Raw genomic sequence first — 57,671 nt, forward strand, 5'->3', positions numbered from 1 at the left:
TTTATTAAGTTTTTGGCGATTTTTCCCGCAAAAAACGCCCCGAAAAAGCAGGATAAAGTCTACTCTATCAAGGGTTTGCGGCGCCTTATTCTGCTATAATCATAGTGACTAAATAATGCTGAAGGAGATGGTTGTAGTGAAGGGAAATGATGTCAGGATCGGCGCCTGCCTATTAGTTGGCGACATGGAGACGATGGTTCGTTTCTATCGGGATACCTTGGGATTTCATACGGAATGGTCTGATGGTGATTTCGCAGCATTCGAGACAGCAGGTGGTGAGCTTTCTTTATTCATGTATAGCAGGAAAGCCTTCGTGCAGGCAATCGACGAGAGCTATGTTCCGCCAAAAGGAATCAATCAAACCTTTGAAATCGCTCTTTGGCTGCCGCGCTTTGCGGACGCAGATGCTGAATATGAGCGGCTGTCCAAGCTCGATCTCCAATTTCCCACTGGCGAACCCATGACCTTTTCTTTTGGCATCCGCAACTTTTACGTTGCCGATCCAGAAGGAAATCTGCTTGAAATCGGGAGTATGAATGAAACGTAGAACCAATAAGCCGCCAGATATCCATTTATCTGACGGCTTATCCTTTATTCTATCGCCACATATTTTCTGTGCGCTTCTTGACTGGTATCTGCATCCGAATAAACATCGTTCGATTCATCGCATCGGTCTTGTTTTTCTCATAAACGACTTCGCAGACATAATCACCGACGATCTGGTAGTTCTGCTCTTGCAGCGCGTCCTTGAACTGGCTCAAGGCTGGCAGCTCCTCCTTGAAGGAATGGCAATAGAAGGTCGCGTACAGTCCGCTCTTTAAGCATTCTGTATGCTTAAACGAATTCGGGGTGAAAATAAACAGCTCCTTTGAAACAAATTCCTCCGCTAAAAATTGCTTTCTCGGCATGATCGTCCCCACCCGATTGAAGCGTCCGATCGGGATTTTCTGCTGCGAGACATGATTTTTGAAGGCTCGCAGGTAATACTCGTACTCCTCATCGGTCATTTCATAAATATTTTTATCAATGGAATAGGTCAGGATCGGCCGCGCTGGAAAGTGTGCCACTTCGATTTCAGTCTGGTTTTGTTTCTCCTGAAAAATCAACGCCCCTGCCTGAAACGAATCAATATCCTCCAATTGCTGATCGAGGATTTTTCGCTGTTCCAACAATTCTTCCTTCTTCTTCTCAACGGTTTGGCTCAGTTCCGCCAAGCCTTCCGTCTCATTCATAATATGCTTGATCTCTTCTAACGAGAAATTGAACTGCTTCAAAAACTGGATATTGTCGACTGCCGCCGACTGATTGATGTGATAGTAACGATAATTGCTGGCTTCATCGATGGATACCGGATGCAGCAGATCGATCTGCTCGTAGTAACGCAGCGTTTGGACAGATATATTGTTGTATTTCGCAAAGTGGCCAATTTTCATTTTGGAAAACATTTCAAAACTCTCCCTTGACTCTATAGTTACTATAGACATTATACTATTATTGTGAAATACAGCACAATAATAAATAGAAAGTTCATTTAACCATTCGACGAACGTTATCCGGCTTGAAAATAGAATGAATTTGTCACTGAGAAGTTCATTCTTAAATATAAAAAAGGAGGCATTTCAATGAGTTTGCAAAAGATCAAAGTTGTTCAGTATGGGTGCGGCAAGATGGCGAAGGTAATCATCAATTATCTCTATAAACACGGGGCTGAGATCGTCGGCGCGATCGACACGAATCCTGATGTAGTCGGCAAAGATATTGGTGAATTTGCGGAGTTGGGGTATGCGACAGGGATCAAGATTTCGGACAATGCACAAGAGGTTTTTGACAATTGCGACGCGGATGTAGCCTTAGTCACGATCTTTAGTTATATGCCGGAAATGTACGAATTTTATGAATTGTGTCTTAAGAATAAGGTCAATGTGATAACTACTTGTGAAGAAGCAATCTATCCATGGAACACCTCGCCAGCAGAGACCAATAAGCTGGATAAGCTGGCGAAGGAAAATGATGTAACGATCATGGGTGCCGGAATGCAGGACATCTATTGGATCAATATGCCGTGCCTGATGATGGCGGGAATGAACGACATTAAGAAAGTCAAAGGCGCGGTCAGCTACAACGTTGAAGACTATGGCTTGGCACTAGCGGAAGCCCATGGAGCCGGCTATGATCTGGCTCGTTTTGACAAGGAGATCGCCCAAGCCGAAAGCCTGCCGTCTTATATGTGGAATGCCGGCGAAGCGATCTGCTCGAAGATGAACTGGACGATCCAAAGCATTTCCCAAAAGAGTGTGCCGTTTACGCTTGATGAAGAGGTGTACTCGGAAACTTTAGGCGCAACGATCAAAGCCGGCGACGCTATCGGAATGTCTGCCGTGACAACGATCATGACCCATCAAGGGATCGAGCTGGAAGTCGAGTGTATCGGAAAAGTTTATCGCGAAACAGACGGTGATATGTGTGATTGGGAAATTACCGGCGAACCGGACATGGTCTTCTCGCTGGATAAACCAGATACCGTAGCTCATACCTGTGCGACCCTCGTTAACCGCATCCCGTCCGTTATCAAAGCCCCTGCCGGTTTTGTTACCGCGGAAAAAGTCGACGGGATGAACTACATGACTTACCCTATGCATATGTATTTGTAAGATGAACGAATAAACCGCCCGTAAGCGAATGTTTACGGGCGTTTTTTTATTGATTTTATTTAACGTAATAAGGAAACAATATCCTTCTTCGCCGCACTCTTAGCCGGCAGCCAGCTAAAGACGATCCCGATCACGACCGACAAGCCAAAGGCCAGTGTCACCGTGAACAGATCCGGTCGTACCGCCAGCGGAGTAAACATACTGATGACAAAGCCTAACAGCATCGCGATCAGGTAACCGATCGTGCCGCCGACTAGGGTCAGCGAGATGCCTTCCAGCAAGAATTGCGTCATGATGTTGCCTTTCGTACCGCCCATCGCTCGGCGGACACCGATTTCTTTCGTCCGTTCCGAAACAGAAATGTAGATCATGTTCATCACACCGATCCCTGAGATGAAAAGCGAGATGCCCCCGATTACTGAGATCAGCAAAGTCATGCTCGTTAAAAGCATCCGCAGCTGATCCACCTGACCGGCTAGATCTTCTGCCCGATAGCTGCCAAAATCCTTCCAAGAGCCGTATTTCTTCAACGTATTCTCTGCTTCTTTTGATACGCTTTTAATATTGGCGTTTGACTTCATTTTGACTTGAACCATGCTGTGATTTTCCGAATCAAAATAGTTTTCAAAAACATTTATCGGCACCTCGGCCATGACGTAATTTTCCTGCGTCCCGATGATTCCGCCGGTTTCGCGGTCCTTCATGATTCCTACCACTTCAAACAAATGCCCGCCAACCTTGACACTTTGGCCAATCAGCGCTTCCGGCTGTTCCTTTTTCAGTGATTTAGCCGCCGTTTGGTCGATGACCACTACCGGATTTTCATTGTAATAATCACTAGCACGGATAGGGCGGCCGTAAACGACTGGACTGCCTTCATCTTTAAGTAATTTGAAGCTGTTTCCACGACCGTCATTGGTTGCGTCATCAAAGACTTCATCGGCATATCTTGCCCCATTTTGAGAATTATTAAAATATTCAACAGATTCCACCCCTGAAATGCTTTCCAGCCGGTTCAGGTCTTCTTCGGTAAAAACATCCAAACCGCTTTCGGTGAAGGTCTTATCCGTTGGAGTAAAGGTATACCCCACACTATTATCAAACTGATCCAGCCCAATAAATTCAGAAGCATAATTTTCAAACGCCCGGCCGATGGAAAAGACCGTAATAACCGAGGAGACACCAATGATCAGCCCGATCATGGTCAAAAAGCTCCGCCGTTTATTTTTCCCGATGGCCTTGAAGGAGGTTTTCCAGACTTCACTAAACCGCATGTGCAGCACCTTCTTCCAAGATCTCGCCATCTTTTACGGTGATGACCCGCTGACAATACGCCGCAGCATCAGGGTCATGCGTCACCATCAAGATCGTGACGTTTTCTTCTTTGTTCAATCGGGTGAATAATTGCATGATTTCTTCTGAGGTATGGCTGTCTAACGCCCCCGTCGGTTCATCCGCCACGATAAATTTCGGATTGCCGACGATCGCTCGGGCAATCGCGACCCGCTGCTGCTGTCCACCTGAAAGTTGCTTCGGCAGCTTATTGTATTTATCCGCGATCCCGACCTTGCGCAACGCCTCCATGACTAATTTCTTGGTTTGCTTTTGCTTCATGCCGCCGTATAACAAGGGCAAAGCCACGTTTTCCATCACCGTATTATTGTCGATCAATTGAAAAGCTTGAAAGACAAATCCAACTGATTTATTCCGCAAGGCCGACAGCTTCTCATCGTTAAAGCGGTACGCATCTTGCCCTTCGAAGCGATAGGTTCCCTCAAAATCACCATCCAAAAAGCTGATCGTATTGATCAATGTGGACTTGCCTGAGCCCGAGGGTCCCATAATCGCGACAAATTCGTGTTCATCGATGGTTAAATGAATGTCCTTTAAGACGTGGATACGGTCTTGATCGGCCGTATAGAATTTGTTGATATTTTCCATTACAATCATTCAACCGTCACATCCATCCCATCTTTCACTGACTTGGCATCTTTGATGATTTTGTCATGTTCATTTAACCCGTCATGTAAAAGGTAATAGCCGCTGCCCTTTTCAACCGTTACGGTCTGTTTTTGCGCCTTGTTCTTAGCTACTGTATAGACGAAGTATTCGCCGTCTTTTTCCACCACACTCTTTAACGGCAGATGGATCTCATTGCGGGGAATCAATAATTCGACAGAATAACCAACCGGGATCGCTTCATCAGGAACCGCGGTAAAGTTATAAGTCACTAAGCTGGTTTTTTCCTCTTTTTCAGGCTCGTTGTTCATTTCAGCGATCGAAGTGACTTTTCCGTTGACTGTTTTTTCGTTATTGGCATACTTGATTTCAATCGGTTCATTCAAGGCAACCTTGGAACGATCGTATTCTGTCACGGTTCCCTTAATCGCTGATTCTTCACTCTTCAGAACCATCAAGGCCTGCTGCGGATCATTTTTCGCATCCTCATTCAAAGCAGTCACAACAGAATCATTCGCCGCACGGATCACCTCGCCCCAACGATAGGTGACTAAAATAGTATCCTTGGCAACATGATCGCCCTCATTTACATGGATCGTCTGAACGGGTCCTTTTTCAGTATCAACTAAAACGGTTTGTTTTCTCGTAGACTGGACTTGGCCTTTCAAGTGCAGCGGTGTCTGCTTGCTGACCTGATACATTTCTACTGCTGGATCTTCTTTGGCCTTGGCTTGGGTATTTTGATATAAAAAGAAGCCCGCCCCCGCAACCACTAACACTCCGATACTGATGATAATTTTTTTCATTTTTTTTATTCCATTCCTTCCATTGCAAAATTATCCTACACGTTCTTTACTCTTTAAAGTTTAGAGGAAAGTACAGCGAACGACTTCCAACGAAAGTGCAAAGTCCAGCTAGTCCTTTAGACCGAAGAACATTTGTTGTTTTTATGTCCGGATTATTTATAGCTGACCAGCAAAGAGCCGTTAATAAAATTTCTCTTTACATCTCGTTAACCATCTATTATACTTTCGTTAACCAAAACAAAATAATAAGTTAACGAAAGAGTGAGTCTATGAAATTAAGCAGTCGAGAAATTGTTTTAGCCGGATTATTTGCGGCAGTGATCAGTATTTTATCCCAATTCACCATCCCCTTTGGTCCGATCCCTTTGACCCTGCAAACTTTTGCGGTCGGTTTTGTGGTGACTATTCTAGGAAAGAAGACGGGGACTATTGCCGTTGCCATCTATCTATTGATGGGCATGATCGGTTTGCCGGTACTGGCTGGCGGTTCAGCCGGAATCGCCCATTACTTTGGTCCGACCGGCGGCTTTTTAGTCGGGTTTATCTTCCAAGCCTACTTCACCGGATTGATCCTTGAAAAAGCCGCCTTTAATTATTTTTGGTCGATTTTCGCCAATGTGATCGGTGCCTTTATCACCCTGTTCTTCGGGTCTTTATGGTTGAAATTCAGCGGCAGTCTGCCGTGGAATGCTGCTTTTTCAGCAGGCATGATCCCATTTATCCTGCCAGGCTTGATCAAAGCACTGGCCGCAGGTTATCTAGGTGTCCTGCTTGGCAAGAGATTGCCCTTTACTAATTTGGTGTATCGTTAAGTTTCCGATTATGGAAACTTTTTTTCTTGACTTTTTAATCAGGGTACCATATTATATTAAATCGTAAGGTGCCCTTAATAATAGTTATGAAAGAAGCGAACAGTTATGACCAAAGTTTTATTTTTAAATGTGACCACTCACGGCCATGTCAATCCTTCACTAGGTTTAGTCAAAGAACTATGTGACCGCGGGGTTGAAGTCGTTTATTTTTCCAGTGAAGAATTCCGCGAAAAGATCGAAGCGGCAGGAGCCGCTTATCGTCCGTATCATTATGATTTGAATATTTTTAAAGGCGGCTTTGAGGTGCTGCTGGATCACGGTTTAGACATTATGCAGGACATTCTGGATCAGATTCAAGATGATTCATTTGATGCCGTCATCCACTCCATCGCCATGCCCTTCAGCAAACAGCTCGCTGAATACTTGATGGTCCCAGCCGTTTCCATGCTGGCTGTTTTTACCGGCTTGCAGGATTTTATGCAGCCGGACAAAACACATTTAGCCGGAAAATTCAAAGCAATGAATGATGCCTATCTGCTGGAAGCCAAAAAAATCGAGCAGACATTGTCGATCCAAATGCCTACCCGCTTTTTCGATTTGATTTTTAATGTCGAGCCCTTGAACATCGTCTTCACCTCGGACTATTTCATGCCGGAAAAAGACCGAGCGTTCTTTGATGAGAAATACCTTTTAGTCGGTGCGGATATTTCTCAACGTTTAGAAGATACAGACGGCTTTCCCATCGAACGACTGAAGCAAGCAAAAAATGTCTTGTACATTTCCTTCGGGACGATCTTTGGCGATTTTGCCAAAGAGCTTTATCAAAAAATCTTTGACGCCTTCGCAGATTCCGATTACCTAGTCGTCATGGCAGCCCATCATGTAGGCTTAGAAAATCTAACCATTCCGGACAATTTCATCGTGCAGGATTACATTCCGCAAAATGAAGTATTGAAATACGCTGATGTCGCCATCACCCATAATGGCTTGAACAGCATGAACGATTTGATTTTAAACGAAGTCCCCTTCGTCTCAGTGCCGCTGGGTTCCGATCAGCCCGCACTTGCCGACCGCTTAGTCGAATTGAACGCAGCCATTCGCTTAGATTATCAACAATTGGATAGCGCCGAATTAAAAGCCGCGGTAGAAGAAGTACAGGTCGAGCCTGTTTATCTAACCAATCTAAAAAAGATCAAACAATCCTTCCTAGATGCCGGCGGCTACAAAAAAGCTGTTGATGCCATTCAAGATTATCTAAACTAAAACGAAACACCTATCCCCCCGCAAGGAATAGGTGTTTCGTTTATTTTTTTCTATAGGCAACCAATTCCGTATTCTCAATATTGAAACTCAAAAACTCCGACATTGTCTTTCCATTAAAATAGTTATCTACCACCCGACTTACAGCATTATGGCTGACTAATAGTGGTGTGTCATTTTCTTGATTCGTTAGTTCGGCTAACAATGGATAAATTCTACCTGCCACATCTAAAATCGATTCGCCTTGTTCAAAAGGCAGTGAAAACTCAATTCTTCTGTTTTGAAATTCTTTTGTTTGTATCGGTAGACTGTCATATATCCCAAAATCCATTTCGATCAATCGTTCGTCCACTATAACTGGCAGACCAAGTTGATTTGCGACAACTTGTGCGGTTTCTTTAGCTCGGATCAAAGGAGAACAAATTACTTGAGTAATAGGATCAGTTAACATTTTAGCTTGTTCCGCTAACATTACCGCTTGGTTATATCCTTCTTCTGTCAAAGGAATATCCGCACGACCGCAAATTCTTTTTTCAATATTCCACTGCGTTTGACCGTGACGTGCTAGGTAAATCATTTTTTACCTTCTCTCATCATCTATTTCTTCCCCTATAACTAAAAGATCTTGCAGATTCATTTTCTCAAAATAAGAAATCAATTCTTCTTTTGGCGTATCAAAAACCAAAGATAGTCGGCTATTTTTACTTTTGTAAAAAGAGACGAACTGCGCATGGTTCGATAATGCTTCAATCTGAATTTTTTTGAACGCATGAAAATCGCCTGTTAGAACACCTAGCTTGATCAAATGGTCCTCACTGACTCCTTCTTTCATAAAACCAAACATAAAGATTAGAACGGCAAAGGCAATCAATTTAATTTGATCAGCTAGATTATTTGACCAAAAAACAGTGGTTAATGTAATTGATAAAACCACAGAAATACTCTTCTTAATCCAGCTGCTTTTAGCGACTAGTTTTATCTTTTTTTGTTCTCTAACTTGTAAAATGATCAATAGCAATAAGAACATCGCTATTATTACAGCCTCTGCCATCACGCTCACCTTTCCTTTACCATTCAGCTATTGTTCCGTCATAATTCTTCCATTGAGGATTCGTCCAAACCAATCCTTCTTGTGCAATCTCTTTAATCTTCTCTTCATCCATTTCAAGTCCTAAACCTGGTTTATCAGGCAAGTCAACATAGCCATCTTTGTATTGAAAGACTTCCTTATTTTTTACAAAATCTAATAAGTCAAAGCCTTTGTTGTAATGAATGCCTAAGCTTTGTTCCTGAATGAAAACATTGGGTGTGCAAGAATCAACCTGCAACGTTGCCGCCAGTGCAATTGGTCCATAAGGTGCATGAGGAGCTACCGCTATATCATAGGCTTCTGCCATAGCAGCAATTTTCTTCGTTTCTAAAATCCCCCCGCACAATGCAACATCCGGCTGAATCACATCGATCGCACCTTGATTGAAAATGTTCTTGAATTGCCAGCGTGTATACAAACGTTCACCAGTAGCCAGAGGAACTGCGACTGAATTGGCAATTTCTTTGAAATGCTCCTCATTTTCAGGTAAGACCACTTCTTCTAGGAACATTGGATGATATGGTTCAAGCGCTTTGGCTAACACTTTAGCCATGGGCTTGTGTACTCGTCCATGGAAATCGACCCCAATCGACATTTTGCTGCCAAAATGATTATGAATTGATGCCACTCGCTCGACTACTTCTTCTACCTTTTCATAAGAATCAATATAATGTAATTCAGAGGTCGCGTTCATTTTGATAGCCGTGAATCCACGATCAAAACGATCCTGTGCTTGCTCCAATACTTCACTCGGACGATCACCGCCAATCCAAGAATAAACTTTAATTTTATCCCGCGCGGCACCTCCTAATAATTCATAGACAGGTACACCAAATGCTTTTCCTTTGATATCCCATAGAGCCATTTCAATACCAGAAACAATCGTTCCATTAATAGGACCACCACGGAAAAAGGAGCGGTGCATCTCTTGAAATAAGCGTTCAATTTCAAACGGATTCCTTCCAATTAGACGATTCCCGATTTCATAAGCACCAGCGACTACAGTTTCCGTCTTAGTACCAGAGATCATTTCGCCCCAGCCATCGATACCTTCATCGGTACTGATTTTGATAAATATCCAGCGCGGTTTTATTTTATATACCTTAATTTTTGAGATTTTCACGATCGTACTCCCTTTTAATTTAATTTGATGGAGCTTCCTTCATGTTTTCCACATTGATTTTCTTAACACCTTCGAAGTAATACCAAGCACCTGCAAAAACGAGCAGCAAGATCGGAATACCAATGAGTGGTTTAAAGGTGAAGGCTAAGAAAACTAAGTAACTTTGAATCATTGCTGTCGCCGCAAAGGATGAGATCAGCATCGCGTTAGCTCCTAATTCGATCCCAACTGATTTAGCGATTGCAGTCAGAACCGGTGCCGTAGCAGTACCACACCATAATAGTGAAGCCGTCACTACTAACCCAATCACAATATTCTTAAGCAAATTCCCTCTAGTCAATGCAACCACCATCGCTACTCGAAAAGGAACAACGGCTAAATCGGCGAATGGCAACACACGATTTCCTGGTAAAACTAGAGCCATAGCGATTGTTAGTGGAATAATGATCAGTGCAGTTGTAATAACATCTGGATTCCCCACGACAACTGCTGCATCTAGTCCGATGAATAGACGGCGTCCTTTGAATTTAGCTTGCGACCATTTTTGAGCCGCATCAGATATTGGCATCAATCCCTCCATAAACAAAGAGGTCATCTTAGGAATCAAGACAAGTACCGCAGACATACTTACTCCTAGTTGGAATACTTGCGTTACATCAAAACCTGCTAGCACACCAATTACTAAACCAATAACCAATCCCATAATCATCGAATCCCCAAAGAAGCCCAAATATTTTTGTGCGTCCTTAATTGTAAAGCTCGACTTACGAAATAATGGAATACGATCCAATAACCAGTTTAACGGCCATGCAATAACTAACGATGACAAGGCTGAAACTGTTGGCAAAGAAACCCCAGGAATTCCAAAGAATCCCTCTACCATCGGTTGCGACCAGTCGGAAATCTTGAAGGTAATAATCGCCATAATTACAGAAGCTCCGACACCTAACAGAACATTCTTAGTTACGAAATAGACCATTACTCCTACGATTGCCATATGATGATAATTCCAAATATCCACATCCAGCGTATTTGTTCGTTTGAGAATTAATAAGATAATATTGACAATTAAAATTGCAAAGACCAGCAACGGAATGATTGGCGAAGCCCACGTAACCGCGGCAATTGATCCCCATCCAACATCTAATGCGTCTAATTGAACACCCGTCCGTTCAACCATTGCTTTTGCGGCTGGTCCCACATTGGTCGTCATAAAATCAAGAATCAGCTTAATCCCAGCAAAACCAATCCCCAACGTCAAACCTGATTTGAACGCTCTAGTGATTTTCAATCCAAAAATCAAACCGATGACGGTGATGATTACTGGCAGCATCACCGTCGGTCCAGCAGCCATCAGAAAGTTAAAGACACTCATAATTGCTTTCATTTTTGTCCCTCCTCAATAGGTAGCTTATTTAACATAGTTCATGATCTCTTCCATCGTTTGTTCCATGCCCATACCAAGCAGAATCGGCATTCCTTTAACTACTGGAACATCCCCCGTTTGCCCTTCGAACTCACCAGTGGTGATTAATAGGTCGTAGTCTTGTACTTTGCTCGGAACTTCCATCAATTTTGTTTGAGTAGTATCAACCTGAACTCCTTGGCTAGTTAAATATTCTTTCACTTTTGTTGCAACTACTGTTGAAGTTGCAATCCCATTTCCACATGCAATCAAAATTCTTTTCATCCTATATTCCTCCTAATTTTAAGCTACCGCTTGCTCTAAAAGACTTAGCAATTCTTTATTCGATTTTGTATTAATCATGGCTTTTCTCAAAGGCTCGTCCTGAATGATCGAAACGATTTTTTGCAGCATTTCTACCTGACCATGGGGTTCACCAATCGCCATCATGATCACAATTTGAATCGGCAGCGCAGCCTGTTTCTTTTCCATATTGTGAAACTCAACAGGCTGTTTCAATGTGGCAATCGCCAACGTGGTTTTGTTGACCATTTCAAAATTGGCATGCGGGATCGCTATACCGGGCTCTGAAGATGGCAAACCAGTGGGATACTCCGCTTCTCTATCTTGAATCGCTTGGATGTATTCATGTTTTACATAGCCTTTTTCAAATAGCTTCTCAGCTAAAAATGCCAAAACATCCTCTTTCGTTTTCGCAAAAACTTCTCTAAACACTAATTCTTCATGCAAAAATAATTCCATCAAACACCTACTCCTTCCACACTGGAAAGTAATTTCTGCATAGACTCTGCTAATCCATCACTATATAAATTTTCTAAATCGCTTTTGTTAAACATCCCTGAGCCAAGTCCTAAGTAACTTGCACCATTTGTCAGAAAATCTTTTGCGTTGTCTATCGAAATCCCTCCAACTCCCATTAAAGGCAATTTTCCTAATGGTGCCTGCACATCCTTAAAAAAGCGTGGGGACAACACAGAAGCTGGAAACACTTTAACAATATCTGCGCCACTATGAAACATTTCATTAATTTCCGAAGGAGTCATTGCTGCTGGTACGGCAAGCACCTCTTGCTGCTTAGCAAAATCCAGCATCTCCTGTGTAAAAACATGCGGTCCTAACAGAAACTCAGCCCCGACATCGATTGCCTCTTTGACGTCGTTCATTGACCGTACCGTTCCCGCACCAATATGAATGGCATCTCCATATTTTTCTGTTAATCGTTTGATTTGATTCAATGCATCAGTCGTATTCAATGTCATCTCCACAGCAAACTCGTTTTCTAAACCTTTCATCGCTTTTAAAATGGCATCAGCTTGTTGAAAAGTGTATCCCCGCATGATAATCGTGAAGCGTGGATAATCCTCTATTTTCATGTCAAACCTCTCTTCTCATGTAAATTGTCGAATGAATTGATAAATTGTTTTAGTTTCTTTTTTAGAAAATAATTCGCTTAAAAATTCCTGATTGGTACTAATATCCGCGATTTGATTAATCGCTTTCAAATGTTTGGTTAAATCAAGAAACGACAAAGGAAAAATAATCTGGATTCCTTTTCGGTTAGGAAATTCTATGGGCTTTTTACTAATTAACAAGCTGATACCTTCTCTTTGAACTCCGTGTTCAGCAGTTGTATGGGGAATACATGTCTTCTCCCCAAAATAACCAGCATAGTTTGGCTGTCTCATTTGCTGAAGACAATCTAACAGAAATTCATCATTGATAATTTGATTGTCCATCAGCGGTTTGCAGGCCAAAGCCACCGCATCTTCCCAAGTAATATCTTCATCAATCACCGTGATGTAATTCGGTTTCAAGTAATACGTTAACGAAGGCAAGACTTTGGTATTTTCTAATGGCGAATCCTGTTTTTCCTGTAACAGAAAATATTGTAATTCCTCCTTCAATTCCTTAGAGCTGGGAGCATCAGAATACTTTTGAATAATTCCCATTAATCGATCAACTGATTGATCGATTTCATTGATTCCAAGCTCGTTTAAGACCCTATAACGTAAGCTGATTTGCTCCTTATAGGTCATGATTGGATCAATAATAAATTGAGGCAGGTCCGTTTCCAGTGGAATAGTTGTAAAAACAAGATCGTAATCCACTTCAAATTGATAAAAATCACGCACAGAAAACGATGATAAAAATTGCAGTTCGGTAAAAAGCTTTTCTAGACTTTCTCGAATAACCTTTGAAACCATCACACCGTTTGTACAAACGACAACTGCTCTTGGCTTTTGTTTTTTTATAAGATGTTGATTACTTAACTGAAAACCAAAGTAGTAAGAAAGAAGGTCTAGTTCATCGCTAGGAAAGGCGCGTCTCAACCAATTTTCTGTTGGAACAATCAGCTCCTTCATCAGATCGCTCAAGATCGCATGATTGCTGTCTTGAATTAAGCTATCTAAAGAGTACATCCCTAAACTCAAGTTATACTTGATCCGGAAACAAGCCGGACGCAGATGATTTAAAATACGACGTTCAAAATTCTCTCTATCCTCGATTGTGATAAATGTTTGCTGTTCAAAGTTGGCCACCATTTCACGGATTAATTCCTTCAAATGACGATCAGAATCGAACTCTTGCGTTGTTTTCTTTTCAAAAATATTTGATATCAAGAACAGTAATGTCATCCACTCAAGATAGCTGCTAGATAATTCCCATTCCGTCTCTTTAATCAAAACATTCAAAAAACGGTATTCTGGTGTATCTTTTACTTCACCTTCAAAGAAATTCTCTGTCCCCAGCTTACTTTCAGCAACGCCTCGAGCCAAAAGTAGTGGCAGTGTGGTTTTTAAGTACTCTAAGGATTCATCTGAATAGCTTAGATGCAGCATCTGCTCCATGTTATGAATCAGATGAACAACTTCCTCTTTTGATACCTCACTGCTTAACTGTTCAGTCAGTTCAGCTCGTTTAAAAATTGGATAGCGTTTTACCAAATCAGCTAGAAGCTGCAGAACTTTATGCCCTGAACCTTCGATTTGATAGCCTTTCGCGCGATCGTATTTCAGCGATAAATAATACTTTTGAATCAGCCGATCTGCTCTTTTTACGTCCTCAGCCACTGTAGTTTTTCCAACTCCAAGGAATTCACTTAGATGATCAACGCTTACGTACTCAGTATTCGTAATTAGAAACATTGAAAGCAGTGCAGCTCTTTCATCATCTGAAGGAATCATGTTTAGTTGTTCAGCTTGCGTTTGTTGTGTTGCAAGCATCTGTAATACTTCCAAAGGAACATTAAAATCACCAGCATGGTTACGTTCAATACTTGGAATTTTCTGAGTGATCAATTCAGAATTAAATTGGTTAATGGCGTAATTGATTTGCCTTCGGGTTAGCCCAAGCTCTTCTGTCAGTTCAGCCATTTTTATTTCAGGCTTCTTTGTTAATATGGTCAGAATATTTCGGATCCGTTGATTCATTTTCTTTCCCTCCTGACATCTTCATTATAGCGAGAATCATAAGCGCGCTGTTCCTGTTTTCAAACCTAATTTTGTCACAGTCTCAAAGCGCGTTTGTCACAGTATGTATACGTCTGTTAAAAAAGACGCTTTGTAAAAAAAACAAGTTTCACCTTTCAATTTCCTCACACCTTAATTGGATAAAAAAAACAGCGAAAAAATCGCTGTTCAACTTCTCTGGCTTATTTGCGAGCTCAAAAATTCATCCACATTTTCCACTTTAAACTTGAATGAGTTTCTTTAATTTGATCAAAAAGAGCCAAATTTAGTTTTCCACCTGTGCAAAACTTGCTTCAATGGCTAATTGATAGATTGGCACCAATTGTTCGTAGGTTTCCACCATAAACGCCTGTGCCGCTTCGGGTTCTTTCCAGATTGGGTCTTCTTTTTTGATGATTCGGCCAATTTGGAACTCGCCTTTTTTCACATCACGGAACCTTTTCAACAGTCGTTCGGTATTTTCTGGTGATAACTCCTCCACTTTTGGCTGGGTATGATCGCCGGATAAGACGAAGTCTGGGGATAACCCGGCAATCACTTGTTGATTATCCAAGAGTGCTTGTGCGATCGCCTGCTCATTTTTCGGCTGATCGATGCAAGACAACCACATAAAGACATAGTCTGGCCAAATCCCTAATTGGAAATGGGGCTCCATCTTGTAGCCGCGCTTTTGGCGACTCAAGGCTGACCAAGTATTTTCCGGTGGATAAGTCGTGCGGCGTCGATGCTGGGCGATGTGGATAAATAAGTCTTCCCCCAGCAGCGGTTCCAGCACCTGTTGAAATACTTCATCTAATTGTTGAAAAGTCGGTTGGATTTCTTTACGAATAGCCGCCATCCGTCCATCCAATCCTTCAACATCAAAAACTTCAAAACTTTTTTCAGTGAACATGTTCTTCCTCCTATTTCCTACTATTATAATTCTACCTATCTTCGCTGCCCCTCACAAGTTAAGTACAACTTTCACAACAGAAAAAGCGGAGAATCTTTCCTTTTCTAGCGATTTTGACAAACAACTAGGGCCAAATTTGCTAAAACATTCTTGTTCTTTTTCGATTTTGAAGAAATTATTTCCTTCTCTTTGTTAAATAAAGTATATTATAAGTAGTCATTTTAAAAGTGGAGATTCAGAAAGTTATTTCTGAGGAGGTTAAAACGAATGATTTCAGACGCGATTGGGTTCGAGAAAAAATTTCGTTTAAAAGAAGATAAAAAATTTGAACAATATAAAATCATGCTTCCGAAATTACGGGAAAATGATGTCATGATAAAAATTTCCGCCATTTCCATCAGCACCTTGGATACACAGATTCGCCAAACGATCAAAGGCAACAAGAAGCCCTACATCTTAGGCTTCGGCGGCGTCGGGATCATTACCCGGCTAGGCAGCAGCAACCCGCGCCTAAACGTGGGGGATCGCGTACTCTACGTGAATAAGGTCGGAAAATACGGCAGCTACAGTAATTTTCAGATCGCTGATGTCCGATCGATCATAAAATTGCCGGATTCATTTCCAACTGATGAGGCCGCGGCTTTTTCCTACAGCTTTTTCTTAGCCTTTGAAGTCTTGTTCAAGCAGCTGCAGCTGACACCGAAGCCGGGGAAAAACCAAGGCAATCTGCTGATCTTGAATACTTCGGATGGTTTGGGTGCGACCATCATCCAGCTGGCGAAATGGGCGGGACTCAAGGTCGCCGCTACGATCAACAAGAACAACTCGGAGATTTGGATCAAAAATATGGGCGCAGATGTGGTTCTTTCGCAATCTACCCATTTATCCCGCGAATTGAGCGATGCCGACATGACACCGATCGATTACGTGATCAACTTGGATACTGAAAAGGAAAAAAGCTTCGATCATCTAGCTGAGTTCAAGGACACGGCTAAGATACTGCTGCTGCATTTCATTAAAAAGAAAAGCAAAAACTTCGATCCAGACTACCTGAACTTTTATTGTGAAGAATTCTTGGAAGCATCCTTTGCTACTGAGGAAGGCATCGAATATTCTCACAATGTCATGGAGCTCTTGGTCTACTTATGGGAGAAGAAACAATTGAAATCGATTTTAACCGCCCAGCTAAACGGTTTTTCCGATAAAAATTTCTATGGGGCTCATAAATTGATTGAAAACAATCCCAACTTCCGTCATCTGGTTCTAATAAACTGACGAAAACTCGTTCATTTGAATGAGTTTTTTTCTATTTAAAGCAAATTTTTCGTTGAAATCTCGCTATCTCCCGCTTTAATAACCAGTGTTGTCATTTCTCATAGAAATTTACTGTTTTTTTGAGGTTAACATTTGCTAATTACAAAGATAGGGATTAAGATATAGAATGAAATTTTCATTTACATTTTCATTCTTATTTCAAATATTTTAGGAGGTTTTTATGGATTATTCACTGACTACTCGGTTAGCTGCTGAGTTCTTGGGGACTGCTTTATTAGTAATGTTAGGAAATGGCGCAGTTGCCAACGTTGATTTGAGAGGTACAAAAGGTTACGGCAGTGACTGGATGTTGATTGCAGTAGGTTACGGCTGCGGGGTTATGATTCCTGCAATGATTTTCGGCGGTATTAGCGGTAACCACATCAACCCAGCGTTTACGATTGGTTTGGCTGTGAGCGGCTTTTTCCCTTGGGCTGAAGTTCTTCCTTACATCGCCGTTCAATTCCTTGGCGCGATGGTCGGACAATTAGTCGTTGTAGCAAGCTACAAACCTTATTATGACCAAACAGAAGACAAGCTGCACGTATTAGGAACATTCTCAACGATCAATAGTGTTGGTTCTAAATTTAACGGATTCGTGAATGAGTTCTTTGGTTCATTCATTTTATTCTTCGGTGCCCTTGGGATCACGAAAGCACCCTTCTTCCAAGACAATTTAGGAACAGCGCACTTAGCATTAGGTTTTCTAGTATGGACATTGGTCGCATCCTTTGGCGGACCAACTGGACCTGGTTTGAACCCAGCACGTGACTTAGGTCCTCGGATCATGCATGCACTATTACCATTGAAACACAAAGGCGATTCACAATGGAGCTATTCATGGGTGCCCGTTTTAGCACCGATCGTGGCTTCCATCGCAGCCATCGCATTATATAAAGCACTATTCATTTAACCTAAAAACACTGTCGCAAAAATGCGACAGTGTTTTTTTACTCTATTCGATTCTCTCTGTTCTTCTTTTTTTATCAGCTAGTCCCTCTTCCAGTACGACAGGCTTTGGATCAGCGAGCACTATGAGGACATCTTGATTGTTCTTGTTTTTATGCTTTTCAATTCCAACATTTGCTTGCCTTTCTTCAATCGAAACGTTTTGAACAGCTTGTTGAATGTTTGCGTCAAAAAAATCATTTGGCTGAATAGGCGGTACGATACCATGTTCATTCATTGCAACTACCTCCAAAAGAATTTTTGTATTAAAGATAATTCTACTCGCATTCTTCGTACCTAGCAAACCGCTTCTTCTTATCCTTGCACAAACTGTTGAACAAATGCTACTGGGAACATCGTTTTCTCCGCCGTTTCTGTGACGGACATTCCTTGATTCAAGAAGCGTTTGACCACACTTTCCATACTCTCAGAAACTTCTACAATGTATCTATCATGGTCATAAAAACGCATGACTCGCTGCCCCCATGGATACTCCTTGCTGTGATGAAGAAATTCGATCCCATCCACTTTTGCAAGTTTTACTTCCCATTTATCCAGATCCTCCACTTCAAAATAGAGCTGAAAATTATCCGGCTGGTCTTTTGGTTTCAACGAAACACCAAGCAAGCCTTCATAATCAGCCTGCAACGTAAAGCCGCTGGCAAAAGCTACATGAATATTATCCAAATCCATCTGCACCTCTTGTTCCATGACCTCTTCATAAAACTGCTTTGCCTTTGTCATATCTTTTACTGCAATCAATACTCCGCCATAATTCATGTTTATCACCCCTAGAGCCGACCTGTGGCTCCCTTTCTCTTTTTCCCAACTATACCCTTAGAATTTGGCGATTTCACTGTAAAAATCGGACATCTTTCGGCGATAGGCTTGCGGCGTATTGCCGGTTATCCGCTTGAAATCACGATTAAAATGAGAAAAATCATAATAACCAGCAGCTTCGTAGACTTTGGTAAGTTCTCCATCAGGCTGGTTTAACAAACGAATCGTTCGATTGACGCGAACCAAACGTGAAAAAGTTTTACTGCTCATGCCTAAATATTCATTGAATAAGCGCGTCAAATGCCGCTCACTATAAAAGACCGCATCCGACAATTCCTTCAATGAACTATTGCCGGATTGGCGAATGATTTGTTTAGCCGAAGCGGTTAATTCCGGTGGACACTCCTGTAAAATAGCCCGCAAAAACAATTGATCGACACTAAAAATCAGCGCTTGAACACTTTCGGCTGTTTCCAGCAATTCCAGGATTGCTCGATTTAATTTAGCCTGAACCAACTCAAAGGAAAAAAGCTGATCCGTCAGCTCAGTTTGTTTAAAACCTAAAAAAGGATACAGCCCTGCTGGTTGAAACTCCACGATAAATAATTGATCGAAGGTCGCCGCCTGATCTCCCACCCGCGCCGCTTTTGTCGCCGGACCAAATAATCGACTGCTGAAATTCTGATTTTCCAAAGCAAAGATCAACGTTCCGCAGCCATGGGGAATCACCGTGTACTCCTCCGAGATCGATTCTTTGGTTGGAAATGTCAGCGTGTAATTTGAAATATAGTCCTGTAATGCTGGATGAGGCTTCACGTATAAACACTCTTCATTGCCAAAAATAATACGCTGCCGATCTTGATAAGCAAAGATCGCCTTTTGTTCGATCATGAACCTCACCCCTTTTGATTTCTCTTTCTTCCATCATAGCAAGCTTGTTTTTCGTTTGTCCATTGCTTTTAAATTATTTGATCGCTCAAAAAGTTATAACATGTTATAGCCCCTTAAAAGAAATCACTGGAATTTACGTACTTTATTAACAGGAGGTCATGCTGATGAAACAAATCAAGGTTCGAAAAATCGGAAACTCGATCGGCGGAATTTTCCCTAAGGAGTGGGGGCTGCATGAAGGCGATGTGTTAAACGTTCGCAGAGCAGGAAATCTCTTTATTTTAGATGCGCAAGATGCTACAAAAGAGCAGGATCGCCAACTGATTGAAGAAAGCTTCGCGGATTTTGAAACAAAAAACACCGTCACTGAATCAGAAATGACCGAGCTTTTCGGCAAATATGGTTGGGGCGAATAAATGGAAAAGTATACACTCATTTACTCTGAATATTTTAAGAAGAGTCTTCAGGCAAACATCTTCGAATGGCAAAACGAGCTGCTTCTGCCTGATGAAAAAATTCGCCAATTTGTTCAAGCGATTTATCACTCATTCAACCATTTGAAGCAATTTCCCGAAATGTATGAAAACGTCGCGGATAGATACGGCTTTGATCGTCCAACCTATCAGATTCTGATTGGAAAAAGTTTCGCGATCTTCTACCGTATCAATCAAGAGGAGCACACGATTTTAATCGGAAATATGTTCAAGCAAAAAAATGAAGCTACAGCTCGAAAAAAACTATCACCGGTAAAGCCCAATAGAAGCTTTACCGGTGATAGTTTTTTGTAGTATACAAATTATTTATTTAGGTAGTCCAATGCATTGTCGATTAAATGCTGCACAGTATCTTTCGGCATTACAGATAGAATGTCGGTGATTTGCGGTGCAGATTTGCTGTCGGTGAATACGACATTCAATGGCATGTACAGCTTGCGGCCTTTTTGTTCGGTTTCCTTTTGAACAGTCGATAAGATCGCTGGGTAATCTACTGGTTCTTTCGCATTTTTTAATTCTGCTGACATCGCGGTCAAAATTTGTTTGACGCTTTCGCTATCAAATTCTGCCAAGTCGGTATAAGTGAAGGTCACTTGGTTGGCATTTTTGATAAACAAGATTTTTTCCATGAATGTCATTAAAGTCTTCGCTTCTGTGTGATAGATGTCCACGACTTTCTTCACAAAATCAAGATCGTTTTCGATCCCCATGGCTTTTAATTGTTCCGCTACATCGGTTTCCGCAGCGTCGACTAGCAGCATGATCCGGCGTGTTAGTTCGTCTACAGAAGTTTTTTTGATGTATTCCGCGTTGGTCCAATCTAGTTTCTTTTGATCGAAGTAAGCAGGCGATGCTGACATTCGGTTGATATCATATGCTTCGATCAATTCTTCGCGAGTGAACAATTCTTTTTCTCCGACTGGTGACCAGCCAAGAAAGGCAATAAAGTTCAATAATGCTTCGTTCAAATAGCCATATTTACGGTATTGGCTGATGAATTGCAGCGTATTTTTATCCCGTTTACTCAATTTCTTGTGGGTATCCAAGCTATAGATCAGTGTGATATGACCGAATAGCGGTTGTGGGATACCTAGCGCTTCGTATACGGCGATTTGTTTTGGTGTATTGGCAATGTGGTCATCACCACGCAACACGTGTGTCATCTTCATTAGATAGTCATCAATAACTACGGCAAAGTTGTACGTTGCCATGCCGTTGCTTTTTTCAATGATGAAATCTCCGCCGATGTTGTCTGAATTAAATTCGACACGGCCTTTGATCATATCGTCCCAGCCATAAATGTGGTCTTCAGGCAAATGCAGACGAACAGTTGGTTTGCGGCCTTCTGCTTCGGCTTGTTTGATTTGTTCTTCACTTGCACCATACCAGCGGCCGTCATAATGCGGCGCGATTTTGGCTTCGATTTGTTGTTCATGTAATTCTTTTAGTTCTTCTTCTGTCGCATAGTCCTTATAAGCCAGACCAGCGTCTAATAATTGTTGTACGTATTTGTGATACAAGTTCACACGATCTTTTTGATGGTAAGGGGCAAATTCAACTTTCGGTTTATCCGGACCTTCGTCCCAGTCGATGCCTAACCAATGAAGATTTTCCATCTGGCTTTCTTCACCATGCGGAACATTTCTTTTCAAGTCAGTATCTTCGATTCGCAGAACCCAAGTGCCGTTATAATGTTTCGCAAACAGGTAGTTGAATAACGCCGATTGCGCATTTCCTAAATGTAAAAACCCTGTTGGACTTGGTGCGTATCTCACTCGTACGTCGCCGGTAACTTCTACTTTGTCTTTTTTCAATTTGATTCCCTCCAGTTTAAAAGCCCTAATAAAAATGGTGCTTTATTAGGGCTTTAATAACAGATGCTATTATAGGTTAAGATGCGTGATGAATCAAATGATTACTATTTAAATCGTCGATTGCACGATGTAAGTCATCGATGAAATCATCACAGATAGCCATAGTCATAGCTGGACGAACGACGATCCGACTGATAGTTACATCGTCAAGATCTTTTGGAAGTGGATAAGCCGGTACTTGCCAGCCGTATTCCTTCAACTTGTCTTCTAAATCATATAGATTCCAAGTTAATTCGATATTATCCGCAATTTTCCAGCAGTTGATTGGCAATTGTGAACCATCATTGATGATATCAAAAATACCTAGCGCTTTTAATTCTGTATTGATCCGTTTTGATACTTCTCTTACATTGTTCATGATGGCAGTGAATCCTTCACGGCCAAAACGAATCAAATTGTAATATTGAGCAACGATATGTGCTCCGCTGTGAGAGAAGTTAATAGCGATTGAATCTACGCTGCTGCCAAGGTAAGGAACAGAGAAGCGCATTTCTGCTGGTAAATATTCTTCCGTATTTTCGCGCCAAACAATCCAGCCAATCCCAGGATAAACCATCCCGTATTTATGCCCTGAAACATTGATTGATGCTACATTTTTCAAACGGAAGTCCCATGGTTTGAAACCATCAACAAATGGTGCGAAAAAGCCGCCAAATGCTGCGTCGACATGGATCTTAATTGGTAATTGTGCCGTTTTGTTGTATTCAGAAACAAGTTCATCTAATTTTTGAATATCGTCTACTTCGCCGGTGTAAGTAATCCCTTGAATACCTACGATACCAATGGTGTTTTCGTCCACATAATCCATCACGATGTCTGTGTTTAATGACATATGGTTTTCATCCATTGGAACTTCCCGCATCTCGACATTCCAGTACGTACAGAATTTTTCCCATACAACTTGGAATGCAGACATGATAACTAAGTTGGGTTTGTGTTCATGCAAGTTGTCGATATCCAGACCTGCTGCTTTGGCACGATGTTTCCAGCTGTGTAATAAAGCAAGTCCGCCTAGCATACAACCTTCTGAAGAACCAACTGTTGAAGTTCCGATGAAGTCTTTGTATAATTCTTTGCCTTCACCAATATTCCACATGTGTGCAATCATACTAATTGAATAGTTTTCCATTGCTGTGGTTTTTGGATATTCTGATTTGTCAATCGCATTCGTTTCAAGTGATCCAAGCATTAAGCGGTCCGCTTGTGGTTCCATTTGAGTGGTACAAAATGTTGCCAAGTTTTGATCGGCCTTTGCTTCATTCAAGCGAATATGATTGACGAGCGTCTCGGCTGTGTCTGGGTTCATACCCTCATCAGGCAACACTTGTTTAGGCATGCTGCGAGCAGCTTCTTTACTTCCTAAAAATGAACTTTCTAAATAATCTGTACTCATGTTAAAGATCTCCTTAGTTAAGATATATTCTTCTCTTTGATTTAAAAATTCTTTTTAATGAACAGGGTGGTGCACATCGCTTCCTGATTTATCGTGATGATGCAAGGTCCAGTTGCCATGGAATAGATACATGATAAATGGAATGAAGAAAACGATAATGAACGCTGTTAATAGTAATGTCAGATACGTATGTTTTTGTTGCATATTGTAGGCAGCTGGCGGGAAGAATGTTACGACAAACCCGAAAGCTGATAAAACGAAACCTAGAACACCCATGATGACACGCATTACTTTTGATTTTGCTGCTCGGAACGTCCGATTCAAATCGTCGTGTTTGAACACCAATACTAAATAAGTAACGAACATCAGCATATACATTAAGGTATACAACGCAACGGTCAAACTCATCGCTGTTTGGAATGAAAGGTTTGATTTGTCTCCGCCGGCACCAAAGGTTAATAGTGCGGCCATGATAGAAACGATCACACCTTGCAAGATCATAACGTTGGTTTCAACGCCATAAGCGTTCGTTTTAGCGAAACGTTCTGGTAAATAGCCTTCTTTAGCGGCTTCGTACATCCCAGCATTTGGTCCAACGACCCAGCTGCTGATTTCGCCGATAATCCCGATAGCAAGTAACAGACCAATCAAACGTTCAATAAAGACCACGTTGATCCATGGGAATTGTTGAACTAAAGCACCATAAGCATAAACAATCCCGGTACTTAATTGGATCTTGGCATTTGGAATCGTTGCGCCGATTGAGATCGTTCCGATAATATCAGAAGCAATCGCACAAATCGCCAGCGCCATCATTACCTTAGGATAAACAGAAGGTTTCTTTAAATCTTTTACGTGAGTCGCTGATCCTTCAGCACCTGCAAAAGCTAAGATAAATGGAACAAATCCAACTAACACATTACCGCTCCAGCTTGATGGCAAGATCGTATGCGGATTGATTTTGATCAACATTGGATTGCCTTTCACCAAATACGTGATCGTTAAGAACAATAGTAGAAAGACTGGAATAATGACACCAATCGTAAAGCTCCATTGCGCGATTTTCCCGGTGATTTTTGTTCCTCGTTGTTGTGCGAAGATCAAGCCCCACAAGATAACCATCATAATGATGAATTTGAACAATGGATTAGTATTAATGACTGGAACATTGAAAGTGATCGATAAGCAGCCAATGATGAAATACATCATAGTACACATACCAACGGTGATATGAATCCATTGATAAAATAATGCCGACCAACCAAGACGTTCCCCTAACATGTGACGACCCCAAGTAAAGATTCCGCCCTTGCTCCAACCATCGACTGAAGCCATTTCACCAGCGGAACGAGTTACAGGAATAAACCATAAGATACCTGCTAAGAATAGGAAGAACAAAGCTGTTGGTCCTTGCTTAGCAAAAGCTGCAAATCCGTAGACAGTCATGACCATTGAAGTAGTCATTGAGAATAATTGAACACCAGTAAGCTGGTTATGCTCACTCAAAGAGGTGCTTTTCTCGTCGTTATTCATTTGTGACACATCCTTTAAATTCATTGCAATCGAAGTGCGCACTTCCGAACTACAGCCATCATATTAGCCCTAAAAAAATCAAAGTCAAACCACGTTCCAGCCCTCTATTAGAAGGTTTATTAAAATATATCCTGCCATCATAATGGAAGAAACCCTTTATTCATCCCCACTTTCTCTTTTCACTTACACGAAATAAAAACGGTTTTTAAGAAAAAAAGCAGCAGGTCTAAATTGTGCACAAAATCACCGCAAAGTTTTGGAAGAGAACCGTCAATTTCTTAGCAAATGATAATCCTTCACAAATAAAGCGTGCGCAAAAAAGAATACTCGCAGACGTCTTTAAATCAACTTTCACATAGTCACTAGTCTATCTTTAATGATGAGCGCTTATACTGTTGACCTTGAAGGATACCTGTGTGCCAGTTTTACTTATTCCAGTGGTAAAACGGCGAACACACAAAATCAATTCCTTATGATGAAAGAGAAGTGTGAATGCATGAGCATCGATCTATTATTAGATTTTGAAAGTCAGGCGCTTTTTTCTATTTTTACCTATTTAAAAGAAAATCCCGGTTTTCACGATATCAATGAAATCTCAGAACAAGTCGGTTTTGAGAAACGTACCACATCAAAATACTTAGAACGTCTATCGGTACTTTCCAATGAAGTGCTGAAAAAAATCGGAGTTGTTCCACTCACCACCTCAGAACGAAATTATCAAATCACTCAAACCAACTATGCTGCAAACAAGGAATTGTCCTTGGCTATCTACCACATCTCAATGAAAATTGATTTGGTGGAAAGTTTGCTGCTGATTAAAGAAAATACAATGGATTCTTTGATGGATAAATATAACCTGAGCTATTCCACTTTAAAAAAAGATGTTTACGAGGTGCGGGATTATCTTAAAGAAGCCAATATCGACCTTCATATTAGAAACGGTGAGCTGGTGCTTTCTGGACTTGAACCTACGATTCGGCTGTTCTTCTTGAGCTTTTTTTGGCAATTGTATGGCGGTTATGGTCAGCCCTTTAATATTGAGAACTCGCCAGAGAAAAATTTTATTTTTGAAAAGCTTAGTTTTTTACTATCAGATCAAATCGATCCGATTACCAAAGTTCAATACGACTATTTAGTGGATATCACACTGATCCGCTACCAATCTGATCATAGGATCGAAAATAATGAACTGCCTGTCGAATCAATTTTGATTGGAACGAAATTCGTGCAGCATTTCCATTTTATTACGGAAGAAAATGTTTCTGCCTACACGAATTTTAAAGATGAGCTTTATTTCATGCTCTTATTTTTACAATCTAAAATGGTCTTTTATCGCAACAACACCTTCTTCCAAGAGATGAAGAAATATCATAAAGAGATTGATTCAAATATTTATCAAGCCAATCAGTTCTTCATTCAAAATATTGGGTTGCTCTTCAACCAATTCCAATTCGATTACGACGAATTAGAGAAGGAACTGTATGTCATCCATACACGCTTGTTGTTCAAAAGCTTCTATAACTATGTACCGATCGGTGAACATTACAATCTTTATCCCGAAGACATGGCGATCGTCCAAAAAAATCTTCGCTGCCGTTTCGAGAACATTTGTCAGCGAAATAGCCTGATCTATTCACAGCTTGACTATGCGATTTTTCTCTACGCAGCATTAAGCATCGCCAATGAATTTATGACGGAATACGAATTATCGATTTTTATCGACGATTCAAAAGGGGAATTCAATTCTATTTGGTTAAAAAAATTCTTTATAAAAAGTACCGGCGGTTTAGTCAAACTAAACTTTGTTGATCCTAATCGTTTTTTACTAGCAGACGAATCAGTCGATCTGATTATCAGCACCAATAAGTTTTTCCCGATCGAAAACAGCCGCAACAAACCGATCCTCTTTTTAGAATGCAAAGACAAATACGAAGACCTGAAAAACTTCCAAGCAATGGTTCGAAAAATCATGATCCAAAAAAATAAGCAGCTGCAAACAAACTAAAATCACGCACACTTTTTAAACAAAAATTGAACTTTTCGCCAATTTTGAGAAAATATTTCTGCTCACGTACCTTGAATCAACGCAGTGCTCCTGAACAAAAAATAAAATCATGCTATACTACCCACAGTTAGTTTCTCTTTCCAAAATCAAACTAACTGAATGAACGAGACGATCGACCGACATATTCGATCGTCTTTGTCAGTTCTGCTTTTCGCAGTACATTGAGTTTGAGGGTGAAATATTTTTTTAAATAATTCATTGATCAAGATGTTTAGCAGAATGATATGCGTGGCGTCAATATATACATTTTTCGCGTTTTTCGAAAAATGTATCCTTACTTTCAAGCTAGCTGTCAGTTCTGCTTTTCGCAGTATATTAAGTTTGAGGGTGAAATATTTTTTAAATAATTCATTGATCAAGTTGTTTAGCAGAATGATATGGCGACGAAGAGTAGTATAAATTTTGCCAAAAACTTATTTCCTTTATACTTTGAGTTGACTACGATTATTTTATGTATTTAATTAGCGCTCATCAATCCACAACAAAAACCCCTCTTAGAATAAATTCTAAGAGGGGGTTTCACCAGTATCAAAATTTGATAGAAAGGTTCTTCGTCCACTAAGCTTCTTTCCGACACCCTGAAATCCGACAGGTGACTTACGTCTTTGTGCCTCTGGTATCGAAGGATCATTAATTACAGATCCACTCGACTCGTCGCATGAGACAAACTATAGCACATCCGCTTAGCCTTTGACAATCATTTTTGATTGTTCTTATAAATTGCTTCCGTGATCTCCACTGTTTTTAACGTTAATTCCTTCGTTACGATCGGACTTTCCAAGCGACCTTGCTTCAGACACTCATTTACATGCTCGACTTCAAAGACAAATTCACTCTTTTGATCACTGTGCAGCGTTTCCTTGCGCCCGTCACTATATTCAATCTCCGCGGTATCCGTCTTCCAAAAATCAGGAACGACGATTTTGCCCTTTTCACCATAAATGATCATCCGTTTCGGCAAATCCAGATCGACTGTCAAAAAGATCGTGCCCAGCACGCCATTGGAAAAGCGCAAGGTTGCTTGTGCCTGCGCGTCAGATTGACCTGCTGGAAAAGTCAGTGTACCCTTGAACTCCTCCGGCAAAGCACCTAATAAATGCTGCATGTATTCCAACGGATACGTTCCGGCACCTCGGAAAACACCGCCGCCCGCAGATAAATCGCGAAACCATGAAATATGATCGATATTAGGATACGCCGTCACGGAGTCTAACCAGTGTATGGTACCGATTTTTCCTGCTTGAATGACCTGCTGGATTTGATCGGTAATCGGTAAAAAGAGAGCCTTTTGCGCTTCCATCAAGAACAGCTCACGTTCTTTGGCGATCGCAAACAATTCCTCCGCCTGTGCCAGCGTCATGGTAAAGGGCTTTTCCAATAAAACATGCTTATTATTCATCAAGGCCAATTTTGCGGCATCGTAATGGCCTTTATTATAGACCGCCACATAGACGATATCGACGTCTTCGCTTTGGCATAATTTCTCGTAACTGCCGAATGCCTTAGGAATGTCCAGCTCCTGCGCCATTTTCTCAGCCTTTTCGATCCCCCGTGAAGCGATCGCAGTCACGACTCCGTCTTTGCTTTCTTTGACTCCCGCCACAAAACGCGGGACCACTTGGGCTGTACTTAAAATTCCGTAACGAATCATTCTTATTTCCTCCTAATTCGACAATTAAGGAACTGATTTAAACAATCAGTCCCCATCGTTTTTTATATTCTTACTATTATTAAAGACCCGCGATCGTCTTATTCAAAACGAACAAGCAGAAGTAGCCATACGCTCCCACAGACCAAAGCTTAAAGATCAAAATGATCTTCAGGTACTCGCGAAATGAAAGGTCGGTCATTCCCGCGACTAGACAAGTCAGGTCGTCAGGCAGGAACGGGAAGATAAAACAGATGATCAATAATTTTTTGATATCCTGCGTATGATCCTGTAAAGCGGCTTCAAATTTTTGGAAATTCTTCTCAGACAAAACAAGACGGGCAAACTTTGGGCCGAAGCGCCGTACTAATAAAAACAGCCCGATTTCTCCAACCACCAGTCCAATATAACTGTAGATAATCCCAGGAATATTGCCAAACATCAGCATTCCCACGATCGTCGCAAAACCACCCGGCAGAAAAGGAATGATCGGCTGGATCGCCTGCACGACGATAAACGCTATGATAGCAAAATTACCAAAGTTCTTGATAAAATGCTGCAGGTCCGCCACTGAACGGAACATACCGGAGTGTCGCGTATAAATCAAGATAAGAATAAACGCTGCTAAACCAATGACAGGTAAAACTTGGATCACTTTTTGCTGCCACGGTGCACGTGAATGTGATTTTTGTGCCATCCTTCCCCTCCTATCGAGTGCCTAAATGAATTCTGCCTACTATTTTTTAATTAAGAAGTCTGCTTTATTGGTAAAACTCGCCGATTTGATCAACATACGGCAATGATTCTTTCAATGGATAAACGACAAAATCATGCATCATGCCTTCCACAACTTCCAAACGCATCGTCGTCCCCTGACTGCGCTTGATCCGATCTCTTAGGCGCAGCACGTCCGGATACAATATCTCATCCGTTCCTGCCACTACTAATAAATCACCCAGATTATCAAAATTCCCATAAATCGGGGAAACCAGCGGATCTGTCAAAGGCAGCTCACCGGCGTAGTTCTCGCCTGCTTCTGCTAATAAATCCTTTTCTAATAATACATCTTTTTCTTGAAGTTCCTGTGATCGCGGATCGCTCAATGAAGCATCCAGCCAAGGTGATGCCAAGGCTATTTTTTTAGGACGTTTAGGCAAATCGATATTCCGCAAATGCTGCGCCAAACTCATCGCTAAGCCGCCCCCTGCTGAATCACCAAACAAGAAAAAACAGTCATCCGGATATAAATAAGTTAATTGTTTAAAGGCCCGTTCCGTCAATGGTACGGTTTTGTCTGCCGTATTTTCCGGCGCTAACGGATAATCAAAATAACTGACCTTTAGATTATAACGCTTCACAAACCGTTCTTGAATCTCTTTATGAAACGGTGACGCCTCCAACGCATAGCCGCCCCCATGCAAATAGAACACATGACGCCTCGTTGGATGCCCAGGAAATAACGTAATCAGCTGATGTCCGTCGATCTCCGTGATCTTTTGCGGGATATCCGTTTGCGAAAGCCTGCGATTAACCAAGCGGCGCCGCTTTGGCGGATCGACCATCGTCGCTCCTACCAGTTTTTTCATATTGATTACTTTAAACACGTTTTTTACAAATTTCGCTGAATAGCGCATCGCTGTATCCTCCAAATATTTCCCACATCGTCGCATAGAATTCGACTTTTCATGCTACAATAGATAAGGTAGACTATCGCAGTCTGCCACTTAAGCATAACGGAATCTGGAGGAGGTGTCCACAATCACAAAACCGAATCGCGAATACCTTTACGATAATATTCGCGGCATCTTGATTTTGCTCGTGGTCTTGGGACACGCATTGGAATATTTTCGTTTAGATAACAAGGTCGGAGAATTTATTTACGTCTTTATCTACCTATTCCACATGCCTGTATTTATCTTTATTTCTGGCTATTTTTCAAAAAATTTAGCAAAGGGCCGCTCCACTGCGGTGGAAACCTTTTTAGTGCCTTATCTGCTGTTAAATATGATCTTAACGCTTATCATGTTGGCAATTGGTAAAATCGATCAATTTATGATTTTGAGTCCAGGCTGGACCCTTTGGTATTTATATTGTATGTTTATCTGGCGTTTATTGCTACCAGACCTCGTAAAAGTACGAAGAATCTTAATTTTGAGTTTTATTGTTGGAATATTCTCCGGCTTTTTGACCGAGTTCGGTACGTATATGGCAATGGCTCGAACATTAGGTTTTCTGCCTTATTTCTTAGCGGGCTATTTCACGACACCAGAGCATGTCGCGCGAATTCGCAAAGTTCCCTTTAGAAAGACGATCAGCTTCGGCATCATCATTTTCGCGATCGTCAACGCCTATTTTTGGACCAAAAACAATTTGCCGCCAGAGCTTTTATGGCGAGATCGGGCCTACGCTTTCTTTCCCGTTCCGCTGCTGCAAAAAATATTGACGATCGTCTTTTTATACGGAATCGGATTCGCGTTTATCTTTGTCTTTCTTGCCCTCGTCAATAATAAACCACATTTTTTTACAGCCTGGGGACAGCGCACCTTAGCGATATACCTGCTGCATGTTTATCTCGTGGCACCATTAGTAGAGTTCACACAATTTGAAAAAGACCCGCTGATTCATTTGATTCTTTTAGTGGCCGGCAGCGTCTTTATTACTTATCTGCTGTCACGTCCCAAAGTCACCGAAACTCTGCAAAAAACAATTGCCCGAATATTGCATTTTATTATGCCAAACAAAAACGGCGACTCGTCATGAGCCGCCGTTTTTTCTATTCAAAGCTGCTTTCAGTTAAGCACGCTGTATAAATTTCTTTGACTGCCGCTTCATCCAATGGGACAAAGGCATCTGTTTTGATGGTACTGTGAGCCACCGCTTGTTTGGCCATTTCATCAAATTTTTCTTCATCGATGCCGACTTCCGGTAAAGTCATTGGGATGCCGCAGGCTTTGAAGTAATCGTATAATTTTTGAATCCCGATTCGCGCTGCCAACATGGGAACTTTTTCTTCGACATTCCAAACATTCCAGGCGAAGTGAGCAAATTTATCGACGGTTTCATCATTCAATGAATACTCCATCCAACGCGGTGTCAAAATCGCTAAACCGACACCGTGCGTAATATCGTAAAAAGCACTCAACTCATGCTCCATCGGATGACAAGACCAAGCACCCGGTTTGCCGTTGCCAGTTAATCCATTCAAGGCTAACGTGCTGGCCCACATCAAGTTCGCCCGTGCATCATAATCCTCTGGATATTTCAAAGCAATCGGACAGTTCTTGATAACCGAACGCATCAAGCCTTCTGAAACAGAATCTTGGACATCGGTTCCTTCCGTGCGTTTGAAATAATTTTCGATCAAGTGGCTCATAATATCCGCAGAGCCAGCCGCTGTTTGATATTTGTTCACGCTGAAGGTATTTTGCGGATCTAAGAAGGAAACTTTCGGCAACATCGCTTTACTGCCGGTTCCTAATTTTTGATGCGTTGAAAGATTAGAGATTACCGCACCGCTGTTCATTTCACTGCCTGTCGCAGCAAGCGTCAAGATCGTCACTAACGGTAACGCACCGCCTTGATATTTGCGACGTTGTAAAACCAGATCCCAAGCATCGCCGTCAAATTTTGTGGCAGCCGCTACGACCTTGGCACAGTCAATCGTTGAGCCGCCACCGACTGCTAAGATCACATCGATATTTTCCTCGCGACAAATTTCCGCCCCGCGGCGAACCGTTTCGATCCGCGGATTTGGTTCCACGCCAGCTAATTCAAAGACTTCATTACCATTGGCCTTCAGCTGCTCCATCACTTTATCGTATAAACCGATTTTCTTGATGCTGCCGCCGCCATACACGATCAACACTCGTTTACCGAATTGATTCAGCACTTCTGGTAATTCAGCCAAACGATCTTTCCCGAAACGAATATCCGTTGTTACATGAAAATCAAAATTCTCCATTAACATTTCCTCCCTGTTTACTTCTATCCATTTATCATAAGCCAAAGTTTTCCAGAAAGAAACTAACTTCCCTCATTTTCTCCCGTTTTAATTTGCCGCTTTCAATCGTTAACCGCCTAAGCTGTTCGCAAAAAATGCCGTGATCTGATCCATCGTAGCGATCTGAACAAAATGCCGCTCCTTCGCACTGACAAAAGTAAGATTGTCCTGCGGATTTGCTTTGATAAAATCAGCAGTATGCTGATAAGGAACTTTTTCATCCTCCGTCCCATGCCAGAAAAATACAGGTCGCCCCGCTACTTTTTCAGGAGCTAAAGATAAGTCATACCCTTCCAGCCAAGAGGTCAGCTGCCGATAATCCTTCGGCAAATAAAAACCTAATTCCCCCGCATGCATACTAATGCGATCACGATACTTAATCGGTGCAGGCGACCCCATCACACAAGCCGCCACATCGATCTCCGGATGCTGCGTCAACAACATACAGGTGGTGATTCCGCCCATCGAGATTCCGCCAACACCAATTTTCCCCATCACTAAACCAAGATTTTCAAAATAATCCACCAAATAACCAAACTCATACAAATTCGTTTGAATACTATCCCAAAAAGTCAGCGATGGAATCTCCGAAGTCTTCGTCTTCCGTTCCCCATGATTCGCCGCATCCGGCAACAACACACGAAAATTCTCCGCCGCCAATTTCCGCCCCTGCGTCAACACCAGCTCCTTCGCCGTCTGCCAACCATGATAATAAATAATCAGCGGCAACGGTTCATAAATTTTATCCTCTGCCACGACCTCCAGCAATGGAATATTGCCTATCGTGCGCTTTCGAACAGCAACTTTCATCTTGATCCTCCCAATCATGCTTATTTACTTCTATTATACCTATCAATTCTTAGAGACACGAAGAAACCGCCCTTCATAATGAAAGACGGCTTCTAAAACTTTTATTCTGCAATCAATGTTTCCAACCCAACGTACATCATATCTTTAAATGTATTTTGGCGTTCTTCTGAAGTTGTTTCCTCACCTGTCACCATATGGTCGCTGACAGTCATGATGCCTAGTGCTTGAACATGGAATTTCGCGCCTAAGTAATATAAGATCGCTGCTTCCATCTCAACACCCATTACGCCATATTCGGCTAATTTGAAGGTTGGTTCCAAATCATCTTTGTAGAAGGTATCTTCTGACAACACATTTCCAACATGTGTCGTGAAGCCTTTTTCCTTTGCCACTTCATAGGCCTTCATCATCAATTCAAAATCAGCAATTGGTGCAAAGTGGAAATCAGGGAAATGTTTTTTCACCATTGATGAACTAGTCACTGCCCCTTGAGCAATAATCAGGTCACGAACGTGAACGTCTTTTGACAACGCGCCGCAGGTTCCCACACGGATTAATTTCTTCACGCCGTAAGATTGGATCAACTCTTGCGCATAGATTCCGGCAGAAGGCATTCCCATTCCTGTACCTTGGACAGAAACACGTTCACCTTTATAAGTTCCCGTGTAGCCTAACATGCCGCGCACGTTGTTATAGCATTTTGCATCCTCTAAAAAATTCTCCGCGATAAATTTTGCCCGCAACGGATCTCCCGGCAGTAAAATCTTATCAGCAATCTCACCTTGTTTCGCTTCAATATGAACGCTCATTGTATTCCTCCTTATTTGTTTTAATTAATTTTCGTACGCATACTTCGATTATAAAGCAGCTAGTGTTTCTTTGATTAATTTTTTGAAGTCTTCTTTCACACGTTCTGTCGTTTCCACAACTTCCGCATGGTTCAAGTTCGCCTGCATGCCCGCAGCTAAGTTTGTAATGCAAGAAACGCCTAAAACTTTCATCCCGCTATGTGCGGCTACGATGACCTCTGGAACTGTCGACATTCCGACTGCATCCGCACCGATTGTCCGAGCCATGCGGATTTCTGCTGGTGTTTCATACGTTGGGCCTGTCATGCCAAGATAAACACCCTCTTGCAAATCGATTGCCAATTTATTCGCCACTTCACGCGCCTTTTCTTGATACTCTTTCGTATACGCCGCGCTCATATCTGGGAAGCGTGGTCCCATGTTTTCATCATTCGGTCCGATCAATGGGTTCGTTCCCATGAAATTGATATGATCGGTGATCAGCATCAAGTTTCCTGGTTGGAAGCCTTCGTTCACACCGCCAGCCGCATTCGTCACGATCACCGAGTGAATGCCAAGAGCCGCCATGACACGAACGGGATAAGTCACGGTTTCCATCGTATTTCCTTCATAATAATGGAAACGCCCTTGCATCGCTAAAACATTTTTCCCAGCCAAACGACCATAAACTAATTGTCCAGCATGACCAACTACGGTTGAAACGGGGAAATGCGGAATCTCGTTATACGGGATCACTACAGGGTTCTCGATCTCTTCAGCCAATTCGCCTAAGCCCGATCCTAAGATCAAACCAAATGCGACATCCGCCACACCTTTGTCCTGAATGTAACTAGCAGTCTGTTGAATTTTATCTTGTAAGTCTGTCATAAAATGCTCCTTTTTCTGAGTATTTTTTTAATCCTTAGGAAAGTATAAGTCTGATTGCTCAAAAGCTGAGCGCGTTCGCGAAACCTTTCTTATTTCAATAATTTTAAGAAACTTTCGCCATTTTCAGTCGCCGGTACCGCGAAGTTTTCCGCGATTGTTGCAGCGATATCTGAATAGTAGCCCTGCGGCAATTTGCCTTGTGCCGCCATTTTTTTGCTGTAAACCAAGAATGGTACATATTCACGCGTATGATCCGTTCCTGCGAAGGTTGGGTCATTTCCGTGATCCGCTGTGATCATTAATAAATCGTCGTCCTGCATCGCATCTAAAATTTCTGGAATCCGCAGATCAAATTCTTCGATGGCATGAGCATAACCAACCACATCGCGACGATGACCAAACAATGCGTCAAAATCAACTAGGTTCGTGAAGCTCAAACCAGTGAAATCCTTCTTCATAACAGCTAATAATTTATCGACACCATCCATATTGCTCTTCGTTCGAACGGCATCGGTGATTCCTTGGCCATTGAAAATATCATTGATCTTGCCGACAGCGATCACGTCTTTACCATTTTCTTTCAATGAATCTAAAACAGTCTTGCCAAATGGATCAAGGGCATAGTCATGTCGATTACTTGTCCGAGTAAAGTTGCCAGGTTCACCTAGATAAGGACGAGCAATAATACGGCCGATCATATAAGGATCATCTTTGGTAATATCACGAACATATTGGCAAATCTTATAAAGCTCTTCTAACGGAATAATCTCTTCATGTGCTGCGATCTGCAATACAGGATCAGCAGAAGTGTAAATGATCAAGTCGCCTGTCTTCATTTGCTCTTCACCAAAATCTTTGATCACTTCAGTTCCGCTATAAGGTTTGTTGGCACCCATAATAATACCACGACCAGAAAACTCAGAAATTTGGTCGAGCAATTCTTGCGGGAATCCATCTGGAAAAACACGGAATGGCGTTTGGATATTCAACCCAGCGATTTCCCAGTGACCAGTCATCGTATCTTTACCAACTGAGATTTCTTCCAATTTAGTTGCGTAGCCCTTATGATCCGCTACATCTTCAACGCCCTTCAACGGACGAATCGTTCCAAGACCTAATTGTTCTAAATGCGGAATGTTCAATCCAGCTTTTTCAGCAATATGACCTAATGTATCTGAACCTACATCTCCAAATTTCTCAGCATCTGGTGCTTCTCCGATACCGACAGAATCCATAACGACTAAGTGAATGCGCTTAAACATTTCTATTCCCTCTTTCTATTAATTTATTTCAAAATAAGCAAGACGAATCCTACTTATAAATTTAACGAAGATAATAACTTGCAAAAATTATCAATCCAGCTCCAGTATATTGGGTTCAAGAAGTTACGTAAACTGAAAGCCATTGCTGGTAGTAATTAATATAGTAAGAAATCTAACTTCCACAATAAACTGTGGGAAGTTGGGCTGGCAGCTAGCTCATTTTATATGAAATCATTTTTCGTACGCATACGATCGGTCTAAACTACTTGATCTTCTGCTGCCTATAAAATTTAATTTAGATTTCAATTCAAGTATCCTGCGAAAAGACCGACTCGCAGCTATTTCGTTTTGTGGTATTAACTTTTTTCAAAGACCAAAAAAAGTTAGTTCTATTCTCATCACGCATACCATTTTTCTAGTCATGCTAGTCATCTCTTAAGTTGATGTAAATAAATTCTTTACAGAATTTATCCTTATTGTCGATGCCATACCATTCTACTAATCTTGCTAAAGCAAGAAGTAGAACTGGCAAAGCATGAAGAAAAACTGGCAGCTATTTCGTATTAAAGGATTAACTTTTTCAAAAAGCGAAAAAGTTAGTTCTATTCTCATCACGCATACGATCGGTCTAAACTGCTTGATCTTCTGCTACCTATAAAATTTAATTTAGATTTCAATTCAAGTATCCTGCGAAAAGACCGACTCGCAAAAAAGGGCGCGACTAAGAAACATTGTCCCATAGCCCCACCCTTTAATAACAAAAGAATTATTTTGATTTGATGTAGTTGACTCCATCGGCTTTTGGTGCAGCTGATTTTCCTAAGAAGAGAACCAGTACGACGATCGTCAATACATATGGTGCTGATTGCAGATACACATCCGGAATTTGCGAGATGAGCGGCAAGTTTGAACCTGCGATACTCAAGTTTTGTGCGAAGCCGAAGAAGATCGCGGCTCCCATCGCACCTAACGGATTCCATTTACCAAAGATCATCGCTGCCAATGAGATAAATCCTTGACCTGCGATTGTTGTTGCGGCAAAACGTCCTGCGATTGATTGCGCGAAGACTGCTCCACCCATTCCGCCTAAGAAGCCAGAAAGTAACACGCCTGAATAGCGCAATGCGTAAACATTGATCCCTAACGTATCGGCCGCTTGCGGATTTTCACCAACCGAGCGTAAACGTAAACCAAAACGGGTTTTGAAAATGACAAACCAAGAGATCACAGCGACTAAAATAGCGAAGTACGCTGGCAAACTAGTATTTTTAAAGAATAGCTCACCCAAAACGGGGATTTTACTTAATACTGGAAAATCAAAGTAGCCAAATTGCTGTTGGATCGTATCTGTTTGACCTTTTCCATAGATTACCTTAATCAAGAAAATCGCTAATGGAGGAGCCAACAGATTCATTACAGTACCACTGATAATATGGTCTGCACGGAAATTCACAGTCGCTACTGCATGAAGCAGTGAGAAGGCCATTCCCGCCAAACCGCCGACTAAAACGCCTAGCCACGGTGTCATCGCACCGAACTGATCAGCAAATGCCAGATTGAATACAACTGAGCTGAAGGCACCCGCAACCATGATCCCTTCCAAACCAACGTTAACGATCCCGCTGCGTTCAGAAAATACCCCGCCAAGTGCAGTTAAAATCAATGGTGCAGAATACACAAGCGTCTGAGCAATAATTGAAGCTAACAAATCCATATTCATTAGACTTTGCCCCCTTTTTCAGATTCTTCATTCGGAGCACTCTCTACTTCTTGGACAGTTTCGACTTCTTTTTTACCGCCCATTACTTTAGCTAGACCAACACGTACGATGTAATTGATCGCTACGAAGAAGATGATCAACGGAATGACACTATTGGCTAATTCACTCGGAATACCTGAGAACTGCATTCCTTGTCCGCCAAGTTTTAAAATACTGAATAACAGTGCTGACAATAAGATTCCGACAGAGCTGCCGTTTCCTAATAACGAAACCGCCATCCCGTCAAACCCGATACTGATGGATGATCCTTGAACAAAGTAGTTCATAAAGGTTCCAAGACCATAAACAACGCCACCAAGACCTGCCAATCCACCTGAGATAATCATCGAAATCACGATCGTTCGTTTACTGCTCATCCCTGCATATTCAGAGGCAAAAGGATTCAGACCAACGGAACGAATTTCAAAACCTAATGTCGTACGTTTCATTAAGAACCATACAAGCACTAAGAACACTAATGCTAAAACGAAGCCCATGTTTACACGCGAACCGCCAAATAGATTCGTCAGCCACGGTTCCCGCAAAGAAGCATTCAAGCCGACAGCTTTTGTTACCCCTTTGTTTGAGATGACATCTGGTGACATCACATGGTTGACAATATGATTGGCAAAGTAAAGGATCACATAGTTCATCATGATCGTTACGATAACTTCACTTGTTCCAAAGAAGGCCCGCAGCAAACCAGGAATCGCCGCTGCTGCTGCACCTGCTAAAGCACCTACAATAATTGCTAATGGTACGACTACAATTTTTGGTGAATCCGGCATGCTTAACGCTACCCAGATACTTGCCACCCAGCCGCATAGAGCCTGACCAGAAAGTCCGACGTTAAAGAACCCAGCTGAGTTAGCGACTGAAAAGCCTAAAGCGGTAAAAATCAACGGTCCGGCACCAACTAAAATTTCTCCAATCGACATTTTACTTTGGAACGCCGAGCTGAACATCGCATTATAGCCTTCGATCGGGTTGAACCCAAACACTAACATCAAAACAGCACCAAGAACAAATCCTAAAATAACTGAAATAATCGGTACTAAAATATTTCTAATTTTTTCTGAGCGATCATTCATTTGTCTCACCAGCCTTTGCTAATTCTGCTCGCGCTTCTTCTAAACTATAGCCGGCCATCAACAAGCCAAGCTCGTTTTCAGAAGTTTCTTTCGGATCTACGATACCAACGATCTCCCCTGCGTGAATAACCGCGATACGGTCAGAGACATTCAAAATTTCATCTAACTCAAAACTTACTAACAGCACACCTTTTTGCTTGTCGCGCTGTTCAACTAAACGTTTGTGGATATACTCGATCGCACCTACGTCGAGTCCGCGAGTTGGCTGTGACACGATCAATAGATCTGGATCACGGTCGACTTCTCGAGCGATGATCGCTTTTTGCTGGTTACCACCTGAAAGCGAAGCCGCTGGAGCTTTTTCTCCGGTCGTCCGCACATCGTATTCTTCTATTAAACGTTTTGCGTAACGGTCGATCTCGCCATAATTCAAAATACCATTTTTACTAAATGGCGCATGGTAATAAGATTGCAACGCAATATTTTCTGATAACGGTAATGGTAGAATCAAGCCGTATTTATGGCGATCCTCCGGTACATGCCCGACACCTGTTTCAGTGATTTGACGCGGTGCCTTACCTGTTACATCTTCTCCCTTGATCGTTACTGTTCCGCTTTCGACTTTACGTAAACCAGTTAACGCTTGAATCAATTCTGTCTGACCGTTTCCATCGATTCCGGCGATACCGACAACTTCGCCACGATGAACATCCAGCGACAAACTCTTGACCGCTTCTAGTCCGCGGCTTTCTTTTACTACTAAATCTTTGATCGAAAGAACGACTTCCCCTGGTGTTGCTGGTACTTTATCCGTTTTAAATGAAACAGAACGTCCAACCATCATGTCGGCTAATTGCTGTGAGCTGACATCTTTCACGTCGACAGTTCCTATGTATTGTCCACGACGGATAACTGAACAACGATCCGCAACCTTTTTGATCTCATCTAATTTGTGTGTGATCAGGATAATCGATTTACCTTCATTGATCAGGCCTTCCATGATCATGATCAACTCATCGATTTCTTGCGGTGTCAATACAGCGGTCGGTTCATCAAAAATCAGAACATTCGCACCGCGGTACAACGTTTTTAAAATTTCAACCCGCTGCTGCATCCCGACTGAGATATCACGGATATACGCATCTGGATCGACCTTCAAGCCATATTCTTCGGATAATCGAACGATTTCAGCTTTGGCTTTCTTCTGATCCAGCATACCGTTTTTCTTCGGCTCGCTGCCTAAAATAATGTTTTCTGTGACGGTAAAGGCATCAACTAACATGAAATGCTGATGGACCATTCCGATCCCTAATTGATTGGCTCTAGTTGGACTTGAGATATCGACCTTTTGACCGTCCATCAAAATCTCACCAGAAGTTGGTTGCAATAACCCCGACAAAACATTCATCAGTGTCGATTTCCCGGCACCATTTTCACCTAAAAGTGCATGAATCTCACCTTTTCGGATCTGTAGATTGATGTTGTCATTTGCTTTAAACGTGCCAAATTGCTTGGTGATATTGCGCATCTCAATGACATTTTGTTCTTCTGTCACTTTCTTTTCACATCCTATCGCTTTATAAACCTGACAAAACATTGCAACGTTAAGGGCGTTCTTCCCTTAGCCAAATCCAACACAGGTCGGAACTTGGCTAAAAAAAGAAGACTCTTTTTAAAAGAGGACCATAGTCTCCGCGTTGTTGGAGACTATGGTCACCTGAATTATTTTTTCTCAGGAGTTTCTGGAACTTTGATGTCGCCGTCAGAAACTTTTGTTTTCGCTTCTTTAACAGCTTCTTTTGCTTCGTCTGAAAGGAATCCGTCAGTTAGAGATACACCGCCGTCTTTCAAACCGTAAGATAAGTGTTCGCCACCAGGGAATTTATCTTCTAATGCACGAGTAGAGATATCTTGAACTGCTGCGCCTACACCTTTAAGTGTTGAAGTTAAACAGAAGTTGCTTTCTTTACCGTCTTTAGATTTGTATTTACCTTCTTTTTGTTGGTCGCTATCTACACCGATAACCCAAACTTTGTCTGCTTCGTCAGCTTTTTCGTTACGAGCTTTTGCTTCAGAGAAGACACCTTGACCAGTACCGCCTGAAGCATGGTAAATGATATCTACTCCAGCATTGTACATATTAGCCGCTAATGCTTTACCTTTAGCAGGATCACCGAATGAAGCTGCATATTGAACATCTACAGAAATTTCTTTGTCTAATTTTTTAGCAGTATCTGCTACACCTTTTTCGAAACCAGCTTGGAAGCGGTCAATTACGGCACCTTCTTCACCACCAACGAAACCTAATTTGTTAGATTTAGTTGTTTCAGCTGCTGCAACACCTGCTAGGTAAGCTGCTTCTTGGTCTTTAAATGTTGCTGAAGCGACATTGTCTTTACCTTCAATCACTGAATCGATGATAACGAAGTTTGTATCTGCATTTTGATCTGCTGCTGCTGAGATTGGGTCTGCTAATAAGTAACCAATCCCGAAGACTGTCTTGAATCCGTTAGTAACAGCTTGTGAGATATTTTGTTCATATTCAGAAGCATCGTTTGATTGGATATAGTTATATCCGCCATTACCTTTTTTGATGTCGTGATCTTTACCCCAAGCTTGAAGTCCTTCCCAAGCACTTTGGTTAAATGAACGGTCATCCACACCACCAATGTCTGTTACGATTGCAACACTGTGTTTTGAATCTTCTTTAGCCGCTCCACCTGAAGAATCAGTTGAACCGCCGCCTCCGCCGCAAGCTCCTAAAGCTAGCAATGCTGCCATCGCCACGGTACCTAGGCCAAATAATTTTGCTTTTTTCATTTCTGTAAAGCCCCCTAAATATGAATTTTTTTCAACAGTCCTGCGACTGAATGAACATGGTTTATAAATCTTTATCAGTGAATGTATACGGCAGTAACCCTTCAACGGTCATTTCCTTAACTACACCGTTGTCACCGACCAAGGTTACTGGCATCGCTGGATCACAAAACTCTGCCATGACTTGACGACAAGCGCCGCATGGAGAAATTGGTTCTGGTGTGTGACCTGCAATCACTAAATGACTAAATTCTCTTTCGCCTTCTGATACAGCTTTGAAAAAGGCAGTACGTTCTGCACAATTCGTTAAGCCGTATGAGGCATTTTCGATATTGATTCCTTGATAGGTTTTGCCGTCTTTAGTTACAAGACACGCACCTACTGGGAATTTTGAATATGGGACATACGCTTTATCGAGTGCTTCGACCGCGATGTCGATCCATTCTTGTTTATTCAATTATAACTCCCCCTAGTACCCCGTACCGGAAAGTCCGTTCATGATAGCAACCCCAGAGCTGGCACCCAAACGTGTTGCGCCTGCTTCGATCATTGCTTCTGCTTCTTTGGCATTGTGGATACCGCCGGAAGCTTTGACTCCCATTTCGGGTCCAACTGTTCCACGCATCAAGCGAACATCTTCAACTGTCGCTCCACCGGTTGAAAAACCAGTCGATGTTTTAACAAAGTCTGCACCTGCTGCTTTCGCCAATTCACACGCTTTGATTTTTTCTTCATTTGTTAATAATGAAGTTTCAATGATAACTTTTACTAACGCTTTATCCTTAGCCGCAGCAACAACAGCTTCGATGTCTTTTTGAACTTTTTCATCATTGCCGTCTTTTAATTCAGCGATATTGATGACCATGTCGACTTCATCCGCCCCATTTGCAATGGCGTTCGATGCTTCAAAAGCCTTTGTTTCAGTTGTGTTGGCCCCAAGCGGGAAGCCGATCACTGTACACACAGCAACAGGTTCACCTTGTAATTCCTCTGCCGCAAGTGCAACCCATGTAGGATTGATGCAGACAGAATAGAAGCGGTATTTTTTTGCCTCTTCAATAATTTTCATGACATCTTCTTTTTTCGCGTCTGCTTTTAAAATTGTGTGGTCGATCATTCGATTTATTTCCATTTTTGATCCTCACTTCTTCTATTATAATATATTTCTAATTGTTCTAAAAAAGTTTTAATTACTTATTCTGTAATAATATCGTGAATTAAAACAGGCTCTTTAGGGACATCCCCAATGAAAATATTTTGATAAAGTAATTCTTTAACCTCGTCAATTTCATTAGAATTAGCATAAATCGTTAATAACGACTCGCCCTCAGCTACTTCATCACCGATCTTCTTGTGAAGTTTGATTCCTACCGCGTGATCGATATCATCCTCTTTAGTTTTGCGACCCGCGCCTAACAGCATGGCTGCGATCCCAATTTCATTTGCAACTAGCTTGGTGACATATCCGGAAGTTTTAGCCGGTAATTCGATCGTATATTTAGCAGTCAAAATTTGATCTGTTTGGTCGATCACTGTTTCATCGCCGCCTTGATCTTTAACCATCTCACGGAATTTTTCCAACGCTTTGCCTGAATGAAGAGCTTCTTCCAGCATTGCACGGGCTTCGTCTAATGTCTCTGCTTTTTTCGCTAACACAACCATTTGACTGCCGAGTACATAGCACATTTCAGTAAGGTCTGCTGGTCCGTTTCCTTTTAACGTATCAATAGCCTCAACGATTTCCAAACTGTTTCCGATTGCTTCGCCTAACGGCTCTGACATATCTGAAATAACTGCCATCGTCTGACGACCGGCAAGTTTTCCGATTCGTACCATTGTTTTAGCCAACCGTTTCGCGTCTTCGATGTCTTTCATGAACGCGCCGTCGCCAGTTGTTACATCTAGGACGATTGCATCAGCCCCTGCCGCGATTTTTTTACTCATGATCGAGCTGGCAATCAATGGGATAGAATCCACTGTTGCAGTCACATCCCGTAAGGCATAAAGTTTTTTATCGGCTGCTGCCAAGTTTCCTGATTGACCAATTACTGCAACTTTGCTCTTGTTCACGATATCAATAAATTCTTGATCAGATAATTCGATCTTAAAGCCTGGGATTGATTCAAATTTATCTAAAGTACCGCCAGTAAAACCTAGGCCGCGTCCAGACATTTTTGCTACAGGTACACCAACGCTTGCTACGAGTGGAGCCAACACTAATGTTGTCGTATCACCAACTCCGCCAGTTGAATGCTTATCCACCTTGATACCATCAATAGAAGACAAATCAATGATGTCTCCTGAATTAGCCATCGCTAAAGTTAAGTGAGAAATTTCCTCATCGGTCATATCCTGATAAAAGATTGCCATCAGTAACGCACTCATTTGATAATCTGGAATACTGCCATCTGTGTAACCTTCAATAATAAAATCGATTTCCTCTTTTGATAGAATCTTTCCATCTCTCTTTTTCTCGATCAAATCTACCATTCTCATAGGTTTTCCTCCAAGCGTCAAAAGATATTATACAATAAAATAGCGAAAGGTAAACCACTTTAGTAAAACAGTTTACTTAACGAAGAAGCGCTTTCTGTTAGCGCTACCATCGTTACTATAACGGGTCGTGAACCCGTTGTCAACCCTGATCTATATTTTTCACACTCTCACGAATAATTAATTTAGTTTGGAAGATTTTATTCGGAATTCGCTGAGAAGGGAAGTTAATAGCATCGACTAAGAACTTTGCTGCGGAGAATCCGATTTCGCTGCTGGGCTGAAAGACTGTCGTTAATGGCGGAACCATATATTTGCTGACCTCTAACCCGTCGAAACCAACTACTGAAATATCCTCAGGAATTTTTAATCCAGCTTCATAGATCGCTTGATAGCAGCCGATCGCCATCTCATCATTCCCGCAGAAAATCGCGGTAATCTGCTTATTCTTCAGGACTTCCTTCGCCGCATGATAACCGCCTGAGATCGTTAATTGTCCAGAACAAATATAACTTTCTTCAAAAGGCAATTGGTACTCAAAGACCACTTGACGATAGGCCTTCACACGTTCTGTTAATTGGTAATAGCCTTGGCTTTCTTTCAGCATCCCGATGTGCCGATGGCCCTTTTCCACCAGCATCCGCAATACTTCCTGCGCACCAGCATATTCCTCAACTAAAAGCTGACCCCAGTCGCGATCATTCAACCCTCGGTCGATAAGGACAATGGGGTGTTTTCGATAGAAGTCGCTGCCTAACTTGTGCTCATCTTCTAAATGATTGGGCGTAGCTAGTAAGATCCCATCCACAGAACGATGCGACAACTCATTTAAATAACGTTTCTCTTGTTCGATATCATGACGCGAGTTGCACAAAATAATCATATATCCTAAAGGGTTTAAATAACTCTCTACCCCTTCAATCACTTTTGAAAAGAAAAAGTCTGTCACATCCGGCACGATCATCCCAATCGTTTTTGAATGGCGATTGATCAAATTTGCCGCAAAAAAATCCGGTTTATATTGATATTCTTCAACGATCGCTAAGACATTTTTACGGGTCTGTTCACTGAAACGACTGCCTTTATTATTTAAAATCTGCGATACAGTCGTTACCGAAACCCCTGCCATCTCAGCGATTTCTTTGATGGTGATCTTCATCATTGACCTTCTCTCTGTGTTTTTTTTAAGTGTAGCAAAGGAAAATTTAGAAAGAAAGCCTTTTTCGTTAAAAGACAAGACTTCTTGCTTGCTCTGCTGAAAAAAGAGCGTAGATTAAAGACTGTACAAATCAATAAAGAAGGTGAGTATAATGCTTGATGTGACAGGAGCAATCAAAAATCTAACATGGACGACCGAACATCATTTTCTGCACATAAAAAATCAACACGACTTTATCCGGATCTGGGCGATCCAATTCGAATTAGCCTATACAGATTTTCGTGTGATCCAGTTGGCGCTACAATTAGATTCTCAAATAGAACTCCTTCAACGTTTTACGAAGGCTTACGATGCCGTTTATCAATATGAATATGCTTTTGCAAAAGGTGGTTTGGACGGATTCAATCAACAATTCGGCAATCAGATCGACAGCTATGATGAAGCTCAACAAAATCTGTTAGCTATATTAGACAAGTTGATGCAGCAGCAACCTAAGCCAACTAAAGAAAATGATTTAATCTAGAGTTATCCATCTAACTACTCTCAATTTAACTAATAAGAAAAAAGAGGCGCATTAAGTATGATCAAAGACTATGTATACGATGAAAAAAATCAATTAACGCTGGATATTTACGAACCTAAAAAAATTGATACAGCGATCATCTTGATCCATGGCGGCGGCTGGTTTCGAGGTGATAAAAGTAAAGAAGCAGCTTTGGCGGAACGCTTAACTGCTGACGGCTTTCTCGTTATCGCACCTAACTATCGTTTAGCACCGGACCACATTTTTCCCGCTGCAATGGAGGATATTTTAAATGTCTATGATTGGTTAGCAGCAAGTGACTATTCGGTAAATGGAAAAATCACCGCACTTGGTTCATCAGCTGGCGGCAATTTATCGATCGAGTTAGCTTTGCAAAGAGGCATTCCGGCAGCCTCTTGGTCTGGTATCATTGATCTCTATGATTGGGTGCAAAAACATCCCGACGTGGTGCCAGCTATGAATCAAAAACCTGATTTTGATAAACAAGCTAGTGGAAAAATTGACCAAGACGGTGCGAATGATGCCTTTTATAAATGGTTCATCCTGAATTACGTAAACCAAGACCTGGAAAGTTTGAAACAGGCCGATCCGCTTTCGCGCGTTTCAAATAACAGCGGTCCAATTTTCATCGCCCATTCATTAAACGAAATCGTTCCTTTATCAGGTATCTATAAATTACAAAAGTCTCTCGCCGAAAATGGCGTTCCTAGTGAAGCCAAGTTGATTACTGGCACAGTCCATGGCGAAGGCTATTCAGACATTGCTTACCAATCGACTATCCAATTTTTAAAAGATAATCTATAAAAACGAGCGTCGCAGATCATACTTTTCTGCGACGCTCTTTTTCTTAATTTAAGTCGTTTCTACTTTAAAACACGAACATTGAAATTTTCAAGAAAACTAATTCGACGTAATAATCCATTTCCTTTAAATAATATTAAATATTTGGGTAATATTTTAAAATATAATTTTCAGCTTCTTTACTCCAAATACCATCGGTTTCCGCCAAAATTTTTCCTAATTCAGAATCTTTTTCAATTTCCGACAATTTCGTTAATCCTGATTGCTTGTGGGTATAAACTAATTTTTTCCCGCCGCCAATAGCTGGTTGATTCAACGTCGTTTCACCCACTGCGTCTAATCCTAAAATGTGAGTGACGACATTTGCCACTTTCACTTGTTTATCTTCGATCAGCTTAACAGCTTTTCGCATGTCTTCTGTATTTCCACCTGAAGTTCCGACGAAATGAGTAAATGAGTAATGAACATCGTAAAAGTTTACATTGGCTGAAAATTCTTTGTCTTGCGGACCTGCGAAGAAATTCAAGCAGCCATCAGGGTTCAAGATTGCGGCTGCATCACTGACGACTGGACCCACAGGAACCATCACGAAGATATCGTCAAAACCGCCATCAACTGTCTCTTTCAATAGACTGACTTGATCTTCTACATTTGCTACATTAATATAGGAAACTTCGATTCCATTTTGACTTGGATAAAGTTTTTCCGCCCGCGCTAATTTTTCTGCATCACGATCCGTTACTACCAATTTTTGGGGTTTGATCGGTCCATGCAATGCATAATCGATTGCCAATAACCCCATCGGGCCAGTACCGCCCATGATCAATAAATTGCCGTCTGGTTTGATACCCATTTTGTGTTCATAAGAACCTTCCTTTAAATGATAGTTCGCTTCGAAAGCACCAATCACACAAGATAGCGGCTCGATCAACGAACCTTCAAAATAAGTCTCGCCTTTATAAGGAATCAAGCAGTCCTGATTCATGACATCTTCTGAGATCACGATATACGTAGCGTCACCGCCTGTATAGGGATACGAGTAGCCTGGGCAATCTGGACGATCCGGTAATTGCAGATTCGCCTGTAAGACATATCGCTCCCCTTTTTTATATTTGTGCGCCCATTTTCCACCGACTTCTAATAGTTCGCCGCAGAATTCATGACCAACAATGATCGGATTCTCCGCAAGATCGTTTGGCGCTTTCTTATGATCAGCCCCTTGATTCGCTAATTTCCATGTCGACATACAAATACTGTCGGTAATCACGGATGCTAATATTTCATTTTCTTTGATTTCGGGTAATTCAAATTCCTCCAAGCGCAAATCTTTCTTACCATATAAACGCACTGCTTTCGTTTTCACTGCTGTTCCTCCTAAAATACTACTATATTATTAAGCTAAAATTCCTAACCAATAACCGATAATTCCTACCGCAAACAATACGAAGATCAAGACGATCGGGCTGACTTTTTTCTTCAATAAATACATCATCAGCAAGGTCAAACCTAAAGCAGGCAGACCAGGGACTAGATCATCCAACACATTTTGGACTGTTGTTATCACTGTTTTGCCATCCGCACCAGGCGTTTTTGAAACAACTAATGGAATATTAACGGTCGTCCATTTGGTCACCAAGACGCCCATGATAAACAATCCCAGAATCGTCGCGCCCTCGGTCAGCTTTTGCAGCAAGTTTCCAGATAAATCTTTGACAATATCCATCCCTTTACTGAAGCCGTAAGTTAATCCAAACCATTTCATCGCTAAACGAATTGCATTGAAGGCTACAAAGAATAAGATTGGTCCCATCACATTTCCGGATAAAGCCAATGAAGCACCTAATGCCGCAGTAATTGGACGCAAGGTTCCCCAAACTAACGGATCACCGACACCGGCCAAAGGTCCCATCAAACCGACCTTCAAACTATTGATCGTTCCATCATCGATGTCTGCGCCGCTTGCCCGCGCTTCTTCCATCGCCATCGTCACACCGATTACTGGACCGCAGACTGCCGGCGTCGTATTAAAGAAAGTCAAATGTCGCTTCAACGCTTCTGCTTGTTCTTCTTTTGTTTTGTAAACTCGACGAATCGTTGGAATCATATCGACACAAAATGCCAATGCATGGATACGTTCAAAGTTAAAGGACGCCTGTTGAAAATTCGAAAAGACAAAAGTGGTCATCAAATCTTTTTTGGTCAATTGTGATTGCGCGTAAATATCTTTTTTAGTTTCTGCCATTGAAGTGTTTTCCATTCTTCTTGCCCCCTAATCTTCTAATTCATCATCGGCTAACTCGCCGGCAACGACCGCCGCCACATGATTGCCTTGGACTTCATTTTTCTTAAAGTTCGGATTCAACTGTACGTAGATTAACGCGGTGATCAAACCAATGATCCCGAATGCCAGCAAACTAAATTCCAGATAGCCGCCCATGACAAAGCCAAGATAGAAGAACGGCATCAAATAAGCCACACTCATCATGTTCAACACCATCGCATACCCGACAACAACGATAAATCCGCCGGCAACTGCTAAACCACCTGTGATCACATCTGGAATCATATCCAGCATTTTTGTTACCATCTCTGCACTAACGAATGCCGCTACGATCGTTGCTGGGATAGCAACTCGCAAGGCTTGTATAAATAAAGCACTAAAATGCAGGAAAATGATTTTGTTGAAATTTGCTTTTTCTGCTTCGCGATCCGCTGCATGCTGGAAAGCTACCGTGATTGTCCGAGCGATAACCGTCAACACTTGTCCCGCAGCTGCGACTGGCAATGCGATCGCGATCCCTGATTGAATATCTTGTTGACCAACGACTACTAAAATCGTCGAGATTACACTGGCTAAAGCCGAATCCGGTGATTGCGCCGCACCGATGTTCATCCAGCCTAAAGCAATCAGTTCCAAAGTTCCGCCTAAAATAATTCCGGTCTGCACATCCCCTAAAATCAAACCGACCATCGTACACGCGATTAACGGTCGATGCGTTTGAAACTCATCCAACACACTGCCCATCCCGCACACACATGAAAAAAGAAAAATAAGTACAATCTGCAAAACTGATAATTCCATTTTTGTGTCCTCCTAATTTTATCGTTGCCTAAAAACCTGCTTCTTTCAGTTTTTCTTCAAAATTGCCCTTTGGATCGGTCGCAACTACTCGTAAATCCAACTCAACTCCTGATGCTTCCAGCTTGCGAAACGCAGCAGCTTCTGTCTGATCGACTGAAACAGCTTTGGTGATTTGAGTTCGTCCAGTTTTGAACTGCATTCCGCCGATATTAATAGATTTGATTGGCACTTGCATTTCAACCAGCTCCAATACTTCCATCGGATTAGTGAATAGATAGAAGACAGTTTCGTCCGCATACTTTGGATTGTTGTAAACTTTTACTGCTTTTTCAGGGTCAACAATATTCACTTTGATTCCTGGCGGCGCTGCTTGCTTCACTAACGTTTTGCGAATCTCATCATTCGCGACTTCTTTGCTGACGACGATGATTCGTTTTGCTCCCGCTTCCTTGGCCCAAACTGTCGCTACTTGTCCGTGGATCAATCGATCATCGATCCGTGCTAATTTGATTTGCATCTAAAAATCCTCCTCTTCTTCAATCAATTGCTGTTTAAACGCTTTCACTGTGTCGCAGGGAATACTTGTTGCGTGATTCACAATATCCTGCAAATTATTGCTTAACATACTCGCTACCTCTAAAACGATTGGCAGAGACATTCCCGAAACGACTTCGATCTCGCGTTCAGGATTTTTCATCGCTACGGCACAGCTGGCATTGTAAGGTGTGCCGCAAAACAAATCGGTCAATACTAAATACGACGCTTCTTCGTCACTCATTGCCGCAGTAATTTTTTCTTGGATCGTATCCAGCCCTTCTTCCTTCAAAAATTCTACGGATTCAAAATCAGGCAGCGCACCGAAAATCATTTCGGCAGAATTTTTCATTTCATGAGCCAATTTGCCATGAGCGACTATAATTACTTTGTTCATAATTCCCTCCCGTTTTCTTTGTTTATCCTTTACTCTGTCGATCGTAAAAAAATACGATCAACAGAGATAAGACATTATCCTCGAGTCTTGCCGCCAGCTACATTCACAGTTACACCGTCTATGTAACTAGAGCGGCCAGAAATGAAGTAGGCAACAAGATCTGCCACTTCGCTCAATTTCCCATCGCGTCCAAGCGGAATGGTCTTCGTGTTGGTGTAGCCTGCCCGTAATTGTTCAACGGTAATACCGCGGGTATAGGCTAAAGCTGTTTCGTACTCGATCGTACGTAATCCAGTTTCTTCCATGATTCCCGGTGCGATCCCAACAACTCGAACACCTTTTTTCCCTAACTCCTTCGCCCATGAACGCGTAAAACTATTCACCGCTGCTTTCGTCGCAGCATAAACGCTTTGTCCTTCCGAACCTTCCAAGCCGCATTCCGATGACATATTGATAATGACGCCGTAGCCTTGTTTGACCATCACCCGGCCCACCGCCTGCCCCATCAGATAAACACCCTTTTGATTAATGGCGATCATTTTATTAAAAATTTGTTCATTGATTTGAAATTTGCCGCCTTCAGACATTTCTTCGTCGACCAGCAAAGCCGGGATATTGATTCCTGCATTATTGACTACCGCTTCGATCGTTTGAAATTTCGCTGCCGTTACTGCTACTGTCTGCTCCACCGATTCATAAGAAGTGACATCTGTTTGACTAAAAAACAAATTCTCATGAGTAAACGTACCTTCTCTTAAATCAGCATTCACAACATTAATTCCTAATTCACATAGCTCTTTGACAATGGCCGCTCCAATTCCCGATGAGCCTCCTGTGACAATCACTGTTTTTCCTTGTACATCTAACCAATCCATTGCAAACGCCCCTTTTAACATTTGTGATTTCTTTTTAACATTTGTTGCACCTTTATAGTAACCGCGCAAGAAAACGTTGTCAATAACTTTTTCAACTTTTTTAAAACTAAATCACAAAAGTGCAGAAGAAATGACCAGCTTCATATCGAAGTTGGTCGTTTACTTGACGTATCAAAATTAAAAAATGGATAGGGTTCCTTGAATGGCAACCGCTATTTTTTCTGCTATCAGCTCATGATATAATTTATTCATCGAATTTTTTGAGAAGGGAGATATTATGTATATAGAAAAATTAGCCGCAAACTTGAAGCGTCAGGATGAACAACCGAATATTGAAGTCGCCGAAATGTTGGTCTCACATGAGGATAAAGAAGGTGTCTTAGAGATAGTCCAAGGGTTGAAGCAGAAAAAAGCAATTGCAAATGATTGTATTAAAGTTTTATACGAAGTTGGCGAACGAAATCCACAACTAATTGCCGATTACGCCTCCAGTTTCCTAGATACTTTGCTTAGTAAAAATAATCGGCTGGTTTGGGGAGCGATGACAGCACTTGTCATGATAGCTGATGACAAAGCAGACGAAATCTTTCAACAAATTGATAACGTCATATATGCCTACAAAAATGGTAGCGTAATCACAATTGATAATAGTATTTCCGTTTTCGCAAAGCTGTGCCGAGCGAATAAAAAATATGAAAAAGAGCTGTTTCCTTTATTGATTGAACACCTATCAACCTGCCGACCAAAAGAGGTGGCGCAACACAGCGAAAGAGCAGCTATCTGTATCACTGATTCAAACAGAGAGTTATTTATCGAAACCTTAGAAAATCGAAAACAAGACCTTACCCCTCCTCAAACGAAAAGAGTGGATAAGCTGATTAAAAAGTTGCAGGCATAAATAAAAGCCGCGACCCGAGCGGTCGCGGCTTTTACTATTTGCTGCTTATTCGTACACTAACTCCATGATCGTTTCTTGCTGCTCCTCGGGAATTTCTTCATCGCTGAGATAATACTCATAGGAAATTCCGCTGAACTTCCCGCCGATTTTTTTGATCTCAGCCATCATTGCAAAATAAGGATCTGTCATATCTTCATATTTACCGACATACAGTCCAGACATTGCTTTATAGGATGGGAGAAAATAGCTGTCGCTATCGATCTTCTTCGCATTTTCCACTTCTTCTGCTACTGGAAATCCGACTTCCATCTCAATTGCAGATTCATCTAAGCCGCCATGCTCATCCATATTTTTGAAGGAAACAAAGGGCGTGCTCAAAATTTTTATATTTTGCTCTTGGATAAAACCTCCTAGTTTCATGAAGGTTGGTCCAATTACTTGCGGTATTTCCTCCACTTTTACAGTAAAGCTTTGTGAAAGAATCCATTGATCCGGTTTAACGATTGGTTCGAATTGCATAGTTAACTCCTCCTTTTTCTTTAGTGTAACGGAACAAGTTGCCAGAACATGTCATATTAAAAATGATTCTCGTAAAAAGAACCGACATAATTCAATACTTTTTCGCGAATCCAGCTAGGTTCAAGGATTTCAACATTTTTTCCCAATGGAATCAGGAAACGATACAAATCGTCGAATTCCGCAAAGGTCAATGACGCATTGAAACTACTATCCGCATTGTCTTTCCAATCAAAATCCACAAACTCCGCATATTTTTTATAGGCGATCCGCTTACTAAAACGCAAACGAACGGTCAATTGCGGGAAAATCAGTACTTCTTTAGGAAATGAATAGTTGATCGGCTCTTTTAAAGCAACCTCTCTGATTTGTTTGAGGGGAAATAATCGCCATTCTTCTTTTTCCAATTCCCAAGCAAGCAGATACCAGGTCTGATACTTATACACTACCCGTTTTGGTGCTAATGACAACAGACGAGTCTGACCATATTCAGTATGATAAATACAAGTTATCTCACAATGATTGAACAACGCCTCTTTAATCTGCTCAAAGGTTTGGCTGGTGATCTCCGTCTGACTCAGATCGACTTCCAACCATTCACTCCAATCATAAACCGTCCCCATTTTTTTCAACAGCTCTTTTGTATCGGCTAAACCAACAGACTGTAATAAATGCAGCGCTAAGAATAGATCATCCTGCTCCTCTTTTTCAATCAAAGCATTACTGACATGGTAGGATTCATCTAGAAAAATACCGCCATTCCGTCCTTTATTCGCATAAACAGGCACGCCCGCCAGACTCAAGGCATCCACATCGCGATAAATCGTACGGACAGAAACTTGAAATCGCTCCGCCAATTCTTTTGCGGTCACCTGCTTGCGGCTTAGTAAAATTAAAATGGTTTGAAGCAAACGAATAACTTGCATAGCTTTTCCTCCGTAAGTATAAAAAACTTCACGAGCTTCATCAGCCGATCGCTGAAAAATTGCTTCGTGAAGTTCGTTTTGCATCGCTTATCTTTTCAACACTTCTCGTGCCGTTTCTTCTGTCGTAACTAAGACATTGATGTAACGGCCTTTTAGTGCACTGGCGATCGCATCTGCTTTATCGACAGCTTCGGCCACACCGATCCGGTACGGTGTCCGCTTCAAATCAGAGATATCAATCCCGATCATGCGATCATCTAAAGTATTGTCAATGTGTTCGCCCTCAATATTATAAAAGCGCGACACCACATCACCAACAACTTTTTTTCCTTCTAAATAAGCCAGAACATCCTCGCCATAGAACTGCTTCCAGCTCTCGCTTGCCTTCAATGTTGGCGAACCGATCCCTAAAATGGCGATATCGATCTTCCGCCAATAATCGATCAATTCCTGATTGAACTCATTTTCCATCAATGCCTTCTTCAATGCGACCGTTTCAGGAAATGCCGGCGAATCAATTAATAATGCTCGGCCGTTCAGTTTCTTCGATGCTTCATACGCGATGGTGTTAACGTGATAGTCACTGATCAATCGGCCAGAAGGTCCGCCAATCATCGGTACACACAAAATATTTTCCACATCATAATTTGTCAGCCCCTCAGGTATCGCGGACATCGTTTCTCCCCATGAAAAACCAAAGATCATATTATCCTTGATGATCTCCGTAAGATATTCGCCGACTCCTTGTGCTAATAATTTATCCTTTTGGGTACGGCTTAGATCCGCGCCGGCTTGAACGATGATCGCCTTTTCCAGATCGAATTTTTCCTGCAGCTCTTTTTCGATGCTGTAAGTTCCCGCCTTATCATAGTTGATGGAGATATTCACGATTCCTTCATTTCGCGAACGCTTCAACAAGCGGCTGATCGTACTGCGGTGGATATTCAATTCCTTTGAAATCTGGCTTTGGTTTTTATCTTCTTGATAATACATTTCGGCAATGCGAACCAATAATTTATCTTCTTCTTTTTGCATACACTCGCTCCCCTTTTATCACATTTGTGAAAAACATGAGTCAATGTGATTATAGCGTTTCTTTCACTCCACTTGCAAGCCTTTTCCTTTTATGAAAAAATCCTGCTAGCCCAAAATCTGAACTAACAGGATTTTTTTATTCCTTCACACTGCGAATAATATAGTAGCCTTTGTCTTTTGTCACGATCTCCGCGTTGCCGAAGACCTCTTCCATCTTGCTCTTCGCGCTTGGGGCACCTTGTTTCTTTTGGATCACGATCGTCAGCGTGCCGCCAACTTTTAATAAAGGTTCTGCGTCGCTTAAAATTTGATGAACGACTTTTTTCCCAGCGCGAATCGGCGGATTACTGATAATCGCCGCGTACTCTTTTTGGTGCAAGGTTTCATAAATGTTGGATTGATGGATATCTGCTTCGATCCCATTGCGCTTGGCATTATTTTGCGCCAACTCGACCGCCCGATTGTTCACATCGATCATTTCAACTGGACGCTGTGTCTGATAAGCTAACGCCATACCGATAGGACCATAGCCGCACCCTACATCTAACAATGTTCCTTCTGGTAAATCCTCTGCTTCAAAATGATCGATCAAAACTCGAGAACCATAATCGACAGTATCGCGGGAGAACACTCCGCTATCGGTAACGAATTGAAAATTTTTCCCCGCTAACTCAAACGACCATTGATGCAGGTCGTGAGCTGTTTCGGGATTTTCGGAATAATAATGATTTGCCATAAACTTACCCTTCTGCTAATAATTTTTCTTTGATGTCTCGTGCAATTAACGCGCCTAAGAAATGGTAGCCTTCTGTTGAAGGATGAATACCATCGAATTTTTGCACAAACTCGTTTGGTCTTGGATAAACCGTCATGTGATGGTGAAGATCAAGCACGTTAACACCAACCTCTTCTGCAACTTGTTTCGCTTTTTCAGCATACCGTCGTTGGCGATCATTGTCACCGATCGGTAAAGTATCCGTATCAATATATCCAGTCGTCAGTAAAATCACTTTTGACGCATCGAAGGATTCGATGATCTCTTTGATATTTTCACCAAATTCTTCAACAGTATTTTTTTGCTTCAGCGAATCGTTGGTTCCAAAAGAGATTACCACAAAATCGCCTTCTGCCTCTACTGCCTCATTGACCCGAGCCAATCCATCAGAAGAAGACTCTCCCCGATTGCCCAGCTTGACTAAGTGATACCCTGGAAACCCCATTCCTGCCAGCTCATCAAGGATATATTTATCTAAAATATCGCTCGGCTCGCCATTCATCACGCCAGCTAACAAGCTGTCGCCAAATAAAACGATCTTCTTCATATATACCATCTCCTCTTACTAAACTTCTTTCTTATCATAGCACGAATGGCCGGATTTATTTAGCCATGTAGCGTGGCCCGAATTCTTCCCGCCCCTTTTGACTATATTTTTGTACAAATTCCGTTTTTGCATCAGTGTACGCATCCCGATTGTGTTCATATTTTTCCTTCAACGACAATTTCAGCTCTTCGTATTGCCGAGCAGCTTCCGGATATTTTTGCAAATAATCTCTAAAATAAAGTTCACCCCAATCACCCAACGCTCGCACATGCAAATGATAGACTTTTTCCGCAAAACCAGCAGGCGTGTAGCCCTTGTTAAAATCCAAGGTTTGTTTTTCCTTGTCTTTAATCATTAAGATCCAACCAGCCTTTTCCAGCAGTGCCGTAACTTTTTCAAGATCATAGCCCTCCGGCAATTCCAGTAAAATATCCACGATCGGTTTAGCGATCAAACCTTCAACCGACGTACTGCCGATATGATTGATTCGCTGAATTTCGAACTCGGCCAAAAGCTTCGTTAAATTCTGCTGCTCTTCTTCATACCAATCAGCATACTCAGCACGATGTTCCTTCAATATAATAGGAAACAATTCCCACAGTTCCTCCAGCGTCATTTCTTCAAGGTTTTTCATTTTGGCACCTGCCTTATTGAAATAGTTGCTTCTATAATAGCGTTTTTTTGAATTACAAAGGAGTCTTGACACATTAATTTTAACAATTTTACTTTTTATTTAGCACTTCTGATACTCTCCATTCAGAAATAAAAAAAGACCACTCACTTTTTCTGTGAGAATGGTCTTAACAACTCTATTCAATTTCGACTTTAAAAGCTTTAGCTAGTTCTCGAACTTGTTTCTTAGTGATCCCTTCGTTAACTGCATTTTGAGTCATCATAAAAACTTGGGCATTTTTTTCGATCGTCTCGATTAATCCCACGACTTCATCAAAATCATTGCCTGAAGCAAACATACCGTGATAGGGCCAAATAACAATTCGTTTTTCCCGCATTTTCTTAGCGGTTTCTTCTCCGATCGCTCCGTCACCACATACCATCCAAGGCAGTAGCCCAACTCCATCCGGGAAAACCAACACACATTCGGAGTTTAATCGCCACAGTGTTTCAGTAAAATCCTTTTCGACCAATGGATGCATGAAAGTCATCATGATCGTATAGGTTGGATGACAGTGTAGAACCAAACGATTTTTATCATCCGTTGCTAAACGTTGACTATGACATTGCAGA

61 protein-coding genes (1 of these 61 running past the window's edge) are annotated in these 57,671 nt (G+C 41.7%); 13 read left to right on the forward strand and 48 right to left on the reverse strand.

Going from position 1 to position 57,671, the window contains the following annotated elements; all coding sequences use genetic code 11:
- Positions 1–127: 127 nt before the first annotated feature.
- A complete protein-coding gene (locus A5875_RS11365; protein ID WP_242551105.1) occupies positions 128–547 on the forward strand; it encodes a VOC family protein in 420 nt (139 codons plus the stop codon).
- A 49-nt stretch (positions 548–596) separates the two neighbouring features.
- On the opposite strand, the gene A5875_RS11370 is transcribed toward A5875_RS11365, so the two are convergent.
- Complete coding sequence (locus tag A5875_RS11370) at positions 597–1,445, reverse strand: MerR family transcriptional regulator (RefSeq protein WP_088933692.1); 849 nt, start codon at positions 1,443–1,445, stop codon at positions 597–599.
- Between the two features lie 177 nt (positions 1,446–1,622).
- Between A5875_RS11370 and A5875_RS11375 the strand changes: the two genes are divergently transcribed.
- Positions 1,623–2,651: an NAD(P)H-dependent amine dehydrogenase family protein gene (locus A5875_RS11375; protein WP_088933693.1), complete on the forward strand. Its 1,029-nt coding sequence runs from the start codon at positions 1,623–1,625 to the stop codon at positions 2,649–2,651.
- Positions 2,652–2,710: 59 nt separating this feature from the next.
- Here the strand turns inward: A5875_RS11375 and A5875_RS11380 are convergent, their stop codons facing one another.
- The 3 genes from A5875_RS11380 to A5875_RS11390 are packed head-to-tail and all read right to left on the reverse strand — an operon-like array spanning position 2,711 to position 5,416.
- Positions 2,711–3,925, reverse strand: coding sequence for an ABC transporter permease (locus A5875_RS11380; protein ID WP_088933694.1), 1,215 nt, complete (start codon positions 3,923–3,925; stop codon positions 2,711–2,713).
- Positions 3,915–4,601, reverse strand: a complete 687-nt coding sequence (locus A5875_RS11385) for an ABC transporter ATP-binding protein (RefSeq protein WP_088933695.1) — start codon at positions 4,599–4,601, stop codon at positions 3,915–3,917. The genes A5875_RS11380 and A5875_RS11385 overlap by 11 nt, the downstream gene beginning before the upstream one ends.
- Positions 4,598–5,416 (reverse strand): efflux RND transporter periplasmic adaptor subunit, encoded by an 819-nt coding sequence (locus A5875_RS11390; RefSeq protein WP_088933696.1) that lies wholly within the window; start codon positions 5,414–5,416, stop codon positions 4,598–4,600. The genes A5875_RS11385 and A5875_RS11390 overlap by 4 nt, the downstream gene beginning before the upstream one ends.
- 269 nt (positions 5,417–5,685) lie before the next feature.
- Between A5875_RS11390 and A5875_RS11395 the strand changes: the two genes are divergently transcribed.
- Positions 5,686–6,228 (forward strand): biotin transporter BioY, encoded by a 543-nt coding sequence (locus tag A5875_RS11395; RefSeq protein ID WP_088933697.1) that lies wholly within the window; start codon positions 5,686–5,688, stop codon positions 6,226–6,228.
- 105 nt (positions 6,229–6,333) lie between these two features.
- A complete protein-coding gene (locus A5875_RS11400; protein ID WP_088933698.1) occupies positions 6,334–7,491 on the forward strand; it encodes a macrolide family glycosyltransferase in 1,158 nt (385 codons plus the stop codon).
- 40 nt (positions 7,492–7,531) lie between these two features.
- On the opposite strand, the gene A5875_RS11405 is transcribed toward A5875_RS11400, so the two are convergent.
- The 9 genes from A5875_RS11405 to A5875_RS11445 all read right to left on the reverse strand — a co-directional run bounded on the left by A5875_RS11405 (position 7,532) and on the right by A5875_RS11445 (position 15,489).
- Positions 7,532–8,065 carry a histidine phosphatase family protein gene (locus A5875_RS11405; protein WP_088933699.1) on the reverse strand — a complete coding sequence of 178 codons (534 nt, stop codon included), beginning with the start codon at positions 8,063–8,065 and terminating at the stop codon, positions 7,532–7,534.
- A 3-nt stretch (positions 8,066–8,068) separates the two neighbouring features.
- Entirely contained in the window at positions 8,069–8,539 is a 471-nt protein-coding gene (locus A5875_RS11410) for a hypothetical protein (RefSeq protein ID WP_088933700.1), read from the reverse strand.
- A 16-nt stretch (positions 8,540–8,555) separates the two neighbouring features.
- Positions 8,556–9,701, reverse strand: coding sequence for a galactonate dehydratase (gene dgoD / locus A5875_RS11415; RefSeq protein WP_088933701.1), 1,146 nt, complete (start codon positions 9,699–9,701; stop codon positions 8,556–8,558).
- A gap of 19 nt (positions 9,702–9,720) precedes the next feature.
- Entirely contained in the window at positions 9,721–11,088 is a 1,368-nt protein-coding gene (locus A5875_RS11420) for a PTS galactitol transporter subunit IIC (RefSeq protein ID WP_088933702.1), read from the reverse strand.
- A gap of 24 nt (positions 11,089–11,112) precedes the next feature.
- The gene (locus A5875_RS11425) at positions 11,113–11,391 is read right to left on the reverse strand and encodes a PTS sugar transporter subunit IIB (protein ID WP_088933703.1); all 279 of its coding nucleotides are present in this window, start codon (positions 11,389–11,391) and stop codon (positions 11,113–11,115) included.
- An 18-nt stretch (positions 11,392–11,409) separates the two neighbouring features.
- A complete protein-coding gene (locus A5875_RS11430; protein ID WP_088933704.1) occupies positions 11,410–11,868 on the reverse strand; it encodes a PTS sugar transporter subunit IIA in 459 nt (152 codons plus the stop codon).
- A complete protein-coding gene (locus A5875_RS11435; protein WP_088933705.1) occupies positions 11,868–12,500 on the reverse strand; it encodes a bifunctional 4-hydroxy-2-oxoglutarate aldolase/2-dehydro-3-deoxy-phosphogluconate aldolase in 633 nt (210 codons plus the stop codon). Before A5875_RS11435 ends, A5875_RS11430 begins: the two co-directional genes overlap by 1 nt.
- A 15-nt stretch (positions 12,501–12,515) precedes the next feature.
- Positions 12,516–14,558, reverse strand: coding sequence for a BglG family transcription antiterminator (locus tag A5875_RS11440; protein WP_088933706.1), 2,043 nt, complete (start codon positions 14,556–14,558; stop codon positions 12,516–12,518).
- A gap of 304 nt (positions 14,559–14,862) precedes the next feature.
- A complete protein-coding gene (locus tag A5875_RS11445) occupies positions 14,863–15,489 on the reverse strand; it encodes a DUF1054 domain-containing protein (protein ID WP_088933707.1) in 627 nt (208 codons plus the stop codon).
- A 267-nt stretch (positions 15,490–15,756) separates the two neighbouring features.
- On the opposite strand from A5875_RS11445, the gene A5875_RS11450 reads away from it, so the two are divergent.
- Both A5875_RS11450 and A5875_RS11455 read left to right on the forward strand, forming a co-directional pair.
- Positions 15,757–16,764, forward strand: coding sequence for an alcohol dehydrogenase catalytic domain-containing protein (locus tag A5875_RS11450; RefSeq protein WP_088933708.1), 1,008 nt, complete (start codon positions 15,757–15,759; stop codon positions 16,762–16,764).
- Positions 16,765–16,984: 220 nt separating this feature from the next.
- Positions 16,985–17,716 carry an MIP/aquaporin family protein gene (locus tag A5875_RS11455; protein WP_088933709.1) on the forward strand — a complete coding sequence of 244 codons (732 nt, stop codon included), beginning with the start codon at positions 16,985–16,987 and terminating at the stop codon, positions 17,714–17,716.
- A gap of 42 nt (positions 17,717–17,758) precedes the next feature.
- Here the strand turns inward: A5875_RS11455 and A5875_RS11460 are convergent, their stop codons facing one another.
- The 3 genes from A5875_RS11460 to A5875_RS11470 form a co-directional block, all read right to left on the reverse strand.
- Positions 17,759–17,989, reverse strand: a complete 231-nt coding sequence (locus tag A5875_RS11460) for a hypothetical protein (RefSeq protein ID WP_088933710.1) — start codon at positions 17,987–17,989, stop codon at positions 17,759–17,761.
- 77 nt (positions 17,990–18,066) lie between these two features.
- Entirely contained in the window at positions 18,067–18,531 is a 465-nt protein-coding gene (locus A5875_RS11465) for a VOC family protein (protein ID WP_088933711.1), read from the reverse strand.
- A gap of 57 nt (positions 18,532–18,588) precedes the next feature.
- The gene (locus A5875_RS11470; protein ID WP_088933712.1) at positions 18,589–19,422 is read right to left on the reverse strand and encodes a helix-turn-helix domain-containing protein; all 834 of its coding nucleotides are present in this window, start codon (positions 19,420–19,422) and stop codon (positions 18,589–18,591) included.
- A gap of 164 nt (positions 19,423–19,586) precedes the next feature.
- Here A5875_RS11470 and A5875_RS11475 point away from each other — a divergent pair, with 164 nt between their 5' ends.
- The gene (locus tag A5875_RS11475; protein ID WP_088933713.1) at positions 19,587–19,838 is read left to right on the forward strand and encodes an AbrB/MazE/SpoVT family DNA-binding domain-containing protein; all 252 of its coding nucleotides are present in this window, start codon (positions 19,587–19,589) and stop codon (positions 19,836–19,838) included.
- Complete coding sequence (locus A5875_RS11480) at positions 19,839–20,210, forward strand: type II toxin-antitoxin system RelE/ParE family toxin (protein WP_242551104.1); 372 nt, start codon at positions 19,839–19,841, stop codon at positions 20,208–20,210.
- 8 nt (positions 20,211–20,218) lie between these two features.
- Here A5875_RS11480 and gltX read toward each other — a convergent pair whose 3' ends face one another.
- The 3 genes from gltX to A5875_RS11495 form a co-directional block, all read right to left on the reverse strand.
- On the reverse strand, positions 20,219–21,730 hold the full coding sequence (gene gltX, locus A5875_RS11485) for a glutamate--tRNA ligase (protein ID WP_088933714.1): 1,512 nt from the start codon (positions 21,728–21,730) through the stop codon (positions 20,219–20,221).
- 76 nt (positions 21,731–21,806) lie between these two features.
- Entirely contained in the window at positions 21,807–23,183 is a 1,377-nt protein-coding gene (locus A5875_RS11490) for a glutamate decarboxylase (RefSeq protein ID WP_088933715.1), read from the reverse strand.
- A gap of 54 nt (positions 23,184–23,237) precedes the next feature.
- Positions 23,238–24,716: an amino acid permease gene (locus A5875_RS11495; protein ID WP_088933716.1), complete on the reverse strand. Its 1,479-nt coding sequence runs from the start codon at positions 24,714–24,716 to the stop codon at positions 23,238–23,240.
- Positions 24,717–25,212: 496 nt separating this feature from the next.
- On the opposite strand from A5875_RS11495, the gene A5875_RS11500 reads away from it, so the two are divergent.
- Complete coding sequence (locus A5875_RS11500) at positions 25,213–26,721, forward strand: helix-turn-helix domain-containing protein (RefSeq protein ID WP_088933717.1); 1,509 nt, start codon at positions 25,213–25,215, stop codon at positions 26,719–26,721.
- A 757-nt stretch (positions 26,722–27,478) separates the two neighbouring features.
- On the opposite strand, the gene A5875_RS11505 is transcribed toward A5875_RS11500, so the two are convergent.
- The 3 genes from A5875_RS11505 to A5875_RS11515 all read right to left on the reverse strand — a co-directional run bounded on the left by A5875_RS11505 (position 27,479) and on the right by A5875_RS11515 (position 30,063).
- Entirely contained in the window at positions 27,479–28,432 is a 954-nt protein-coding gene (locus tag A5875_RS11505; protein WP_088933718.1) for a Gfo/Idh/MocA family protein, read from the reverse strand.
- Between the two features lie 79 nt (positions 28,433–28,511).
- Positions 28,512–29,126, reverse strand: coding sequence for a TVP38/TMEM64 family protein (locus tag A5875_RS11510; RefSeq protein WP_088933719.1), 615 nt, complete (start codon positions 29,124–29,126; stop codon positions 28,512–28,514).
- Between the two features lie 64 nt (positions 29,127–29,190).
- A complete protein-coding gene (locus A5875_RS11515; protein ID WP_088933720.1) occupies positions 29,191–30,063 on the reverse strand; it encodes an alpha/beta hydrolase fold domain-containing protein in 873 nt (290 codons plus the stop codon).
- Positions 30,064–30,178: 115 nt separating this feature from the next.
- Here A5875_RS11515 and A5875_RS11520 point away from each other — a divergent pair, with 115 nt between their 5' ends.
- Entirely contained in the window at positions 30,179–31,189 is a 1,011-nt protein-coding gene (locus A5875_RS11520; protein WP_088933721.1) for an acyltransferase family protein, read from the forward strand.
- Between the two features lie 13 nt (positions 31,190–31,202).
- Here the strand turns inward: A5875_RS11520 and A5875_RS11525 are convergent, their stop codons facing one another.
- The 13 genes from A5875_RS11525 to A5875_RS11585 form a co-directional block, all read right to left on the reverse strand.
- Positions 31,203–32,390 (reverse strand): iron-containing alcohol dehydrogenase, encoded by a 1,188-nt coding sequence (locus A5875_RS11525; protein WP_088933722.1) that lies wholly within the window; start codon positions 32,388–32,390, stop codon positions 31,203–31,205.
- A 108-nt stretch (positions 32,391–32,498) separates the two neighbouring features.
- Positions 32,499–33,239, reverse strand: coding sequence for an alpha/beta fold hydrolase (locus A5875_RS11530; RefSeq protein ID WP_088933723.1), 741 nt, complete (start codon positions 33,237–33,239; stop codon positions 32,499–32,501).
- 101 nt (positions 33,240–33,340) lie between these two features.
- A complete protein-coding gene (gene deoD / locus A5875_RS11535) occupies positions 33,341–34,048 on the reverse strand; it encodes a purine-nucleoside phosphorylase (RefSeq protein WP_088933724.1) in 708 nt (235 codons plus the stop codon).
- A 48-nt stretch (positions 34,049–34,096) separates the two neighbouring features.
- Positions 34,097–34,915: a purine-nucleoside phosphorylase gene (locus A5875_RS11540; RefSeq protein ID WP_088933725.1), complete on the reverse strand. Its 819-nt coding sequence runs from the start codon at positions 34,913–34,915 to the stop codon at positions 34,097–34,099.
- Between the two features lie 89 nt (positions 34,916–35,004).
- The gene (gene deoB, locus A5875_RS11545) at positions 35,005–36,177 is read right to left on the reverse strand and encodes a phosphopentomutase (RefSeq protein ID WP_088933726.1); all 1,173 of its coding nucleotides are present in this window, start codon (positions 36,175–36,177) and stop codon (positions 35,005–35,007) included.
- Positions 36,178–36,943: 766 nt separating this feature from the next.
- Entirely contained in the window at positions 36,944–37,897 is a 954-nt protein-coding gene (locus A5875_RS11550; protein WP_088933727.1) for an ABC transporter permease, read from the reverse strand.
- On the reverse strand, positions 37,897–39,027 hold the full coding sequence (locus tag A5875_RS11555; RefSeq protein ID WP_088933728.1) for an ABC transporter permease: 1,131 nt from the start codon (positions 39,025–39,027) through the stop codon (positions 37,897–37,899). The genes A5875_RS11550 and A5875_RS11555 overlap by 1 nt, the downstream gene beginning before the upstream one ends.
- On the reverse strand, positions 39,020–40,555 hold the full coding sequence (locus A5875_RS11560; protein ID WP_242550844.1) for an ABC transporter ATP-binding protein: 1,536 nt from the start codon (positions 40,553–40,555) through the stop codon (positions 39,020–39,022). The genes A5875_RS11555 and A5875_RS11560 overlap by 8 nt, the downstream gene beginning before the upstream one ends.
- 194 nt (positions 40,556–40,749) lie before the next feature.
- On the reverse strand, positions 40,750–41,847 hold the full coding sequence (locus A5875_RS11565; protein ID WP_088933729.1) for a BMP family lipoprotein: 1,098 nt from the start codon (positions 41,845–41,847) through the stop codon (positions 40,750–40,752).
- A gap of 61 nt (positions 41,848–41,908) precedes the next feature.
- The gene (locus A5875_RS11570) at positions 41,909–42,301 is read right to left on the reverse strand and encodes a cytidine deaminase (RefSeq protein WP_088933730.1); all 393 of its coding nucleotides are present in this window, start codon (positions 42,299–42,301) and stop codon (positions 41,909–41,911) included.
- 12 nt (positions 42,302–42,313) lie between these two features.
- Positions 42,314–42,976 (reverse strand): deoxyribose-phosphate aldolase, encoded by a 663-nt coding sequence (gene deoC / locus A5875_RS11575; protein WP_088933731.1) that lies wholly within the window; start codon positions 42,974–42,976, stop codon positions 42,314–42,316.
- Positions 42,977–43,038: 62 nt separating this feature from the next.
- Positions 43,039–44,340, reverse strand: a complete 1,302-nt coding sequence (locus A5875_RS11580) for a pyrimidine-nucleoside phosphorylase (RefSeq protein ID WP_088933732.1) — start codon at positions 44,338–44,340, stop codon at positions 43,039–43,041.
- A 139-nt stretch (positions 44,341–44,479) separates the two neighbouring features.
- The gene (locus A5875_RS11585; RefSeq protein WP_088933733.1) at positions 44,480–45,496 is read right to left on the reverse strand and encodes a LacI family DNA-binding transcriptional regulator; all 1,017 of its coding nucleotides are present in this window, start codon (positions 45,494–45,496) and stop codon (positions 44,480–44,482) included.
- 151 nt (positions 45,497–45,647) lie between these two features.
- Here A5875_RS11585 and A5875_RS11590 point away from each other — a divergent pair, with 151 nt between their 5' ends.
- Both A5875_RS11590 and A5875_RS11595 read left to right on the forward strand, forming a co-directional pair.
- Positions 45,648–46,019 carry a hypothetical protein gene (locus A5875_RS11590; protein WP_088933734.1) on the forward strand — a complete coding sequence of 124 codons (372 nt, stop codon included), beginning with the start codon at positions 45,648–45,650 and terminating at the stop codon, positions 46,017–46,019.
- Between the two features lie 57 nt (positions 46,020–46,076).
- Complete coding sequence (locus tag A5875_RS11595) at positions 46,077–46,844, forward strand: alpha/beta hydrolase (RefSeq protein ID WP_088933735.1); 768 nt, start codon at positions 46,077–46,079, stop codon at positions 46,842–46,844.
- Between the two features lie 133 nt (positions 46,845–46,977).
- Here A5875_RS11595 and A5875_RS11600 read toward each other — a convergent pair whose 3' ends face one another.
- The 6 genes from A5875_RS11600 to A5875_RS11625 all read right to left on the reverse strand — a co-directional run bounded on the left by A5875_RS11600 (position 46,978) and on the right by A5875_RS11625 (position 51,729).
- Positions 46,978–48,204, reverse strand: a complete 1,227-nt coding sequence (locus A5875_RS11600; protein ID WP_088933736.1) for a zinc-binding dehydrogenase — start codon at positions 48,202–48,204, stop codon at positions 46,978–46,980.
- Positions 48,205–48,234: 30 nt separating this feature from the next.
- A complete protein-coding gene (locus A5875_RS11605; protein WP_088933737.1) occupies positions 48,235–49,098 on the reverse strand; it encodes a PTS system mannose/fructose/sorbose family transporter subunit IID in 864 nt (287 codons plus the stop codon).
- Positions 49,099–49,110: 12 nt separating this feature from the next.
- Positions 49,111–49,923 carry a PTS mannose/fructose/sorbose transporter subunit IIC gene (locus tag A5875_RS11610; protein ID WP_088933738.1) on the reverse strand — a complete coding sequence of 271 codons (813 nt, stop codon included), beginning with the start codon at positions 49,921–49,923 and terminating at the stop codon, positions 49,111–49,113.
- 28 nt (positions 49,924–49,951) lie between these two features.
- Positions 49,952–50,440: a mannose/fructose/sorbose PTS transporter subunit IIB gene (locus A5875_RS11615; protein WP_088933739.1), complete on the reverse strand. Its 489-nt coding sequence runs from the start codon at positions 50,438–50,440 to the stop codon at positions 49,952–49,954.
- A complete protein-coding gene (locus A5875_RS11620) occupies positions 50,441–50,854 on the reverse strand; it encodes a PTS sugar transporter subunit IIA (protein ID WP_088933740.1) in 414 nt (137 codons plus the stop codon).
- Positions 50,855–50,928: 74 nt separating this feature from the next.
- Entirely contained in the window at positions 50,929–51,729 is an 801-nt protein-coding gene (locus A5875_RS11625; RefSeq protein ID WP_088933741.1) for an SDR family oxidoreductase, read from the reverse strand.
- A 277-nt stretch (positions 51,730–52,006) separates the two neighbouring features.
- Here A5875_RS11625 and A5875_RS11630 point away from each other — a divergent pair, with 277 nt between their 5' ends.
- On the forward strand, positions 52,007–52,627 hold the full coding sequence (locus A5875_RS11630) for a hypothetical protein (protein ID WP_088933742.1): 621 nt from the start codon (positions 52,007–52,009) through the stop codon (positions 52,625–52,627).
- Positions 52,628–52,672: 45 nt separating this feature from the next.
- Here A5875_RS11630 and A5875_RS11635 read toward each other — a convergent pair whose 3' ends face one another.
- The 7 genes from A5875_RS11635 to rhaD all read right to left on the reverse strand — a co-directional run.
- Positions 52,673–53,146 carry a hypothetical protein gene (locus tag A5875_RS11635; RefSeq protein ID WP_088933743.1) on the reverse strand — a complete coding sequence of 158 codons (474 nt, stop codon included), beginning with the start codon at positions 53,144–53,146 and terminating at the stop codon, positions 52,673–52,675.
- Between the two features lie 56 nt (positions 53,147–53,202).
- Positions 53,203–54,069, reverse strand: coding sequence for a helix-turn-helix transcriptional regulator (locus A5875_RS11640; protein WP_088934682.1), 867 nt, complete (start codon positions 54,067–54,069; stop codon positions 53,203–53,205).
- 87 nt (positions 54,070–54,156) lie between these two features.
- A complete protein-coding gene (locus A5875_RS11645; protein WP_088933744.1) occupies positions 54,157–55,104 on the reverse strand; it encodes a sugar-binding transcriptional regulator in 948 nt (315 codons plus the stop codon).
- A gap of 136 nt (positions 55,105–55,240) precedes the next feature.
- Complete coding sequence (locus tag A5875_RS11650) at positions 55,241–55,840, reverse strand: class I SAM-dependent methyltransferase (protein ID WP_088933745.1); 600 nt, start codon at positions 55,838–55,840, stop codon at positions 55,241–55,243.
- Between the two features lie 4 nt (positions 55,841–55,844).
- Positions 55,845–56,426: an SGNH/GDSL hydrolase family protein gene (locus A5875_RS11655; protein WP_088933746.1), complete on the reverse strand. Its 582-nt coding sequence runs from the start codon at positions 56,424–56,426 to the stop codon at positions 55,845–55,847.
- A gap of 55 nt (positions 56,427–56,481) precedes the next feature.
- A complete protein-coding gene (locus tag A5875_RS11660; protein ID WP_088933747.1) occupies positions 56,482–57,060 on the reverse strand; it encodes a GrpB family protein in 579 nt (192 codons plus the stop codon).
- Positions 57,061–57,235: 175 nt separating this feature from the next.
- Positions 57,236–57,671, reverse strand: the 3' portion of a protein-coding gene (rhaD, locus tag A5875_RS11665) for a rhamnulose-1-phosphate aldolase (RefSeq protein WP_088933748.1). The gene runs 353 nt beyond the window's last position; only the last 436 of its 789 coding nucleotides appear in the window; its start codon lies beyond the right edge, outside the window — the gene reads right to left on this strand; the stop codon is at positions 57,236–57,238.

The sequence above is a fragment of the Enterococcus sp. 3H8_DIV0648 genome (assembly GCF_002140655.1).
Taxonomy (GTDB): domain Bacteria; phylum Bacillota; class Bacilli; order Lactobacillales; family Enterococcaceae; genus Enterococcus_A; species Enterococcus_A hulanensis.

Excerpts from the sequence above, each read along its gene's own strand:
- A5875_RS11365 (WP_242551105.1), top strand. The coding sequence starts at position 128 with ATGGTTGTAGTGAAGGGAAATGATGTCAGGATCGGCGCCTGCCTATTA.
- A5875_RS11370 (WP_088933692.1), bottom strand. The coding sequence starts at position 1,445 with ATGTTTTCCAAAATGAAAATTGGCCACTTTGCGAAATACAACAATATA.
- A5875_RS11375 (WP_088933693.1), top strand. The coding sequence starts at position 1,623 with ATGAGTTTGCAAAAGATCAAAGTTGTTCAGTATGGGTGCGGCAAGATG.
- A5875_RS11380 (WP_088933694.1), bottom strand. The coding sequence starts at position 3,925 with ATGCGGTTTAGTGAAGTCTGGAAAACCTCCTTCAAGGCCATCGGGAAA.
- A5875_RS11385 (WP_088933695.1), bottom strand. The coding sequence starts at position 4,601 with ATGATTGTAATGGAAAATATCAACAAATTCTATACGGCCGATCAAGAC.
- A5875_RS11390 (WP_088933696.1), bottom strand. The coding sequence starts at position 5,416 with ATGAAAAAAATTATCATCAGTATCGGAGTGTTAGTGGTTGCGGGGGCG.
- A5875_RS11395 (WP_088933697.1), top strand. The coding sequence starts at position 5,686 with ATGAAATTAAGCAGTCGAGAAATTGTTTTAGCCGGATTATTTGCGGCA.
- A5875_RS11400 (WP_088933698.1), top strand. The coding sequence starts at position 6,334 with ATGACCAAAGTTTTATTTTTAAATGTGACCACTCACGGCCATGTCAAT.
- A5875_RS11405 (WP_088933699.1), bottom strand. The coding sequence starts at position 8,065 with ATGATTTACCTAGCACGTCACGGTCAAACGCAGTGGAATATTGAAAAA.
- A5875_RS11410 (WP_088933700.1), bottom strand. The coding sequence starts at position 8,539 with ATGGCAGAGGCTGTAATAATAGCGATGTTCTTATTGCTATTGATCATT.
- A5875_RS11420 (WP_088933702.1), bottom strand. The coding sequence starts at position 11,088 with ATGAAAGCAATTATGAGTGTCTTTAACTTTCTGATGGCTGCTGGACCG.
- A5875_RS11425 (WP_088933703.1), bottom strand. The coding sequence starts at position 11,391 with ATGAAAAGAATTTTGATTGCATGTGGAAATGGGATTGCAACTTCAACA.
- A5875_RS11430 (WP_088933704.1), bottom strand. The coding sequence starts at position 11,868 with ATGGAATTATTTTTGCATGAAGAATTAGTGTTTAGAGAAGTTTTTGCG.
- A5875_RS11435 (WP_088933705.1), bottom strand. The coding sequence starts at position 12,500 with ATGAAAATAGAGGATTATCCACGCTTCACGATTATCATGCGGGGATAC.
- A5875_RS11440 (WP_088933706.1), bottom strand. The coding sequence starts at position 14,558 with ATGAATCAACGGATCCGAAATATTCTGACCATATTAACAAAGAAGCCT.
- A5875_RS11445 (WP_088933707.1), bottom strand. The coding sequence starts at position 15,489 with ATGTTCACTGAAAAAAGTTTTGAAGTTTTTGATGTTGAAGGATTGGAT.
- A5875_RS11450 (WP_088933708.1), top strand. The coding sequence starts at position 15,757 with ATGATTTCAGACGCGATTGGGTTCGAGAAAAAATTTCGTTTAAAAGAA.
- A5875_RS11455 (WP_088933709.1), top strand. The coding sequence starts at position 16,985 with ATGGATTATTCACTGACTACTCGGTTAGCTGCTGAGTTCTTGGGGACT.
- A5875_RS11460 (WP_088933710.1), bottom strand. The coding sequence starts at position 17,989 with ATGAATGAACATGGTATCGTACCGCCTATTCAGCCAAATGATTTTTTT.
- A5875_RS11465 (WP_088933711.1), bottom strand. The coding sequence starts at position 18,531 with ATGAATTATGGCGGAGTATTGATTGCAGTAAAAGATATGACAAAGGCA.
- A5875_RS11470 (WP_088933712.1), bottom strand. The coding sequence starts at position 19,422 with ATGATCGAACAAAAGGCGATCTTTGCTTATCAAGATCGGCAGCGTATT.
- A5875_RS11475 (WP_088933713.1), top strand. The coding sequence starts at position 19,587 with ATGAAACAAATCAAGGTTCGAAAAATCGGAAACTCGATCGGCGGAATT.
- A5875_RS11480 (WP_242551104.1), top strand. The coding sequence starts at position 19,839 with ATGGAAAAGTATACACTCATTTACTCTGAATATTTTAAGAAGAGTCTT.
- A5875_RS11490 (WP_088933715.1), bottom strand. The coding sequence starts at position 23,183 with ATGAGTACAGATTATTTAGAAAGTTCATTTTTAGGAAGTAAAGAAGCT.
- A5875_RS11495 (WP_088933716.1), bottom strand. The coding sequence starts at position 24,716 with ATGAATAACGACGAGAAAAGCACCTCTTTGAGTGAGCATAACCAGCTT.
- A5875_RS11500 (WP_088933717.1), top strand. The coding sequence starts at position 25,213 with ATGAGCATCGATCTATTATTAGATTTTGAAAGTCAGGCGCTTTTTTCT.
- A5875_RS11505 (WP_088933718.1), bottom strand. The coding sequence starts at position 28,432 with ATGATTCGTTACGGAATTTTAAGTACAGCCCAAGTGGTCCCGCGTTTT.
- A5875_RS11510 (WP_088933719.1), bottom strand. The coding sequence starts at position 29,126 with ATGGCACAAAAATCACATTCACGTGCACCGTGGCAGCAAAAAGTGATC.
- A5875_RS11515 (WP_088933720.1), bottom strand. The coding sequence starts at position 30,063 with ATGCGCTATTCAGCGAAATTTGTAAAAAACGTGTTTAAAGTAATCAAT.
- A5875_RS11525 (WP_088933722.1), bottom strand. The coding sequence starts at position 32,390 with ATGGAGAATTTTGATTTTCATGTAACAACGGATATTCGTTTCGGGAAA.
- A5875_RS11530 (WP_088933723.1), bottom strand. The coding sequence starts at position 33,239 with ATGAAAGTTGCTGTTCGAAAGCGCACGATAGGCAATATTCCATTGCTG.
- deoD (WP_088933724.1), bottom strand. The coding sequence starts at position 34,048 with ATGAGCGTTCATATTGAAGCGAAACAAGGTGAGATTGCTGATAAGATT.
- A5875_RS11540 (WP_088933725.1), bottom strand. The coding sequence starts at position 34,915 with ATGACAGACTTACAAGATAAAATTCAACAGACTGCTAGTTACATTCAG.
- deoB (WP_088933726.1), bottom strand. The coding sequence starts at position 36,177 with ATGTTTAAGCGCATTCACTTAGTCGTTATGGATTCTGTCGGTATCGGA.
- A5875_RS11550 (WP_088933727.1), bottom strand. The coding sequence starts at position 37,897 with ATGAATATGGATTTGTTAGCTTCAATTATTGCTCAGACGCTTGTGTAT.
- A5875_RS11555 (WP_088933728.1), bottom strand. The coding sequence starts at position 39,027 with ATGAATGATCGCTCAGAAAAAATTAGAAATATTTTAGTACCGATTATT.
- A5875_RS11560 (WP_242550844.1), bottom strand. The coding sequence starts at position 40,555 with ATGCGCAATATCACCAAGCAATTTGGCACGTTTAAAGCAAATGACAAC.
- A5875_RS11565 (WP_088933729.1), bottom strand. The coding sequence starts at position 41,847 with ATGAAAAAAGCAAAATTATTTGGCCTAGGTACCGTGGCGATGGCAGCA.
- deoC (WP_088933731.1), bottom strand. The coding sequence starts at position 42,976 with ATGGAAATAAATCGAATGATCGACCACACAATTTTAAAAGCAGACGCG.
- A5875_RS11580 (WP_088933732.1), bottom strand. The coding sequence starts at position 44,340 with ATGAGAATGGTAGATTTGATCGAGAAAAAGAGAGATGGAAAGATTCTA.
- A5875_RS11585 (WP_088933733.1), bottom strand. The coding sequence starts at position 45,496 with ATGAAGATCACCATCAAAGAAATCGCTGAGATGGCAGGGGTTTCGGTA.
- A5875_RS11590 (WP_088933734.1), top strand. The coding sequence starts at position 45,648 with ATGCTTGATGTGACAGGAGCAATCAAAAATCTAACATGGACGACCGAA.
- A5875_RS11595 (WP_088933735.1), top strand. The coding sequence starts at position 46,077 with ATGATCAAAGACTATGTATACGATGAAAAAAATCAATTAACGCTGGAT.
- A5875_RS11605 (WP_088933737.1), bottom strand. The coding sequence starts at position 49,098 with ATGGAAAACACTTCAATGGCAGAAACTAAAAAAGATATTTACGCGCAA.
- A5875_RS11610 (WP_088933738.1), bottom strand. The coding sequence starts at position 49,923 with ATGGAATTATCAGTTTTGCAGATTGTACTTATTTTTCTTTTTTCATGT.
- A5875_RS11615 (WP_088933739.1), bottom strand. The coding sequence starts at position 50,440 with ATGCAAATCAAATTAGCACGGATCGATGATCGATTGATCCACGGACAA.
- A5875_RS11620 (WP_088933740.1), bottom strand. The coding sequence starts at position 50,854 with ATGAACAAAGTAATTATAGTCGCTCATGGCAAATTGGCTCATGAAATG.
- A5875_RS11625 (WP_088933741.1), bottom strand. The coding sequence starts at position 51,729 with ATGGATTGGTTAGATGTACAAGGAAAAACAGTGATTGTCACAGGAGGC.
- A5875_RS11630 (WP_088933742.1), top strand. The coding sequence starts at position 52,007 with ATGTATATAGAAAAATTAGCCGCAAACTTGAAGCGTCAGGATGAACAA.
- A5875_RS11635 (WP_088933743.1), bottom strand. The coding sequence starts at position 53,146 with ATGCAATTCGAACCAATCGTTAAACCGGATCAATGGATTCTTTCACAA.
- A5875_RS11640 (WP_088934682.1), bottom strand. The coding sequence starts at position 54,069 with ATGCAAGTTATTCGTTTGCTTCAAACCATTTTAATTTTACTAAGCCGC.
- A5875_RS11645 (WP_088933744.1), bottom strand. The coding sequence starts at position 55,104 with ATGCAAAAAGAAGAAGATAAATTATTGGTTCGCATTGCCGAAATGTAT.
- A5875_RS11650 (WP_088933745.1), bottom strand. The coding sequence starts at position 55,840 with ATGGCAAATCATTATTATTCCGAAAATCCCGAAACAGCTCACGACCTG.
- A5875_RS11655 (WP_088933746.1), bottom strand. The coding sequence starts at position 56,426 with ATGAAGAAGATCGTTTTATTTGGCGACAGCTTGTTAGCTGGCGTGATG.
- A5875_RS11660 (WP_088933747.1), bottom strand. The coding sequence starts at position 57,060 with ATGAAAAACCTTGAAGAAATGACGCTGGAGGAACTGTGGGAATTGTTT.